This window comes from Vibrio sp. B1-2 (genome assembly GCF_963888445.1).
GTDB lineage: Bacteria > Pseudomonadota > Gammaproteobacteria > Enterobacterales > Vibrionaceae > Vibrio > Vibrio anguillarum.
The window spans coordinates 1-57,671 of sequence record NZ_CAWPJH010000022.1 but is presented as its reverse complement, the minus strand read 5'-3'; the positions used below and the strand labels follow the sequence as shown (position 1 = coordinate 57,671).

Genomic DNA, 57,671 nt, shown 5'->3' with positions numbered 1-57,671 from the left:
GAATTACGTGCGCCCTGAATTGTTTCCCAACTTGCTGACTTTCGATTTGTCTCAATCACTGACGGATATTTATCGCGACCATTTTGCCGTGGAGTATCAAACAGTCCGTTATCGAATTACCACTAGCTCTTTGCTTGGTCATATGGCGCAAGCGCTACGCGCTACATCAGGCACTCCGGCGATGGTCGTTGAGCGCATTAATTATAATCAACAGGGTGAACTGATCGATTGTGGCATCGAATACTGGCGACATGACGCGATTTGTATTGAGTCGTTAGCCAAGCTAACCGTGGCCCGCTGAGGCTTGGTCCATTAAAACTAGGTCCATTAAAACTAGGTCCGTTAAAGCTAGGTCTGTTAAAGCTATGTTCGTTGAAAATTGAGCGCATTCAATGAAAAAGGCGACCTCTATTAAGTCACCTTTTTACTGTGTTATTGCTGTTTATGACTGAGTTTGTGCATCCGTTTGTTTGAGCTGTTTATGCCCATCTTCACTGACGCCACGTTTCCAGTAGCTGCTGATATAAATATAGTCTTTGGCTATCTCTTTTTCATTGCGAAAATACTCTCTTAGCGCGCGCATGGTATCAAATTCACACGCACACCATACCGAGCCATTCTCACCCAGCCAATTTTTCTCGATAACCGAAGTCGCCAAATTGGTGCTGCTGTCTTTCACGACCCAAGAGATCTCTATGTTCTCCGGAGCCTGTAGTGCCTGTTTGTCATCCACATGCTCAATTTCAATTACTGCATAACCTTTTGCATCACGCGGTAAGCGTTTTAATTGAGCTGCAAGGGCAGGGATCGCGGTCATGTCAGCGGCTAAGAAAAACCATTTCCCATTGGGATTCAACCCTTGAGCTTTACCTGGGCCAGCGATTGAAATCGTATCGCCAATGGCCGTATGCATCGCCCATCTGACTGCAAATCCACACTGCTTATCTTCCGCCTCATGCCGTACAAAATCGATTTCAATGCGGTTGCTGGTCGCATCAAAGCTTCGAATGGTATAAGTGCGCATTATTGGGCGCTGATCAGGGGTTAACCGTGACAAATCAGTGCCACCATCTTCACTAAACAACAGTTTGATATAATCGCCTTCGTTTTCAAGTGTAAAATGCTCAATTGAGTCACCCTGTAACGTAACGCGTTGCAGGGAAGGCGAAATCTGCTGACTACCCACAACCGTGAGTGGATAGAAAGAGCGTTTAGGTTCTGTTTCTTTTTTCATTATTCTCTAGATTACCGTTTTGTCTTTTGTAGGTATAACCTTAAACTGAGTGCTCAATTGATTCAATGATAATAACTATCATTTACGTTATTTTACTTTGAAGAGATGGGAATATGTAACTTTGCAGATAAAAAGCCCCATACGCATAATGGTATGAGGCTTAATAATGCTCACATTTTGCTGATGTTTAAACTTCGTTAGGTGCAACTTCTGCAAGTTCATCCCGTTCGTTCATTTTTGATGCTTCAAGCATTTTTCGAACAACCAATGAAGCAACGATGGCCACTGCTACCATCACTACGGCTAAGATCGTGAGCATTTTAAAGTAGTCGCCATAAACGCTTTGGACGATATGCTGACTGATCACTTGACCTTTTTCTAATGCGATGGAGGTTGAGAACACCGCACCCACAATGCCGCTTAAGGCGATGGCGACTGAAAAGAGGCTAACCGAAAAGTTTTCGATGTGCTTGGGAGCCACTGACAAAATGAAGGCTACTACTAAACTACCAACAATGACTTCCGCAAAAGCTTGGAAGAAGTGGATCATCAAAAAGACTTCTGGTCTGATGACAACATCAGCACCAATATTCATGACTGCCATGGTTAAGATGCCAAATGCAATGGCGGTAAAGATGAATGCAAAGCCAATTTTAGTGGCTGTTGAAAAATTAATGCCTCGCTTTTCCAGTGAAGAGAAAGTCATAGCAATGACAGGCCCAGCAACAATGCACCACAGTGGGTTCATCGCCATTGATGCTTCAGGAGCGATTGGGATTAATCCAAATAAGTCACCACGCATCGTATTGATGGTTACCATGGTCATGGAGGTCATCATTTGCCCGTAATAGACAAAGAAACAGGTGGTGAGCACCGTCATGATAAGAATAGTGCCCATTTTCAAGGTATCGGATCGATTCGCTTTAAACATCAAAAAGATGAAGTAAAAAATGGCAGCCGCACCAATGGCATAAACGATGTTTTGACCGATGTCCATATTAGAAAACATGAAGAAAACTAGCCCAACCATCGCGCATGATACTGCACAAAAGGCGAGCCAGTTTTTCACGCTTACGGGAGCTTGATCAATCTCAGCTGCAGCATTCACTAATGATTTGTTAAACACAATTAAAGTGGCAAAGGCGAACGCTGCCAAAATGGCTGAGAGCATAAAGCTACCGTGAAAACCGATCACTAAAACAAACATCGGGAATAAATATTGACCAAGTAATGCCCCCACATTGTTTACCGAATAATTGACAGGGTAACAGTTTTCAAAATGTTCTTGGGAGCTAAAAGTGCGTTTATATAAACTGGGGTAAGAAGGAGACATTAATCCGCGTGCGTAGCTCGCTAAAGCGATGCCTGCTAATGCCATCGCGACGTTGGTTGTTGAGGCACCCAGCACCAGTAGTGTGTAACCAAGAGCAAAAGCGCCGTAGGCAATGGTTAATGAACGATAAGCGCCAAGGAACTTATCGGCAATAAAACCACCAGCGATCGCAAAAAGGGGGCCAATGGATGAAAATGCTCCTACCACCATCATGGTATCGGCTTCGTTATAATCCAAATCTTCTAGAAAAAAACGGGTTAGGATAACCATTACCCCGTAAAATGATAAGCCAAACATCATTTGGCAGAACATCATTGATTTATTGAGTTTATTCCACATATTAATCTCTCCATGCAGTGGATATTTAGAGTTTATTCCTGTGGATTTTATCATTGGTAGTTATAAATAAATTGAAACAATTATCGCAGAAACCTTACTTTATACACGAGCATTTCTAATGCGTGGCTATCGTTTGAGTAATGTTTAAAAAGTGATTGTTTATTTTATTTTTTGACTCAAGCACTATGCACATGTAGGAGTATTTACGTGTTACCAAACCATACGTTTTAATACTGCTGCTTTCTTGATGTCGATTGCTATGACACAAGTTTTATGGTGGCTGGAATGGAGAGAGAAAAATAACGATGGTAGCCGAGCATCTTTATATCGTATTAGGTAAACGACTTGTTGATCAGCAATTAACATTAGAAGGGCGTAGCCGTGTTGATGGCCTTGTTAAGGCGTTACAACGTCATGACATCGATCATAGTGTCATTGCTTTATGTGGTGGGCTCACGCTAGGGCAACAGATTTCTGAAGCGAAGGCTATGTATCATTACCTTCAATCGGAGCTTACTCGGCTCAATGTGTCACTTTCGAATAACCGCATTTTGCTGGAAGAACACTCGACCAGCACAGTGGAAAATATCGAGAACGTCGCGTTAGAGCTGCAAAAAAACGGTGGCATTGACACGCAAAAAATACTACCTGTCACTTTCATTTCTAACGACTATCACTTGCAGCGTATTTTTGAAATTCAGCAATTAATGGATGAGCAAGGGTTACTGCGAGTGCTTAAACAACGCTGTGAAATGATGGAGATCACGCTGGCTATTTCACCGGATCTGCACGATCACCTAGCGGTGAAATACCCTTATACGCATTTAGCCGCGGAACTGTTTCTATTGGTCGATCAACTAACGACTTACCGTGTCTATCTTGAAGGTGTTGTAGCGGGCTCATTTTTGCGCGATCTCACGCAAGTGAGAGCCATTCCCTACCAAATCGCATATGAGGCTATTTTAGCGATCAACCATAAAATCGCAGACAACCCAAAGTGGGTTTTTGTTCGCTGTCTTACGGATTTATTGATGCAGTGTATCAATGCCACAAAGGGGGCGTTAAGTGTCAGTGAGATTCAACCTTATCTCATTTTGTTCGACAGCAACTTAACGTTATTGAATCGATATCTTGATCCTGAAAACCCGTGCGTCGGACGCTGGTGGCGTCAGGGATAGTAACAAGCGAAATAGATGAATCAAAGAGACCCCGCAATGCGGGGTCTTTGCTTTTTAGTCAAGCGACTTATTTCCTGACCAAAAACCGTTTTGAACAAAACAACGTGTTAAGCCGTTTCTAACGTACGCTCTTTGACCACGCTTAGACGCTCGCCATAAATTGGACGTAGTGCTGCCAGTACATGGTTACGAGTTAGCATACCGACAAACTTGCCATCTTCAAGGACGGGGAGATTTTGTGGTTTGTTCACTTTCATGCTTTTTGCGCGCTCTTCTAAAGAGAGTGAGCTAAAACGAGTAGCAATGCCCATGCTAGTGGTAGGGTATAACTGTTCTTTATCAATACATAAAAACTCGGCGATATCAATCAGACGGTCAGATGCATCGATGGCGATAACATCGCGGCTCATAAGATCCACCACTTTTTGCCCTTCGGTAGGGAGGTAGTCTTGGCACCATAAATCCACCATGGCATCGTGAGCTGAGAAAAATCCGACTAAACGACCAGCCACATCAACCACAGGAGCACTATCGAGCTGGTTATCCAGCAACATATCAATCGCTACTGCGGTTGGCATTTCCACGCCTAGAGTTACAGGTTGGGTGTTCATAATGTCTTTAACTGTAATTGTTTTATTCATTTTCGTTTCCTTCACTGACGTAATTGTTGCTGTTTCCGTAATAGTGCTAATGTTTGCGGCTTTAAGTTGTGGACGGCGGAAAATAGACCAGTTGGCGAGACCAACCAACACAGCACCGCCGACAATATTGCCCAAAGTCACTGGGATAAGGTTTGCCACCACAAATTGATGAATGTTCAAATCTGCGTAATGAGTGGCACTGATACCGATCTGCTGCCAGAAGCTCTCTGGTGCAAAGTTTTGAATCACAATGCCTAAAGGGACCATAAACATGTTGGCTACGCAGTGCTCGAAACCGCTAGAGACGAACATCGCCACAGGCAAAATTGTCATTGCGGCTTTGGTCATTGCATTGGCAGAGCTAAACGTTAACCAAATCGCAAGACAAACCAGTAAGTTACATAGCACCCCAAGAGAAAATGCTTGAACAGGTGTATGGTGTAGTTTGTGCTGCGCGATGTTCAGCGCATTCAACCCCCATTGACCATCATCCAACTGATAGAGACCAGCCCCAGTAACTAAAAGCAGTAAGAACATGGCACCAATGAAGTTACCGATATAAACCTTGCCCCAAATGGATAACATTTTGCTAAAGCTGATTTGTTTATTGGCCCAAGAAATGCTCGACAATACGGAACTGGTAAACAGTTCACCGCCACAAATCACGATTAAAATCAGCCCCATGCTAAAGGCTAAACCACCCGCTAACCGACTGAGCCCCCAACCTGCGTTAGCACTGCCTGTGGTGACCGTGATGTAGAACAAAAATGCTAAGCCGATAAAAGCACCAGCCATAATGGCAAGGCTCAGTGTCATACCGCTACTTTTCTTGGCTTTGCTTAATGCAAATTTCTCGGCTTCTGCCATCATCTCAATCGGTGAGAACAGCTGTTTATTTTCAGAGTAGGCTGCAGACATACACGCTCCCAAAGCTCAATTTCATAATTACCTCCCAAGTTCAAACAAAGCGTCATGCCTTGCTTCCCATACAGACTAACGAACGGGTCATGAAGTAGTAAAATTGATAATTTTTAGATTACTCATCAAATGAATTGATATGAATAAATGAAAGAGTAGAATGAAACCGTTTGCGCATATTAACTCCCTTGAAATTAAAGGTGTGGCGCGCAGTAGATGAAAGCTAAATAGGAAAAGCAGTGCGGTATTCACTCAAACAATTAGCAGTTTTCGATGCTGTTGCCGATAGTGGCAGCGTCAGTCAAGCTGCGGATAAATTAGCGTTAACTCAATCCGCGACCAGTATGTCGCTAGCACAATTGGAAAAAATGTTAGGTCGCCCTTTGTTCGAAAGACAAGGAAAGCAGATGGCATTAACTCATTGGGGAATGTGGCTTAGGCCGAAAGCGAAGCGTTTATTACAAGATGCTCAGCAGATCGAAATGGGCTTTTATGATCAGCACTTGCTTAGCGGTGAAATCAGTATGGGGGCCAGCCAGACCCCTGCCGAGCACCTCGTTCCAGACCTTATCAGCATTCTTGATAACGATTTCCCAGAGATGCGTATTGAGCTTGGTGTGAAAAGCACCAAAGGGGTGATCGATGGCATCCTCGACTACAAATATGACCTTGGTATCATTGAAGGTCGATGCGATGATAACCGTATTTCCCAAGAAGTGTGGTGTCGAGATCACCTAACAGTGATAGCTTCGGCTCATCATCCTTTTGCCAAATGTAAAACGGTGAGTCTTGCACAGCTTGAACAAGCCAAATGGGTGTTAAGAGAACACGGTTCTGGCACTCGCAATATTTTTGATAGCTCGATTCACCATCTTATTTCCGATTTAGATGTGTGGCGAGAGTACGAACATGTTCCTGTGCTACGCAGTATGGTTGCGAATGGTCCGTACTTAACTTGTTTACCTTACCTCGATGTAGAACGCTTTATTGAGAATGGCCAACTGGTAGCGCTCAATGTGCCTGATCTGAATATGGAAAGAACGTTGTCGTTTATTTGGCGAGCAGATATGGCTGAAAACCCGTTGGTTGAGTGCATTAAGCGTGAAGGACTGCGCATGATGAAAGGACGACCAAGCGTACTTTAAGCTTGTTAATCTTGGTTATGATTTACTTTGTTACTTCTCAATATGGGGTGTGATAAGTGAAGCTGTTGAGTGTTCGCATTTAGCATCATATCACACACCCTCATCACCTAATCTAACGCTCATGCTCGATTAAAAAGCACTTCAAATATGTTGATTTATCGTTTGCGTCAACATTTCAATGAAATAAGTGTAGTCATTGCATTTATTTCATGACTTAGGTCACTAGTTATCTGTGGTTGAAGCTTTTAATATCGGCACTTGATTTATTGATGTCGCTATAGCAACGGCTTGTTAAATGACAGGCAGATAGCGGCTAAATGAGGGCGCTATGAGCACACTATTTGCAATTTCACTAACGACAGGCATTCTTTCTGGTGTTTGGGGCTGGATAGCCGTTTCGTTAGGCTTACTATCATGGGCTGGCTTTTTAGGATGTACGAGTTATTTTGCCTCTCCAACCGAAGGTATTAAAGGTCTTGCAGAAAGTTTGATAACTAATATCAGTGGCGTTTTTTGGGCAATGGTCATTATTCATTCATCCAGTTTGGTGAGCTTGGATATTTTGGGCTACGTTGTCACTGCGGTAGTGGCATTTTTAATGTGCATTCAAGCGTCGAAAGCGTGGCTTGGTTATATCCCTGGAACCTTTATTGGCGCTTGTGCTACTTTTGCTGCGGGTGGTGATTGGCAACTGGTTATTCCATCACTTCTATTCGGTGGCATTTTTGGCTTTGCGATGAAAACAAGTGGTATGTGGTTGCATCAACGATCTAACCAGCCAACGCTGAGCGACAGCGCAACTGTTGAAACGCGTTCTAAATCCTCAACTTGTTAATTTATGTTTAAGACTAATGCTGGTGAAATCTGCATTGGTAAAGGTTACCCCCAATTGATCCGTATCGATTCATCAAAATTGTTGATATACCCATTCAATATAAGATTAGTCACATATAGCGAAATGGAAATGATACGAGGCACACAATCATGTGTGCCTTTTTTTACGTGTGGCCATTGGCCATCGTAATCACGCGTTTTAGTGTCCAGCGCAACAGTACAGGAATAAAGTCCACACCTTGTTGTTCACAATGGGAAACTATGGCAAGCGCCAAATCAGGTTTCGCGTGTTTTTTCAGCACACGTGTGACCACTTTTTTCGCAGGGATTGGATGATCGTAAGGTATTTTAATCAAATCTTTGAAGAAGTGTTCAAAGCCATGAGAGTACAGAAAATGTTCGATATCTCGATCGGGAAGTTCGGTTAGGCGGTGTCGTTCTTGATCACCTGTCAGCATACCGCGTACCGTTGACGAATATTTTTTGCCAGCGGGATCGCCATCAGTCACGACATGCCAATCAATGCCAAACGCTTTCGCCACTTTAATTAAGGACTTCAGACCAGACTGAGCAAATTCGACAATTTGTACTCCTTCGGCGGCTAGATTATAGCCACACTGGCGAGCCAGCTCACTAAACAGCCACACCTCAGTTTCTCCTTCAACCAACAACCAGCAGCGAGCAAAAAGCACCCCTGAACGATGAAAACGAATATGAAAACCGATACGTCGTAGTTCGTCCTTACTCAATCCACGAGAGATCATCGAATTTGCAATGGTACGGTCAGAAGTACGCACCAAACGCCGAATCGAATGAAGGGGAACAGAGCCAAGCAGATCACCACTGTTCGTTGTGAGAATTTTCTGCATGGGTAATAGTTGAAGTAAACTCCAAGCGCGCGCCAGATGAGTAGGGTGCAATCGACCTTCGGGATCTTCGATAATCAGCAGCGGCCTAGCGCAACGTCGTAGGTCAGTTGGGCCTTTGGCTTGCAGATAAGCATTGAGTAAGCCCATCAACAGCAAACGAGTTTGCTTATTTTTAGTCTCTTCAACAAATTGGCTTATGTTTTTATCGGCGGTTGGGCTGGAATAGACTAAGCTGTCACGTTGCTGTCTTGGGTTTTTACGTGTCTGACTTTTGAATGAAAAATAGTGATCAACTAATACATTCATTGAGTTAAGGCTACTTCTCATCTCGCCCTTGTTGACATGTCCAGGAATGGCCAGTAAACGACGACAGGTATTATCAATGCGTTTTTCGGCGCGAGAATTTTTACCGTTACCATTGACGAAAGGTCGCTCGAAACGCCGTGAATCTTTCAAACGGATCACTGGGTGTAAGCTCATCAGCTCTTGCGCTAATTTTTCGGAATGATGCAGCGGTAGTGGATTGCCTTCGAGGTCTAAAAACAGGTAGCGAGTGGTAATATCATATCGCTCACGAGTGGCACTGATGCGATAGAATATCCGTTTCGTACCCGTTTCATCTTCAACCCAAATCGGCCTCAGCTTACGATAACGGCCGGATCGAGATTCATTTTTATCTGTAGAAACAAAGCTTAAGACAATTTGTAAATGCTGAGTTTGAGGATGAGCGATAGAGTAATCGACGTGGAAATCTTGCATTTCAAATTGATAAGGTACACCGTTGGCTGGTAGCACTACTGATAAGGCGTCCAACAATGAGGACTTACCCCAAGTATTTTCACCGATCAATGTGGTGAGTTCATCAAAAGCGAGCGATAAACGTTTGATTCCTCTGAATCCGGAAATTTCAATTCGCTCTAGATGCATAGGCAGACTCCTTTTATAACTCAACAAGTTAGCTTCTCGCTGAGTCTGTTTTTCTTTAAGCATAATGGAAATTATGCAGATAAGTAGGCTGCTGACTCACATATCAAGTGTTTATGTTGGGGCAGCCGAATGAAACAAAGGCTACAAAGCGTGATGAGGTTGACTTAGCGTAATTATATTTTCAAACTCGTTTCATAAAAGTCACGATTCTGTCATGATTCTTCAGCTAGGATAGAGTGGAAAAAGAAGAGAAAGATAAATGATGCATAAAAAGAATAGACCAGCATCAATTATGCTGGCACACATTAATGACACTCACTCATATTTTGAACCGACATCGCTGCAATTGACTCTCCACATCCAACAGCAGACTTTAACACCGTATGTAAGCGCTGGCGGCTTTGCTCGAATTGCAACACGAGTTCAGCAATTGAAAGAAGATGCGGCGCGTATGAAGCGAGCCTTTGTATTTTTACACGCTGGGGATTGTTTCCAAGGCACGCTCTATTTCTCGCTATTTAAAGGTAAAGCCAATGCGGACATGCTCAACGCATTGAATCTTGATGCGATGGCATTAGGCAATCACGAACTGGATATGGGTAATGAACCCGTTGCCCATTTTGTTAAACGTATTCAATTCCCATTGTTAGCTGGTAATTGGGACCTTTCCAACGAAAGATCGAATAAGCCTTTTCCAATAGCTGGTAGCTCGCAAGTGATAAGTTATCAACCTCAAGGTGACCACGCTCGCTGGATAGAAAAACAGGCTGGTGATGAAACAATTGCAATTTTCGGCTTGTCACTTGATAAAATGGCCGATATTGCCAACCCAGATCTCGATACTCCATTTATTAACGCTATCCAAACGGCGAAAAATACTGTTGCTGAAATACGCGCTAAAGGGATCAACAAAATTGTTCTACTTAGCCATTTAGGTTATGAAGCGGACATTGAGCTCGCACAGCAAGTGGAAGGCATTAGTGTTGTCGTCGGCGGGCATAGCCACCGATTACAAGGTGATTTTAGTGCACTAGGGCTGATGAAAGATGATGAGTATGGTTTAAGAATTAATGACACTTATGTCGTCCAATCCGGTTATCATTCTTTGAGCTTAGGTCATTGTTATATCGACTTTTCAGCCGATGGCAAAGTGGACAAATTTCAGGGTCGTAATGAACTGTTACTTGGCCGTCGACTGTTTCTTGATGCCAGCATGAGCGAAGCGGGCACCGATAACACCCATTTAGCGGCGTGCGAATTTTTAAGCCAGCACCCTAATGTGGTGGTGTGTAAGAAAGATCAGCAGGTCCAAGGAATATTGATCGATAAATACATGCCGCGAGTACGTCAGCTGCAACAAAATATTATCGCACATGCTGATCGTTTCTTAAGACACGTCAGAATTCCTGATGAAACTGGGCCGAGTGAGTTGGCTCCTTTGGTGGCTCAATCATTCGTCTATGCCATGCGGCAAAGAGGGCACCCCGTGCAGTTTGCAATACATAACGCTGGTGGAGTCAGAAACTCGCTCAACGCCGGACAAGTTTCGGTGGCAGACATTGCCGGAAATTTATTGCCTTTTGCCGTTCCTATTGGTGTCTACCGAGTGCAGGGAGAAACCTTAATTGAGATGCTTGAAGGGGCAATTAATAATGCGCTGGGCAATGGGGTCGACGGCACAGGTTCTGGCAGTTATCCTTACACCCACAATCTCTCGTTTACTTATGCCGCCGATCGGCCTGTAGGACAACGCATCACAAATGTGTTGTTATTTGATGAGCAAAAAGGTTGGCAACCTATTGATCTTAATAGTTATTATTGTGGAACCTCTTCGGCCTATACCATGAAAGGCAAAGAGGGATATGATGCGATAGTGAAAATGAAGGGAGAAGGTTTTGTTTCGAATGTGTCAATGGCCGATGCGTTTATTGAACTGCTGACGGAAAAACCTGAAATACTTAACCACGCAGGAACTCAACCCCAACATCATTATCAGTAACTCGGTTTGACATAAATTTACTGGCATAGACTTTGCTTTTTAACTTTCAGTCTTAACGCATCTTCAACCCGATGAAGGTGCATGAAGATGTGAAAGGGGAAAGTATAATGTGGATTAGAGATTGGTTAGATGCTGCTGTCGTCGTTGCTTGGGTCAGTGCATGGTCTGTATTGGTGTATTTATTACCACTGGCAGGCGTATAAAAATCTAAGCTAAAAAGGAGCATAAATGGCTCCTTTTTTTGATCACGGCTATGGACCTTTGCATCCAATAGGCATAAAATCCGCGCTGATTGGGGAGTAGTCGCCTTTGTTTACTTATCGTCAGCTCGTTAAGCGCATGCTTATCCGGTAAGTATAAATAGCCTTCTGTTAAAAACGGAATGCTTATTTCGACGAGACCAACGCATTCAGCTCTGTTCATTATGAACAGCGGTTTTTGTTTGCGGAAGGTTTCGATCGGTTAATCCCATCTTATCCTTCCGCCTTTGGAGGATATATGACCCCAACAACCTATCTCAGCTTTGCAATTCTGACTCTATTTCTTGTTGTTATCGATATTTGGCAAACCCGTGGTGGTAAAGTCACGATCACTAAAGCTGCCGTTTGGAGCGTGATTTGGTTTATGCTGGCGTTTGCATTCGCCGCGAGTATCTATTTCTTTTGGGATAGTTACGCACCAACCAGTTCATACAGTGCCGAAAAGGCGACGATCTCGTTTATTACTGGTTACTTGTTAGAAAAATCGTTAAGTGTTGATAACTTATTCGTCTTTGCGATTATTTTTCATCAATACGCCGTCCCAGAGCATTTACGCCCGCGGGCTCTATTGTGGGGAGTGATCGGCGCTTTGTGTTTACGAGCGGTGATGATTGTGATTGGTGCGCAGCTGCTTGAACAATATCATTGGTTACTTTATGTGTTTGCATTATTTCTTATGTGGACCGGTATTCAACTTGCGCGTGAGAAAGGCGATGAACAGCTAAACCCAATGCCGGAGAAACTGATTCGACGTTGGTTCAATGTGACGGATCATTACGAAGGGAATGCTTTGGTTGTGAGCCGCAATAAGCAATGGTTTGTGACTCCAATGATGATTGTGATTGGCGTGATTGCTTTTATGGATGTCATGTTCGCATTAGATTCAATACCGGCTATTTTTGCCGTGACCCGCGAACCCTTTTTAGTGTTAGCAGCGAACGTGTTTGCGTTACTTGGTTTGCGGTCTTTGTACTTTGTGTTGCAAGGGATGATGGATAAGTTTATTTACCTAAAACCAGCGCTTTCCTTCATCATGATATTCATTGGTATTAAGATGATGCTAGTCGGTTCTGCGTGGGAAATTCCGACACCAGTCTCACTGGGTGTACTGTTAATCACTATGATTATTGCGGTGTTGGCTTCTGTCTATAAGCAGAGAAGTCCATTACCTGCTACTCATAAGTCATAATATAAGTAAACTGAGGTAAGTGTTTGACAATACTTACCTCTCTCTTTTATTTATCCTTTATCTAACCGACGATAAAAATATTAATGTGAAAATTTTGTAAATAACCGGTGTTTTTGTTTTTCATTGCGATTTAAATTCGCCAAATCAAACTTAATGTGAATAAGTAGTCGATTATCGTGGATAATAAAAGCATGCGTTGTTATGGGTTTGTTTCATTAGAATAACTAATTTGAATGTGGAAAATTTGTCATTTTTTAACCAAAAAAATATCACCTAGAATTCATTTCAACAAAGTAAGTTACCGAATTAACAGAGAGGCTATCATGGCACAAGCAATGAATATGGGTACGATTACAGCACCTACCTCTATGGATAAAAAAACCTACGCGGTTAACTTCAAAGGATTGATTGCACATTTAGTTGATATTCTGTTTGTCGACCACAGCGAACCTCGCAGCTACTACGCGAATAATTTGTCTGGTCACATGCAGAAAGATATCGGTTTATACCGTTAATTTAATGTGTAGAGATGTAAAAGCCGACGGATTAAATAGTCGGCTTTTTTGTATTTAAAATTTACTAGTTTCACTGCTCATGAAAACAACGGTTTCCGAAAAACAAAGGCGCAAACTAAGTTGCGCCTTTGTTTTATTCGTCAATGGCTATTATTTTTTGCGACAGTATTCAGCAATGATATACATCGATTGGCCATTAGCCTTACCAGAGATCAACTTAGGATCGTCGCTTAAACTGATACCGCGAACCACAGTACCCTGTTTAATGACTTGGCTTGAGCCTTTGATAGGGAGATCTTTAATGATGGTTACGTCGTCGCCTTTTTTCAGTTCTACGCCATTCACATCACGAGGCTTTTCTGCATCATCATCCATACCAATTTCAGCCCATTTTGCAGCTTCTTCTTCAAGATACATCATATCAAGTAGGTCTTGAGCCCAACCCTCAGTGGCCGCAAGGCGCTTAAGTTGACGCCACGCCAGTACTTGAACGGGTTGCTCTTGGCTCCACATGCTGTCGTTCAAACAACGCCAATGGTTCACATCTACTGTTTCTGGGTTCTCAATTTGGCCTTTGCAGACATCACACAACATAACGGCATGGTCAACAGTAACCATAGTGTGTGGCGCTACCACAAATGGAGCTAATGGAGATTCTGATGAACAAAGCTCACATTTTGATTGGCTGCGTTCAAGTAAAGTTGCTTCAGTAGACATAGTACCCACCTTGTAAAAATATGTAAGCGCGTATTATCCACGTTACGACTGGAATTAAAAGGGGAGATGGCAAAAAGCTTGGTATTCGTGAGGGAATTGAACTAAGTCATCTTCAATAGTAAGAAAATGGGCATCGTGCTTTACGCTGTTATTGCTCAAAGGCATAATGAACGCCGTTTTTATGTTTGTATGTAGGTATCACTGTGGAACTCCTTTCCGCTCCATTTTTAGGAAAATCACTTCGTCTCGAAGGTTCAATGTCAGGTTGGCAGCAACTCTATTGGGATAATCAACTGGTTGCGCAATGCGATGCGACAGGGAATATCGAGGCGACAACGACCCATCGATTTCAGTTGTTAAGTGGTGAAACGCCGATCCAATGTGAACTAAATGTCGAGCTGAGTTGGCAACCTTTTAAACTTCGTTATCAAGCATTAGTTAATGGTGACATTGTCACGCAAGGTGAGCGTTCAGAAAAAGACATTGAAAAACAAACACCATATAGCCCGCCAAAGCCGGAGCGACGTTTTAGCCTTATTGGTCTAGTCTCACTTGGTATGAAAGCACTGAAAAGTGCCAAGCTGATTAAAGTTGTTCTGGCGTCAGCAAGTATCGCAGCCTATTCGTGGTTATTTTCCTTCCAGTTTGCTATGGCGCTTATTGCCTGTTTGGTGTTCCATGAATTTGGCCATATCAAAGCGATGAAGTATTTTGGTATGAAGACTAAAGGCATTTATCTCATTCCATTTCTTGGTGGCTTGGCATTAAGTGATGAAAAAATCAATACACGTTGGCAAGATGTAGTGATCTCAATTATGGGGCCATTTTTTGGTTTGCTGCTCTCGGTAGTGCTGGTTGTCGTGTACTGGATCACAGGAGAGATATTTTTTGCCGGCCTTGCTGTTTTTAATGCCTTTCTCAATCTCTTCAATCTATTGCCTATATTGCCGCTTGATGGTGGTCACGTGTTAAAAAGCATCAGCTTTTCTATGAACAGCACTTTGGGGATTTCGTTGTGTGCTCTTGCGGCGATCGCTGGTGTCATTTTGAGCTATTGGCTTGGATTAACCCTGTTCGGCTTTTTATTGATTATGGGCAGCATTGAAATTGTAATGGAATGGAAGCAGCGTCATCAAAGTCATTTGCTACCTCTGAATCGATATGGACAAATTGTAGCTTCACTTTGGTATGTCAGTTTAGTGGCTGCGCTTATCGCTATTATTTGGGGTTTTGCAACGACAGGGGATGAGCTGCTACAACTGCCATTACGCATTTTAGGTACTTGAGTCGGTACGTTGACACTTGTAAGCCATGTATCAGAGCACTTTTTGTGCTCATCTTTAAGCGTTTAAATGACATCTTTGTATGAAGAGGCTTTTTAGCACCGATAAACGGCTAATGACAACACTGCAGTTAATATTTATGAGCGATCGGATCTGTCTCGAAAATGTTTAGTTGGCAGGATCTCAATCGCTGGAACTGACTGATTACTCGCTGCAAGTTGCTACCTTTTAAGTATAGAATGAATCATCTTTTACGATGAATGAGACAAAAAAGCATGGATATTTGGAAGAAGCCTATCGATTTAATAACATTAAACGCCACCTCCAAAAACACCTTGATAGAGCATCTCAATATTATTTATACCGATTATACTGATCACTCTTTGTCTGCGACCATGCCTGTTTGTCACTTTACCCATCAGCCGCTTGGTATGCTGCATGGTGGAGCCTCGGTGGTACTTGCGGAAACCCTAGGTTCAGTTGCCGCGAATTTCAGTGTGGATCAAGAACACTATTGTGTAGGGTTAGACATTAATGCTAATCATGTTCGCGCCATGCGAGAGGGGATGGTTATAGGAACAGCGACACCTATCCATCTTGGTATTTCAACGCAAGTATGGCAAATCAATATCACTGATGAGCGTGAACGTTTGGTGTGCACCAGCCGTTTGACGGTCGCAGTACAAAAAATTCGTAACCGTTCTCAAGCTATCAAGGTTGATTTATAAAATGGTGATTGAATTTTCAGGTGGAAAAATCATCGTAACACCCCATGAATTAGTGGTACGAGTATTGGGTGATCTGGCCATCACGCTACAAGCCCAAGCCGATGCTGTTCAGCTCATTGGGAGAGGGGCGAATGTCATCTCTGTAAATTGCTCAGAAAGTAAATGGTCGATTAAGTTGGACAACGAAGAGCAAATTCAGCAACTTTCTCAACAACTCGGCTGTAATATTCTTTAAACAGTGATTAAGACTATTGCATAACCAATATAAAATGAGGAAACTATCTCTGTTTTTTTATAAACTGAGATTTCCTCTTTATGAGTAGCCCACGACTTCGCGTTCAATTTGAATCCTTATTTGAGCACTTTAACGGCCAAGATGTTGGTGTCCAGCTAGAAGAGATCACCGAGATCCTTTTCTGCACACGCCGTAATGCGCGTATTGTTCTAAATAAAATGGAGGATGAAGGCTGGATAGAATGGCGTCCTGCGGCGGGGCGTGGAAAATTATCCGATCTCATTTTTAAACGTAGTCGCAGTGATGTCAGTGAAAACCTTGCGCGTCGATACTTAGATGAAGGTAAAATTGGCCATGCATTTTCGGTACTGGATCAAGATGCGGCGAAACTGACGCAAGTGATCCAAAGCTATCTTGGTGTTCAGCATCAAGAAGGTCTGCAAGTCATACGGTTGCCTTATTATCGCCCGCTTTCAATGCTAAACCCGCTAAAATCCATGCGTCGATCTGAGCAACATATCGTAATGCAAATTTTTAGTGGGCTAACGCGGCTAGATGAATATGAACAGCTGCAGCCAGATCTCGCACATACATGGGAATCGGTGACAGCAACACATTGGCGTTTTTATCTTCGCCCAGGGGTTCGTTTCCACAATGGTGATTTGCTTACCACCGACGGTGTTATCCAAAGTTTGTGGGAATTGCGATTTCTGAACTTATTCTCCCATCTTGATAGGATCAGCTCGCCCTCCAACTGGGTTATCGATATCTTTTTACAAAAAGCTGATAGTCGCTTACCGCTTCTTTTATCTGAGTCATGTGCCAAGATTTTACTACCAGAGTCCAATCGTAGTGATAATTTTGATTTAATGCCGATTGGTACTGGCCCTTACAAAGTCATTTTAAATGATGAAAAACGCTTAGTTTTGCAAGCGTTTGATGGATATTTTGGATTTAGGCCTTTGCTAGACCGGGTCGAAGTGTGGGTGATTGACGAAGTACATTCTTCGATGGTTTTTCCTAGCTTATCGCATCCGATAAAAACAAAGCGAGGTTCATTTACAGAAGACGTGGATCTTGATCCCGGCTGTACTTACTTGTTACTCAATCGAAAAAATGGCGTTGCCGCGGATGTAAATTGGGCTCGCTACCTTACCAATAAGCTCAGTACTCTCAACCTATTTCGTCAATTACCAGAAGACAAAGTGGTCGAGTTGGGGGTGTTACCTGCTTATGGCCTGAAACCGGGCTGGTATCATCAGTCATCGGGAGATGTTGCCGCTACACCGCCGGGCGAGCGTTCGATCACCATTGCATATCATGCTCAACATCCTATGTTTCCAAGCTTAGTAAAAACAATACAACAGCTGTTAAAAGAAGATGGAATTTCGGTGGAGCTTGTTAAATATGATTTGACGGTTGAAGACACCGATGCTGTCGATGTTTGGGTCAAACCGATGGGAATTGCCAACCATAGAGAAGATGCGTTAGCAGGATGGTTACTTGATTACAGTGATATCGAGCATTTAAGCCGCGCTGAAGATTTTTCGTATTGGTGCCAGTTAGTGGATGAATGGCGCGCTGATCCAAATGCCATATTTCCGGCCAAAGAGATTGGCAAGTCTTTGATAGAAAAACAGCAAGTTATCCCGATGTTCCACTGTTGGTTAGGGATAAGCAAAGATCAATGTGGTGCATTACAAAACGCGAAATGCAACGCGTTAGGCTGGTTTGATTTTAGCAATGTTTGGGTTAAACCAGAGTTATAACAAATTACAGTGATACCCAAACGACTTGAAGTTAAGTCGGCGGCTTGTCACTGGCCGATAAAATAAGCTAAGACTAAACAGTAGAATCTAAATTATCCGTTGTTGCCGTCATTTCTGGCGGCAACAAGTATCAGGAGCTATGACGTTGGTTTGATTACGCCGCAGCTAACAATTTTTTCTGATGAGCCAAGTATTCATCGTACGTTCCTTGGAAGTAGACCAACTGTTTGTTTTTCACATCAATGATCGAAGTGGCCAGCGAAGAGACAAACTCGCGATCGTGGCTAACAAAAATCAGTGTCCCCGTGTAGGACTTTAGCGCGTTATTGAGCGCCTCAATCGCTTCCATATCCATGTGGTTGGTTGGCTCGTCCATGATCAGCACGTTGATATCTTGCATCATTAGTTTACCAAATAGCAGACGGTTCTTCTCACCACCCGAGCAGTTTCTTGCTTTCTTATTTACATCATCAGCTGTAAAGAGTAGTCGGCCAAGAATGGCTCGCACCATCAAATCATCATGTTTTACGGTGCGCCACTGCGAGATCCAATCAAAGATAGTCAGATCGTTATCAAAATCGACAGTACTGTCTTGAGGGCAATAGCCAATTGAGGCATTCTCAGACCACTTCACCACACCTTGGTTGGCCTGCAGCTCTTTGACTAAGCAGCGTAGAAAGGTCGTTTTACCGACGCCGTTTTCACCAATTACCGCCAAACGCGAGCCCGCCTCAAGCAGCAGATTGCCACCGTTGAAGAGCTGTTCATCGTCAAAAGCGTGGCCGAGATTTTGTAGTTCAAGTGCAAGACGATGCAGTTTCTTTCCTTCACCAAAATCAATCGAAGGACTGATGCGGCTTGAGGATTTCACTTCATCAAGCTTGATCTTGTCCATTTTTTTTGCGCGTGAGCTAGCCTGTTTTGCTTTTGAAGCATTGGCACCAAAGCGGTTAACGAAGTCTTGCAGTTCGTTGATCTCAGCCGCTTTTTTCGCGTTGCCAGAGAGTAACTGCTCTCGAATCAAGCTTGACGCTTCAAGAAAATACTCATAATTACCCGGATAAATACGCAGTTCACCGTAATCAATATCAGCCATATGGGTACACACTGAGTTCAAAAAGTGACGGTCATGGGAAATAATAATCATGGTGCATTTACGCTGATTAAGTTCTTCAGCCAACCAACCAATGGTGTGGATGTCTAAGTTGTTGGTTGGCTCATCGAGCAGCAAGATATCTGGGTTGGCAAACAAGGCTTGCGCCAACAAAACGCGCAGTTTCCAACCAGGAGCCACTTGTTGCATCAAGCCAAAATGAAACGATTCCTCAATTCCCGCTTTTAACAAAATATCACCCGCGCGACTTTCGGCGGTGTAACCATCCATTTCAGCGTATTCGCTCTCAAGCTCGGCGACTTTCATGCCGTCGGCTTCGCTCATCTCGGCTAATGAATAAATGCGGTCACGCTCTTGCTTGATCTCCCATAGTTTACGGTCACCCATAATCACGGCATCAATTACCGTGTATTGTTCGAACGCAAACTGATCTTGGCTCAGCACACCCAATTTTAGCCCTGGTGTAATGGAGACGTTGCCTGAGCTGGGAGTTAACGCGCCACTCAAGATCTTCATGAACGTCGATTTACCACAGCCGTTAGCGCCAATCAAACCGTAGCGATTGCCGTTACCGAATTTTGCAGAAATGTTTTCAAATAAAGGCTCAGCGCCAAATTGCATGGTGATATTTGCGGTAGAGATCAAGAGAGTTTTCCTAGGTATTCAGTTTAGCGAATCAGTGATGTGCAGACGCCAAATCAACAGAACATAAACAATGGTTAAATAGGCGGCGAATTATACAGAGTTATTACAAAAAGAACAGATGTGAGAGATAGCTCACAGACGGAAATTGCTCAACGTCGAATTGCCTATCGTTATTGGGGAGGAATGGGTGAATAAAAAACACGCTTCACCACATTTTACAGAATGCAGACTAGTATATGCACATTCACTTTTATCATTAAAGGGATTTTAACAAGGTGCCACCAGCTCACTGTAGCCCGTTTGATTATCAAATTCTCGCTCAAACACTAAGTCAGGATAGGAATGTAAAATCAGCTCTGCGGTAGTATTGACAAGACAACCATCCAAAAGATGACCACCGATCACTTTGCCTGTTTTATCTGCAACCGCAATGTGCAAGTGTTGATGAGATGCGGTTAGCGTGCCAATCAAAGAGACAATTTCAAATGCATCAACAAGGTGTAGCTCTGAAGAGCCATCAGCGAGGCGGATGCGCATTTCAGATAGGCACCCGACACAAGAAGCGATGTTACCCGCTTGTATGTTCTCTTGCTTTATCAACGCGGCAATAGATTGCTTTAAGTCGTGGCCTTTTATTAAGCGAGACACTGTCACTTTTATCATGGAGCATTTCCCTTAAGCAATATCAATAACGATTCTAAGGCAGCATTAATGTCGTCATAACGCTTAGCTTTTCCCATTACACGAATTCCTTGCATCTGGACCAGTACCAGTTTTGCCAATTGATTGGCATCCAGCAATGTACCAATTTGTTTTTGCGCCTGGGCGTTTCGTAGTGCGTGGCTAATAACGGCTAGTAACTGGTCAAAAAGTTGTTGGCCTTTTGCCAACACATACTCATCTTGCCCTGCGTGTTCAATCAGGGCGTTTTGCATGAAGCATCCCGATGAACTTATTTTTTGCAATTTTGCAAATTCTTTAAGAAAAGCAGTCAATTCTTCAAACGCTGAGTTCGTTTGGTTAAGTTCAGCAAGGCGAGGGAGTGGCACTGATACCAGATATTTATCCAATGCTTCGTAATAGAGCGTTTTTTTATCACCATACGCATTATAAAGGCTAAAACGGTTAATTTTCAGCGTATCAATTAGATCGGAAATGGCAGTATTGGAGTACCCTTTTTTCCAAAACAGATCCATTGCCACAATCAGTTTTTCCTCTCTATCGAAATTACTTTTACGAGCCATAATTAAGTTTCTCTACAAAAATTGTTGACTGATCGTTTATAAAACACTTCAGGTTTAACCTGAACGATCGTTCTGAAAAAGCATTGAAAGGAAATAAGATGAAATTGTATGAATTGGCTGCAACGCCTAGCTGTCGTCGGGTTAACATATTTTTGAAAGAAATAGGCATTGATATCCCTCGCCAAGTTATCAATGTAAGGGATGGTGAGAATCTTTCTGATGAATTTCAGTCGAAAAGTATTACTGGGAAGATTCCCGTATTGGAATTAGATGATGGCACCACTCTTTGTGAGAGTATTGCTATTTGCCGCTATTTCGATCATTTAGTTAACCATAAGCATTTTCTCTTCGGCCAAACAGCTCTAGAACAAGCTAAAGTTGAGATGTGGCACCGAGTGGTTGAATTTCAAGGGCTTTATGCAGGATTCCAAGCATTTCGAAATATTTCAGGTATCTATAAAGACCGAGAAAATTGCATTGTTGAATGGGGGTACGAAAGTCGAAACCGTGTTGGTGCATTTCTGCCAATCCTAGATAAACGCCTATCCGAATCAGAATATCTTGCAACCGATGCGTTCACTATTGTAGACATCACGGCCTATATTTTTATTGAGTTTGCAGAAAATGCATTAGAGCTTACAGTATTAAAGGATTACTCAAATATTGCTCGCTGGTTTAAATCCGTTGAGCAACGTCCATCATTTCACCGAGGAGCCTAAGAATGATTGAACTGTATACCGCCGCAACGCCGAATGGTCAGAAAATCTCCATTGCATTAGAAGAAATGGGGTTGCCATACAAGGTCAACGCTTTTGATCTTTCAACCAATCAGCAAAAAGAGCCTGAGTTTACGGCCATCAATCCGAATGGACGCATTCCCGCAATTGTAGATAAAGATAACGATGATTTTCCAGTATTTGAATCTGGGGCAATTTTGCTTTACTTGGCAGAAAAAACGGGAAAATTTCTGCCCGTAGATCCGAAAGCCCGCTCTCAAGTGATCCAATGGTTAATGTTTCAAATGGGAGGCGTAGGGCCGATGATGGGACAAGCGAACGTCTTCTTTCGTTACTTTCCAGAAAAAATACAACCTGCCATTGATCGTTACCAAAAAGAAGGGCGACGTCTATTTGAAGTCATGGATAGCCAATTAGAGCATCACCGTTATCTTGCGGGTGATGAATACACCATCGCCGATATCGCAACATGGCCATGGGTGAGAATTTACGAATGGAGTGGCATTAATATTGACGGGCTCGAGCACCTACAACGTTGGTTGGCGGAAATCGCGCAACGCCCTGCAGTGATTAAGGGGCTTACCGTGCCACCACCAAGTCAAGAAAGCGATGAACAGCGAGCGGAACGCATTCAGAAAATGGTGACAAGGTAACCTGAGTGATGTGTGTATGACAAAACGGTGGGCTTATAAGTTCAGTTGAAGTATTTAACTGTGGTTCCTAATTTGTGCATTTAGCATTACACTGCGTGAAAATTCGTGATAAGAAAAACGTAATGATTAACGATAAAGACACATTAGAAAACGAAGAAATTGAAATAGAGGCGATTGGTATTGAAGTTTCGTCGCAACCTATTGAGCTTTATAAGGTGTTAAAGATTGCTAACCTAGTGGATGGTGGCGGGCAAGCAAAATTCCTGATTAGCGATGGTTACGTGGCAGTCAATGGAGAACTTGAAACTCGAAAACGACGTAAAATGTACAATGGGGATTTTCTTGAATTTAACCAGGAGTACTACGTTGTATTGTGTGATCAACCCGTGACTGAAGTACCTGAAACTGATGTGACGTCGGTAGTGGCAGCAACAAATGTGCCTAAGCCGAAGCAAAAGGCGTCAAAAACCAAACCGGCTAGAAATAAACCGACGACCACAAAGAAAGAGAACTCCGATGCACCTAAAAGCAAAGATGCTGAAAGTGGCCGTAACTCAATAGACTTTTTCTAATTTTCTGTTTTTTAATGATCTGATAAATAGACGGGAGCGATATGGCTCCCGTCTTTTATTCAGCGCCATTCGTCATTTGTTGTCGAACCGCTATTTAACCCATTAGGATCATCATCAAAAGGGTGTTGTGCCTTATACAGTAACACTTCCAACTGATGTTCTAACTGATTGACCGTCTCATAGTCACCTTCCGAACAGGCTACATAAATTTGTTGTTCTAGTGCTTCAATGCTGTCGCGTATGGTCATTTGGCACCTCTCATCTCACCCATTAAAGGTGACTTTTATCTGTTTTCAAATCTATTGTAGTCAAGTAAACCAGATTCGACAGGTTGATTTTTTCGATACCATGCATGAACTTTATCGCTGAATGGCCAAAACTTCGAAGAACTGCGGCGAATGGCGAACCTATCGAGCAACTTAACGTAGTCCTGCTCATTTTGCATTTTACTCAATAGCATCACCAATTCTGCGATCTCGTGTTCATGCAGTGACAAATAAGCAGAAGGGTAACTGCCAATGACACCTCTCACTAGAGTCAAATCATCATTCGCTGGGTCACGGTTGCTTTGTTCATCAAATAGACTTGAAATATTGAGATGGGCGTTATTGTGTAACAAAGTAAACAGTTGATCCTCTCCATTTTCAGCCGTGATCATCAACATCATAATTTGTGGCACAGCCAACAACCCTTCACCTTTGATCTTATTAATGCTATTTAACATCTGTTCACTACGCTTTGAAAAACCAGTGTCAATTATCGAATAACGATTTGATAACACAGGTTGAAGCTCAGACTTCAAAAGATCAAACAACTCAGATTTTGGATCTTGCGTGTGGTAAACAATACTGGTCGGTTGATCAAAAGGGGCAACGTTACGTTGCAAAAAGTCACTGAGTTGAGTGCTTTGATTTTGATACCAACTTGACTGCTCTTGGTGCCTTATCTCTCTAGGCAGCAGAGAGACAAAATTACTTTCACCTTCAAGACGCAGAAAATCCATAAACATGCGAGTAATGAGCTGGTGGCCGAAATTGCCGTAAACATCAAAACCCGCCACCAGTAAATAATGGATTCTTTCTAGTAGCGCATAGTCTAAAACCCATGCTGTTTTGGGTTTTTCTCCCACCAAACCTTGCACTACCGATGCACTATCGAAATGCCTAAAAATAGTCAGTGCCGCATTCGGGTTATAGCCATCACCTATCCACAGTACATCCGTGGTTAAGTTCTCGCCATTTTTGAACCACTGATTAGTAAATTCAGACTTTGCTTTCAAATAACGTGCTTGTTGATGCGCATAACGGACCCAATGAGTAATAGGCAACGTGTTACTTTCCAACTCGCTTGGCAGTTTTAGATTCGCGGCTTGCGAGCGATAAAATTGATTCACTTCGGGTAAATCAGCTTTCTCTGGGTCTAAAAAGAACACCCAAAAATGGTCGTTAATAACATTCAGGGCTAGCTGACCACGACACACTGGCCCTTTGATAAAAGCCATGATGGTGTTTTGAGCATTGTCTAACATAAATCGAAAGCGTGCTTTAACCGGAAGGGCATCAAATGCCGTCATCGGATTGGCGGCAACTTCAATATCATAGCTAGGCAAAACCGAGACTTGATAATTAGGCCGAATGAACCATGCCTGCCAATCATCTAGACGTTTTTTATTCAACGCATAGGGTAAATGAGTTTTATCCACGATACTGCCTTGCTCAGGGATCAAACGGTAGTAGACGCGTTCTACACCAGGATTATCGTAAGGACGCCTTGTCGCAATTCGGTTAACAGGCTCGCCCGGGGGCGTTGTCGAACGTATCAAAGTGAAAAATCTAGGCTGACCAGCAAGTTCAGAAAAATAAAGGTGAGAAAGAAAAAGATGCTCGTAGATATAACGAGCCATTAACTGATTCTTTGCTGTACCTTTATTTAAAAAGTTTTCGTATTGCGCAACCGATTTCTCCTGATCAGAAGTGAGCGGAATATGGCCATTCATGATTGCGCCATCTCTTAGCCACGTGAGTAGCGTATTGTATTCAAGAGGGCTAAGATTTGGCATGCCATAAGGCATTCCCCACGTTGGGTGATCTTGTTTGTACTGTCCGTACTCTTCAATTGTTGGACAAACTTGTTCGCGATCTATCGAAAAATCAAAACCTTTTAGCTGATCTTGTTCTGGTAACGGATGTTCCTCTTTTTGCATTAATAATTTCGCGACTAATCCTGCTTCTAGATTCGCGGTAGGCGTTTGAGATCTCTCGTTCAGCACAGGATGAAAACCAAAATCTCGCCACTGCTCTGTGTATTGTGCATCTTCAAACAAACGGGTAGGAGCCGACGCCGTCAGGCGCGTACCATGATAAACCAACGCTTTACTGGCTCCACGATCAATCCCTTCAACTGAAGACATTTTTAGCTGGCAGGGCGCATCATAACAGGCGTGACAGACCACGCAGCGCTGATCGATGATGGGTTTAACATCATTTAAAAAGAAAGAGGCTTCTTTTGAATCTACTGGCGATTGTCTTGACTGAACGCTTGCTTCACCAAACAGTTGGTCATAGTTCAAGCCCGCATACATTGCACATCCTGAAAAAAACACGATGCTAAGAATAATAAGTCGATGAAAAGACATAACATGAGAAATTTAGGAATATTTGTCCCAATTAAAGCAAAGATTAACAAAATGCACCACAAAACGATGAAAATAGCGCGTTAGGGATGATAAATCGCCCGAGTGGAATAAACTCCACAACTGAACGCACAATGCTCAATTTAGGGTTATAAGACGAGTATACGGTAGACTCGCATTGGCTATACGCATTTAATAAACCCATTGAACCCGCTATAGTTAAACGAAGAAAATTTTGAGGAGTCAAAGGATGAAACTCTCGATATCAGGGAAGTTGCAATTAAGTTTTTTATTGCTGGTGGTGCTTCTTATCATTTCGACCTTTTTTACCTATCGCAGTATTACGCAAGTCGAAACTCACACCAATTCATTGCTGCAAACGGATCTGCCAACCGTGAATACTAGCCGAAATATTCAGCAGTCGATGCAAGAGGTTATTTCAACGTTACGCGCCTATTTATTGGTGGGTTCTCAAAGTGCAGTGGGTGCAACGCAACTGACAAAACTTGAAACTATTATTGGACAGATGGACAAAACGGTACCGGTGTTAGAAACGCTGATTCTCAGTGAGCAATACACCGCGATCATAAGCGAATGGGCAGCAATCAAAGCGCATATCCAAGGCATCGTATTACTGAGCCAAAGTGAGGATAATTTACCTGCCCACACATTATTCATTAACGAGGCCGCCCCCATAGCAGAAGTTGCCCTTGACCAGTTACAAGGGCTGATTAACGACGAGTCGACTAACAAAGAAGGAGGGGAGCGGAAACGTCTCTTTAAATTGTATGCTGACAGCTATAATTCGTTAGCTAATGCACTGGCATCGTTGCGAGATTTCTTACTGTATGCGAAGCCTGAACATCTCGAAAAATATCAAGACCTGATTAACTCTCATAACCAATCTGTTGCTGAAATTGTGGAAAAGTCCTCTTTGCTATCGGATGATGAACAGAGTCTTTGGTCATTATTTAATGAGATGCAGCAGCTTTATTTCCCACTCGCACAGCAGGTGATTGCAATACGCCAATCTGAGCAATGGAACGGCGTCAATCAAAAAATGGCCACACAACTTATGCCTGCCGTAGATAAAATGACTAACCGTCTTGAAGATGTTATCGCCACTCAACAATCAAAAGCAGAGCAAAGTGGCGAAAGGATGAGTCGTAGCATTAGTAATGTGATTAACGTGTTATTTATCATGATTGCCGTGACTGTTTCAGTTGCTGTTTTGCTTTCCAATTACTTAGGTAAGAATATCGGCCGCAGAGTGAGTCGAATTGGAAAGAGAGCCGAAATTATTGCGGCAGGAGATGTCTCTCAACCAGCACTTTTGTGTGAAGGTAGCGACGAGCTATCTCAGCTTACCGCCGCGATAAACAATATGAACAACTCACTGCGAACGATCGTTCAGGGAGTCAGTACCAAAGCGCAACAGGTCAGTCAAAACATGGATGAGCTTCTGAACTATAACTCAAACACTCGGCAGCAAGTACAGCAGCAGCGAGCAAGTATTGAGCAGGTTACAGTACGTTTGAGCGATGTGGCGCAGTATTCTATGGCGACCGCAGAAAAAGCTGAACAATCTACGCAATCTCTTTTGTTATCACAAAATGAGCTCAAAGAGGGAGCCTCGGCGCTAGAACAAAATAGAAAAAGTATTGATAAGCTTGATCAAACCATACAAAAGGCAACGCAATTGGTGCTCGATCTTAGTCGAGAAAGCGAATCGATTGGGCGTGTGACCGAAGTAATAGAGGGATTAGCGGAACAAACTAACCTTCTGGCCTTAAATGCGGCGATTGAGGCCGCAAGAGCCGGAGAATATGGACGAGGCTTTGCTGTGGTAGCGGATGAAGTTAGGCTGCTGGCGACTCGAACCACTCAATCAACCACAGAAATTAACACTATTATATACGCCATACAGTCAGCGACTGCGGCTGTGGTCAATGAAATTAACATGAGTCAGAACCTTGCCAATGAGGGTGCGGCGCAGACCACCCACGCCTTCAACAAAATGATGGACGTACAAGGAAAAATAACGGCGTTAGATAAGGAAATGCACCAGTTATCCTCGGCGGCCGATCTGCAACAACAATCAACACACCAAATGACTCAATTCATGCAAGAGGTTGTCAATTCGGTGGAAAGTGTGGCAAGTATTAGCCAAATCTCAAACCAAACGTCAGCGCAAGTAAAAGATAATGTCACTGTACTCAATCAAGAAATGGAAAAGTTCAAAATTTAAACGCAAGAGTAGATATTCAATTGAGTTAAAAATAACCAAAAGCACACAAATCTCAACCAATTGAATTTACTTTGTTTATTTACTGTTCGCTTGAACGGGTTTTGATAAAAAATGGGTTTTCTTTTTTGCTAACTGTGGCATAGTGACAGCGTCAATTCGGTGCGCGGGCATCGTATAATGGCTATTACCTCAGCCTTCCAAGCTGATGATGCGGGTTCGATTCCCGCTGCCCGCTCCAATATTCTCGTATTTATCCAGTCTACTAGAAACAAAAAATCCACCCTAGAAAGAGTGGATTAGAGTCGTTCTTTTTAAAAATTTAAACGGGACTGACGCTCTCTGCTTGTGGCCCTTTTTGACCATCAGTGATTACAAAACTCACCTTTTGGCCATCGACTAAGTTGCGGCGCCCTTCACCTGTAATAGCGGAAAAATGTACAAATACATCTTTGCTGCCATTATCTGGGGTAATAAAGCCAAAACCTTTATCTTGGTTGAACCACTTTACAATTCCGTTTACTTTTTCACTCATAATCTTACTCTTGCTATGTTGTTTTGACGTTGCGAAACAGTTGCAACATGAATAACTTAACCAAAGTATTTTGCACAATCTAATGAAGTTTCTGTGAATGTGATGTACGCCTTGTTGAATATCAAATTTTGCGATTTCTATACCAAAATGTGATGCATTAAATCAAGGTAACTGTTCATACTTCAACTCTATTTCTGCCATTTTGTTTAGCTTTATAGAGCGCTTGATCCGCAATTTTTAACACTGCTTCAGGTTTTTCTGAGGCGTAGCTATCAGCAACGCCAATACTAACCGTAATAGAGACAAGATTTGATGGTGTTTTCTGCTCACGCTTCTTGGAACCGAGCTTATCGTCTTTTGGTCTGTCTTCTGCGTTCCTAATGACCATTTGGTACTGTTCAATATCTTTGCGAAGCAAATCTAAGTAGATTGCAGCTTGCTGTGCATTTTTTCCTTTAAATAGGATGGTAAACTCTTCACCACCGTAGCGATAAACACGTGCGTTTCCTTGAGTCAGCAATAAACGGCTAGCAATCAACTTAAGCACATCATCACCAGTGTCATGACCATAGCGATCATTGAACTGCTTAAAATGGTCTATATCTAGCATCGCTATCGCATATTTTTTGCCTAAGTATTTGATGTCAAGATCTAAGGCATGGCGACCTGGGATACCCGTTAAGCGATCAATAAACGCCATTTTATGACCCGCCGAAATTAGATATAAGATCAATAAAACCCCGGCTAGAGAGAAAAGTGTGCTTGAGATATAACTCACGTGGAAAAAAATAAAGGTGACGGAGGAAAGTAAAATACTGGCGTAAATGCTGGTGTCTAAGATCTGGTTTCGCGTGAGCACAAATATTGCGGAGACCCCAATTAATGCCAAGAGGTACATCACCAACAAAAATGGCAATTTCGATATTTTCGGTATAGTTACTAACAAAACCTGGCTAAAATTCTCAAATCCGCCATCACTGACGTACATCAAAGTAACAACGGCCCAAAACATTAACAGCAGCAAAATAGCGATGTATAAGCCATAAGTTTTACTCAATACAGTAGCATTACTTCCTAACGCATAAGGTACTAAACACAAAACGGGTAATAACAAACTTAATAACGAAAGCTCTAGCAAGGTTGTTCCCGTAGAAAGGGGCATCTGTAAGCGCCACTGGATGATTGCGTAGGCCACCATCATCGCTGTCGAGATCATAGCCAAACGCCCTTGCTTAAAAATGTGTCCTAATGCGATTGCTACCGTGAAAAGAATATAAGGCAGGTTACTAGCGAAGCCAATATTGGCGCTAGTGATCAGAATGACGTTTTCCATCCCCAACATAATGGCTATTAGCAACCCTATTGGGAATAAGAATCGAAACCAATGAGATGATACAAAACTTGTCGGCATTAATAATACAAATATGACCTTTGTGGCATTTAAAATTAAAATTGATAATAAGGCCCATAGCATACTTTTATTTAATAGATTGCCAAGCTTTTTGCTAGACTTACTAAATGAAAGCGAGCACTTGAACAAAGTTTAGACGACAACGCATCTAAAAGTTGTATAAAATCACCAAGGTACGCTAAGTTGTTACTGCTAAGTTCTATCTAAATATTTTGATTAGTACGAAGAGGAAGGAGTGTAAGGATGCAAATCAGTGTTGATGTACATAATTACATGGAAACACTTGTCGGACGCGTATTGGCTGAAGATAAGTATGTAAATCACTATGATAATGAGCAGCTTGCCGATCTTGCTTGCTTATCCCTTGCTCAATTGAGACCGATCTATATTCGATACGACATAGATTTTCTCTCTGCGCTACCTGAAGAAAAATTGGTCATACTTAAAGAGAATGCACAAGTTGCCGTTGAATCGGCGGAAAGCATGATCGTTAATGATCGACGTAGACACAGAGAAGATGATATTCCTATCATTCTAGGCCAATTGCGCTTTGACGATAACTTAGAACTAGAGTGGTTCGAGAAGCCGATTATTGAAACAAACAAGTCTTAAAGGAGTTCTTGTGGGATTTTTTTCTCGTTTATTTAATCAAGGGTCAGGCAATGACTCAAAAATGAAGCTTTTAGATCCCATTGAATATAAAGGTTTTTTAATTTACCAAGATGCAATGTCTGAATCAGGGCAATATCGTGTCGCTGGTAAAATTAGTAAAGATGTTAATGGTGAAATATGTACTCACCGTTTTATCCGCTCCGATGTCGTAGCTAGTAAAAGCGACGCTGATGAGCTTATGCTTAAAAAAGCAAAAATGCTCATCGATCAGATGGGCGAGAAAATCTTTTCCTAACATCGTCCAACTTGATAAAAATCATAATGAATATCCTCATTAGTCGATACCCTTATTCATTGAGTAAAATACATGGCTAATATCCTGTTTTTATAGAGCTTTGTGATAAGTGGTTCGACCTCTGCTTTGTTTGGATGTCGTTGTGTTTTTGTCTTTCACCTATGACAATCACTCATTACTTAACCTTATATGTAATAGCATTTTGTATTTTTATTACAAACTGCTTGCAGTTATGCTGGTGGTTAGATAAAAACAGAATAATCATTGTGCCAATAGTCAAGGAATAACTATGCAAATTGGTGTACCAAAAGAGACCCTTACGGGTGAAACACGGGTTGCAGCTTCACCGAGTTCGGTAGCGCAATTAATCAAACTAGGCTTCGACGTCTCCATTGAAACTCAAGCTGGGGTTTTAGCCAGTTTTGATGATGCGGCTTTTGAGGCGGCTGGTGCCACGATTGTTTCGACACAAGATGTTTGGAATTCAGACATTATCTTGAAGGTCAATGCGCCGATTGTTGATGAAAAACAATCGATTGATGAGGTTGCTTTGATCAAAGAAGGGGCAAGCCTAATCAGTTTTATCTGGCCTGCACAAAACCCAGAATTGATGGAACAGTTATCAAGTAAAAAAATCAACGTGCTGGCGATGGACTCAGTGCCGAGAATATCCAGAGCACAAGCTTTAGACGCTTTGTCATCAATGGCTAACATTGCTGGCTACCGCGCTGTTGTTGAAGCTGCACATGAATTTGGCCGCTTCTTTACAGGGCAAATTACCGCAGCGGGCAAAGTCCCGCCGGCAAAAGTACTGGTTGCTGGAGCTGGCGTTGCTGGCCTCGCTGCTATCGGTGCCGCAGGAAGTTTGGGGGCAATTGTACGAGCTTTTGATGTTCGCCCAGAAGTAAAAGAACAAGTTCAATCAATGGGTGCAGAGTTTTTGGAAGTCGATTTCCAAGAAACGGCTGGTTCAGGCGATGGTTACGCCAAAGAGATGTCTGACGACTTTAATAAAAAGGCCGCTGAACTGTATGCAGCGCAAGCTAAAGATGTCGACATCATTATCACGACGGCTTTGATCCCTGGACGTCCAGCCCCTAAGCTGATCACCAAAGAGATGGTCGACAGTATGAGCGCTGGTAGCGTGATCGTCGATCTTGCAGCTGCAAACGGGGGGAACTGTGAATACACGGTTGCCGATCAGGTGATTACAACCGCCAATGGTGTGAAAGTGGTCGGTTATACTGATATGGTTGGCCGCTTACCAACACAATCCTCTCAATTATATTCAACAAACATCGTTAACTTGCTGAAATTGTTATGCAAGGAAAAAGATGGGTCCATCAATATTGACTTTGAAGACGTTGTTTTACGTGGTGTGACGGTCGTGAAAGAAGGCGAAATAACGTGGCCAGCACCACCGATCCAAGTCTCTGCGCAGCCGCAAGTCAAGACCGCACCAACTAGACCTGAACCCAAAAAACAAGAACCCGCTTCTGCGACGAAAAAAATTACTGGCTTAGTTGCTGCCGTTGGCGCTTTTGCTTGGATCGCATCGGTCGCACCTGCGGCTTTTTTAAGCCATTTCACCGTTTTTGTTTTAGCGTGTGTTGTGGGTTACTACGTCGTTTGGAATGTTACTCATGCTTTACATACTCCTTTGATGTCCGTTACCAATGCAATTTCCGGCATTATTGTGGTCGGAGCTTTATTGCAGATAGGTCAAGGGAGTGGTGTGGTCACTTTCCTCGCGTTTATCGCTGTTTTAATTGCAAGCATTAACATCTTTGGTGGTTTTACAGTCACCAAACGTATGCTTGAAATGTTCCGTAAAGACTAAGGGAGTAATATATGTCTGCAGGATTAGTACAAGCCGCATATATTATTGCTGCTATCTTCTTCATCATGAGCCTTGCTGGATTATCAAAGCAGGAATCAGCAAGAGCTGGTAACTACTATGGTATAGCGGGTATGGCTATCGCACTCATCGCCACTATTTTTCGTCCAGATGCGCAGGGCTTAGCTTGGGTATTGCTGGCGATGGTAATTGGGGGTGGTATCGGTATTCATTATGCTAAAAAAGTAGAAATGACCGAAATGCCCGAACTTGTGGCTATTCTCCACAGTTTTGTGGGCATGGCTGCGGTATTAGTGGGTTATAACAGCTATATCGATGCGCCAATTGTACTCGATCACGCTGAACACGTGATTCATTTGGTTGAAGTGTTCATTGGGGTATTTATTGGTGCCGTCACCTTTACAGGATCTATCGTCGCCTTTGGTAAACTGCGTGGAATCATTTCGTCGTCGTCGCTCAATCTCCCTCATAAGCATAAGCTCAACCTCGCGGCCATTGTTGTCTCCACATTATTAATGATTTACTTTGTTAATAATGGTGGCAGCATGTTTGCATTGATTATTATGACTCTGATAGCGTTCGCGTTTGGCTACCATTTGGTGGCTTCGATTGGTGGTGCAGACATGCCCGTTGTGGTATCGATGCTTAACTCCTATTCAGGTTGGGCAGCGGCAGCGGCTGGCTTTATGTTAGCGAATGATTTGCTGATCGTAACCGGAGCACTGGTTGGTTCTTCAGGTGCCATTCTTTCTTACATTATGTGTAAAGCGATGAACCGCTCTTTTGTTAGTGTGATTGCCGGGGGCTTTGGTCAAGATGTGGCTATCAGCGCAGACGTTGAGTACGGTGAACACCGTGAAATAAACGCTGAAGAAGTAGCCGAAATGCTGAAAAACTCTAAGTCAGTGATCATCACTCCAGGGTATGGCATGGCAGTAGCTCAAGCACAGTATCCTGTTCACGAAATCACGGAGAAGTTACGTGCACAAGGCATTAAAGTTCGCTTTGGTATTCACCCAGTAGCGGGACGTTTGCCTGGCCATATGAACGTACTGCTTGCTGAAGCAAAAGTGCCTTATGACATTGTGTTAGAAATGGACGAAATAAACGATGATTTTACTGAAACGGATACGGTTTTGGTGATCGGTGCAAATGACACAGTAAACCCAGCAGCATTAGAAGATCCGAACAGTCCGATCGCCGGAATGCCAGTGTTGGAAGTATGGAAAGCGCAAAATGTCATTGTATTCAAGCGTTCAATGAATACTGGCTACGCAGGTGTACAAAACCCTCTTTTCTTTAAAGATAATACCTATATGCTTTTTGGTGATGCAAAAGAGAGTGTAGACGCCATCTCAAAAGCGTTATAGCATCTACGATTAGGATAATGAAGAAGCCAGCAAAATGCTGGCTTCTTCTGTTTTTGAGCAATCATTATTGACATGGATATAACACGTGCAATGTATTATTAGTTAATAATGTTATATAGTTTTTAATCTAAACCATTAATGAAAATAAAACTTGTTTAAAGCGATTAAGACCTACTTTTGGGCTATTTTAGTTCTAATACCTATTCAAACCTATGCCGATTCGTTGCCAGAACGCATCGACCTTTTTGCGTCGCTTTTTGATTATAGTACCGCTGATGTAAGTTATGATATCCGTACTTTGCAGGTTGATTATCCAACTCGCTTATTGACTCCCGAATCAATGTTACCGCAAACGGCTGAATACCCTTTAAAAGATCTACAGTTGTTATACAAATTATCTCAAAGCTGTACAGGTAAGTTGCCGCTGAGCCCACTCATAACAGAGCCATTAGTCTTCACGAGAGCTATCTGTAAAGGATCTCAATTACCATCGAAATGGTTTGCGAGAAGCGCTTTGATTCACCCAGGAGGTGGAACATATGCGGCTCGTTATGTGAAAAAATACCCTGAGAAATTTGTAGAATTGCAACAATATATGCACATACGAGAGCGCACCAAGGCAAGTGTGGATTCTTTGCTTGGCCGCATCCAAAACATGAATGAAGATACGATCTTAGCACTTATATCAGGTGCAACCATGTTTGTAGAGAACAGCGATCTTTGGCTGAGAAAAGGGGATATGTATTACGTTTTTAACGAAGACGTATGGTTAGACAACGCGAGTAAAGCAGGACTCAGCTATAGCATGGCCTCGGAAAATTCGACCTGTTTTATTCAAAGAGGCAACATTTGTTGGAATGTTGAAGATCATTCCAACGTGTTACGGATAAGTATGGTAATTCTTGTCCTAGCTAACATAATACTTGTATTAGGCTGGTCCCTTTATCGTTGGAATTCAAAACGACAGGAAATGAAAAGTCGTATGTTGGTGCTGCAGATTCTTACTCACGAGCTCAGAACACCCATTGCAAGTCTATCGCTAACCGTTGAAGGATTTCGGCGCGAATTTGAAAGGTTACCATCAACTGTTTACGATGAGTTTAGACGGCTATGCGAAGATTCCAGACGTTTACGGCAACTGGCCGAAGCCAGTAAGGATTATTTACAGTCAGAGAGCAGGCCGCTTGCAACAGACTGGGTACCTTCCGTTGAAGAATGGTTACAATACAAAGTGGAAGAAGAGTTTCGTGAAAGCATAGATCTTGTTATAAACAAAGATATTGCAGCTAAACTGAATGTTTATTGGCTTGGGACATGCATCGATAACTTAATTAGAAACGCAGTAAAATACGGTGTTGCTCCAGTTACGTTAGAGGTAACAACTAAACAAAATTCAATCACGATCAAAGTTACAGATCAAGGTCTGTTAAATCATCGAGATTGGAGAAATTTACGTAAACCTTTTGTCAGCAAAAGTGGCTTAGGTTTAGGTTTGACTATTGTAGAATCAATGGTAGGTCGGATGGGTGGTAAGATGACACTCGCAGGACCGCCAACCACATTTATATTGGAGATCCCCTGTGAAACAGACATTGCTTCTCGTTGAAGATGATAAAAACCTTGCCGATGGCTTATTAGTAAGCCTTGAACAAGCAGGGTATGACTGTTTACATGCAGAAACTATTGCAGATGTTAAACAGCATTGGGACAGTGCAGACTTAGTCATCCTCGATCGCCAATTACCCGATGGCGATTCTGTTCAGCATTTGCCAGAATGGCGTAAAATAAAAGAGTTGCCAGTAATTCTTTTAACCGCACTTGTTACGGTCAAAGACAAAGTGGCCGGATTGGACGCGGGGGCAAATGATTACTTAACCAAGCCTTTTGCCGAGGCTGAATTATTTGCACGAATTCGAGCCCAGCTTCGTTCACCAGAATCAGAAGGGCAGGATGACACGAAAGTGGTTACACCCAATCTTGTTATTGATAAAGCCACAAGAGAAGTTTTTTTTAAAGAAGATTCAATTACCTTAACGCGTACTGAATTTGACTTACTCTTATTTTTAGCAAGCAATCTCGGGAGAGTGTTTACGCGTGACGAATTGCTTGATCATGTATGGGGTTATAACCACTTTCCAACGACAAGAACCGTAGATACCCACGTGTTGCAATTGCGCCAAAAACTTCCAGGCTTAGAGATTGAAACTTTGCGCGGTGTTGGATACAAGATGAAAGCGTGATGCAGAAATCTCGTTTACTATTGGTAGGCATAGCATTTGTGACTATTCCTACCAAAGCACAAAATGTTGAGTGGTTTGATCAAATCACACCGCTTACCCAAGCGCATCAGAATCTTTTAAATAATAATTTAGAAGCAATGTTTAACTCACTTGTAGAAGTGTGGCAGCTTGAACATAACAAAAACATTCAGAGCCATCTCAATGAATTATTATTACAATCATTAACCGTTGATTGCGGTAAAAGTTTAGACAAAAAACCACTCCCTGAATGGCTTAAATCAATCACCATTAATAGGCAAGAGATCCAGAGCCCAGGAAGAGATGCATTTCATGTTGATATAGAAGTGGACGCTGAAAAACCACTTGCTGATATTAGGCTGGCGCAGTGGGTCGATAAAAGTTTATCAACCGATAGTTTATTAACGACCACTTCGAGTGACAGCGTCACTGGAAAGACACATTACTTAAAGCGTTATAATCTCAATAGTAAAATTACAATGGGTTTATACCGTCTTGATATAACAGCCAAAGATCAGCAATCTTGGAGCGCATGGATTGTGCTTGGTGAACCCAAAGCAAAGCAAATTGTACGTTGGGCTTCGAAAGATCAATGGAAAATTGAAAAAAAAGCGCTACTCAATCCATATTGTCCTTTACCTGAACTCAATGTATCGCTGTATGATTACATCGATGGAAAATACTCTGAAATATGGAGTCAACGCTACGAGTCTGAGTATCCTAATGAACTTGAAATCACTAATTTAGCTGCAGACCGTTATGTACTAGCGGTATCAATGACTCAACAACGTTGGCAAGGGCCGATTATCATTGAGCAATCTCAAGTAATCAGTAAAACCTACGATGTTTCAGTAGATGAATAATTAAAGATAATAGACAATATGCCGTTATAGACATAAAGGAAACGACACGTTTATAACATTATGAAAAATTTCATTAAAATACTCCCACTTGCAGTCGTACTTACACCCTCTTTCAGCTTCGCAGCCAATTATGCAATAGAGGCGCGAGGGGATGCGATGGGTGGTGTAGGGGTTGTATCTGCGAACTTTCTCACTGCTCCATTTTATAACCCTGCACTTGTGGCTATTTATCGTCGTAACGATGACGTAGGTATGATCGTTCCCAGTTTCGGGATTTCTTATAATGATGAAGACCACATGGTCGATGATTTAGACAGCATTTCAAGCTTCATAGAAAAAAAAGATTACACAAATACTGAACAGCTGCAGAAAAGTTTAGATAATTTACAAAATGATAAACTAAAAGCCGAAATTGGCGGTGTTGTCGCCTTTGCCATTCCTAACCAATTTATAGCGGCTAATTTATTCGCCAAAGCCTATACCGAAACGTTTGTCACTCCTGATATTTATAGCGGCGAAAATACTGCGTCATTAACTCCTGAGCTACAAACTGTCGAAAACGCAGAGCTCAGCGCAGTGAACGCTGTTTCCGTTGGGGTAACAGAAGTGGGTTTCTCGCTAGCCAAGTACCAAACATTTTTAGGCCAACATATTGCCTTTGGTGTAACACCTAAACTTCAACGCATCTACACCTATGTATATTCAGCAAGCGTAACCGATTACGATATCAAAGATGCACGAGATAATGGCCAAGGTGAAACCATGTTCAACCTTGATGCCGGCGCATTGTGGTTTTATGGGCCTTTAAGAGTTGGATTTTCCGCAACCAATTTAGTCAAGAGAGACATTCAAACTCAATCTTACACTAAGAGTCTTAAGAGCCAATTCGGTAAAACACGAGACATCAATATTGGCTACGCATACCAAATGAGGCCACTTTATACAGTAGGCGTAGGCATTGTTGCAGACTATGCCACATTAAGCGTGGATTATGATCTTAATGAAGAAGAGCGCTACACTAATTTTAATGACAATACACAGATGATTCGAGTAGGTGGTGAAATCGATATCATGCGTCAGTTAAAATTAAGAGCAGGATATAAGAAGAACTTAGCATACGATAATGTTGATGGAACAATCACAGCAGGGGTAGGGATCTCACCTCTCAATCTCTTCCAACTGGACATTGGAGCTAGCTATACAAACGATAATGCGATGGGAGCTTACATAAATTTCCTTGCTAGTTATTAACTCGATCTCTATAGTCAGGCTCCTAATCAACCGGAGCCTTTTTAAATGTTTGATGATATTCCAACTTTATCTCACCAAGAACAGCAAGAAGCTGTTGAGAAAATTCAACAACTAATGGCTCAAGGTATCAGTACCGCAGAAGCCATAAAAATCGTTGCATCCCAAATTAGAGCAGAAAAATCTGCAGATAAAACGAATTAATTCTCAACCTAACTATTTCCATTGCATAAGAGCGTTCACTCATTAGTGGACGCTTTTTTGTATCGAGAAAACCCCCAGCTAGGCTGGGGGTTCCGTAAAGCTTACGGCTATAAGTCAGTTATAACCCCTTTCAATTTGATAAAAACGTCTTGTGGTCTGGCAACTGTAAGAGTTAATTAAGAATTAAAAGGGGGTCCCAATTGGGACGAAGAGAGCTTAGCGCACACGCGATGGAATTGTAAATATCATGTGGTTTTTGCACCTAAGTACCGAAGGCCGGTGTTCTACCAGACCTCGCCGGGATATCATCCAAATGCTCACCAACGAGCAAGTGGGTAGCGTATATTCTCGAGTGTTGGTGCTTTCAGCGATGTTCTGTTTAACCGGTTTTGTAGCAAAACTTGGCCATTGGTCTAAGTATTTGAGTGAACTTAGCTGATCAGATAATTTAGTTCCATGATTTAGGAAATAAAGCCATTTTATGTAGGATTTTTCTGGGATTATGAGTTGTCTATTGTCTGCTTTTACTGATGGTTATATCGTTAAGTGAATGAAATCTAGTCTAGGAATCTCGGAATGATAACCAATAACATAAGTAATGCTCAACTCAGCGGCATTGAGCAGAACGCTCCTCAAGTCGGTCCCCAAAAAGTCGAGGCTTACCTTGCAACGATTGAGAAAGCCCAGAAAGACCTTGAAAAAATCGATCCTGCCATTGCATCAGTCGATGAGCAATCAGCAGATTCTGAAGTACTGGCTATGGTAGCGGCTCATCAAAAACAAGTTGTCCAGTCTATGGTGGGTAGTAATCCTGAGGATGCTATTGCATTGACACTAGCGGCTGGTATCGAAGCATGTAGTGCTCGACTTGAAGCGATACAGCAGCAAGCTATGGGCTTAGGTGTATTTGTAGATTCCATGGAAGCGATGTGGGAAGACATATCAAAAACATCACCATTAACAGGGTATGCGTTAGAAGACGCTTTTCAACTAGTGCTTATGGATGTATTGATCCACATTGACGATTACAATTTAACTGCGGATGAAAAAGATGCCCTTCAACGTTTTATGGAATGTGGTGGTTCAGGGATGCATGGTTCTCATGAAAACTATGATCAATATGAATTTGTTGCTGACCTTCCTGGACTTTTTAACAAAATTCATGACCACGCACCCAAGGACAGTTTTGCTTATACAATTACTGATTCTATGAAAAATAATTCTGGTTGCCCTGGGGCTTTAGTAACGCAATTTCAGGATAATTGGGGTACTGCTAGTGAATGGTATTCTAACTGGACTAATGGCATAGGCGATGTCTCTCCAATTATGCGTATGGCATTACTCTCTAGTGTGCTGGCTGATTCATCTGTGGAAATCTCCAGCGACGAATATAATATGTTTCTTACTGGTAGCCTGTCTGATATTGATACCTTTATGAACGAAAAGTACGGTAAAAATACCATTGAATACATTAACGAGGATCTTGCTATGTGGAACTATTACTTCGATCCTAGTGAGAATCCAGTTACCGGTTTTGGTATGAATTTCCATTCTTCTAGTGGAATGCAGGTAGACTACTTCACTGCATTATCAGAGAATTTACCTTCTCGACCTCTCACCGACGAGGAGCTGAAAGAAGTCAACCGTATCGGTGATCAGGTAAGAATGCTGCAAGAGACTCTCAAATATTGGTTGCAAATTTGCCGAGACGAGCTAGTGGCCATTGCACGTAACATCTAGTTCAGAGCGGTCAATTAGGTCGGTCGAAATAAAAATGGGTTGTGGCATCTGAAACACATTCAAGCATTCAAGCATTCAAGCATTCAAGAGGGACTGCCAACGCGTGGCGGCTTTAGTGCAAGTGTTTACAGTGGGTTTTTTAGTTCGGCGGTGCGTTGTTAAACACCGCTGTAGCTTCAAGTAGGAAGAGAATATAACAATCTAGAGTTACGGATGTGATGAAAATTACCATTTTTCTGTATTCACGCTCTTTTTGAACTGAGTCGCTAAAAACGTTAGCAATACGTTAAAAGCTGTCTATATTTTTCCAGTCTGCTAGAATCGCGTTGTTTATATTTTAGCCTTTAATTTTACACACTTATCGAGGTTTTATATGGAGCTTGGATTAATCATCGTTTTTATCGTGGCTGCAGCGGTCATGGTTAAGAAAGAGATGTCAGAAAATAAGAAATAGACTCACTCATTGATAACTTTTCTACCCCTTTTTAAATGAATGTGTCTCAAAGCCAGTATTAAACTGGCTTTGTTATTTCTACGATTTTTGGTTCCAAACCAGTTCTCCTCGTCTATTTTCCATCCCGTCAGAGATACCACAACGATGATAAATAAGGCATACTCGTTATTGCATACTCACTGCAATTTCACCAAAGGATGTCCATTTTGCAAAGTCCAATTACCTTAGAAGCGCTTCATATTTTAGATGCGATTGATAGACGAGGCAGCTTTGCTGCGGCGGCAAATGAGCTAAGCCGTGCACCATCATCGCTGAGTTATCAGATCCAAAAATTGGAACAAGATTTAGATATCACTATTTTTGACCGTTCAGGGCATAAAGCGACGTTTACTGAAGCCGGCTTGCTCATTCTTGAGCGGGGTAGAGCCATTTTATCGGCGACAGAAAAATTGGTGAATGACGCAACCTTGTTAGCGAATGGTTGGGAACTGGATTTGACGGTCGCATTTGACGGTATTATCCCTATTCATAATTTTTTCCCAATGGTTGAAGCGTTAGGTAATGTCAGTAAAACACGAATCCGTCTTCAAGAAGAAATTTTAGCGGGGTGTTGGGAGTCACTTTCAACCGATCGAGCCGATTTGCTGATTTGCCCACGTATCGATACGTTACCACAAGATGTAAAAGCAGAAACCATAGGAACTATGTCAATGGTTTGGGTAGCGGCCAGCTCGCATTACGTGCACAAACGAAGCGGTGCATTTGATGAAGAAGCAAGGCAAAAGTATCGAGTGATTGCGATTGCCGATACCGCGCGTGACCAGCCTGCAATGAGCGTGAATATTTTGCAAAAACAACCGCGTTTGACGGTAACTAATTTCAGCGCAAAATGTGCCGCTTTAGTGGAAGGGTTAGGCATTGGCACATTACCGAAACAGATAGCAGAACCATTGATCGCCGCAGGTAAACTGAAAGCAATCAGCGGATCTGAAGAAAAATCGATGCAGATCATTATGGCATGGCGGCGTAATAAAATGGGCGAAGCAAAGTCGTGGTGTGTGCAATACCTCAAGAAAAACTGGACGCTAAGTTAAAATTTTGGGCGGATCGCAGTGATCAAACCTGATCGCTACGGCTTTATTCTGGTTTATTTAAGATCAAAACCATATCTGCCGTCCCATCTTCGAAATGCACTTCAATCTCAAAACCTAATTTTTGCGCTAGCGTCAACATGCCTCGGTTGGTTGGCATGGTCATGCCGGAAATTTGTAAGGTTCCTTTCAAGCGACAATAGTCGATGATTTTTTGCAGCAAGATTTTACCTAAACCTTTTCCTTTTAAATCCGAACGGATCAAGATGGCGAACTCAGCATCGCTATTCTCAGGGTTAATGAGTGCTCGTGAAACGCCAATAATACTCTCTTGATCATTGGTATGATCCACTGCGACAAAAGCCATTTCTCGGTCATAGTCAATTTGAGTAAAATTGGCTAAGGCTTCATGGTTAAACTCGCCGACATCCGAAAAAAAGCGTTTGTACAAATCTTCTTTTGATACGTTACGGATAAACTCTGCATGATACGGCTCATCTTCGGGCAAGATTGGGCGTAAGGTAATGGCCGAGTTGTCCTTTAGGATCACATTTTCTTCAAACTCACTTGGATAGGGGCGGATAGCTAATCTACTTTGTCCGTCGCCTTGGTAATCTTTTAGGACTAAGTTGGCATCCAATATAGTGAATTGATTGCCACTGACTAAAACCGGGTGAATATCTAATTCATCTATTTGTGGACATTCAATAATCATCTGCGAGATACGAACTAAAAACTCAGATAACCCATCAATATTCATTGGCTCTGGTAGTTTTTGCAGCCGAATTTTCCCGCTGCGTATTGCTCTGACAATCAGATAACGAGCGAGCGTCATATTCAGTGGGGGTAGTGCGGCGGCGGCATCGATTGATTCATCCCATTCGGAACCACCTTGTCCCAGTAAAATGACCGGGCCAAAGGTTGTATCAGTAATCACTTTGATCCTGAGCTCTTCGCCGCCAGCGAGCTTTGCCATTGCCTGAACCAATAACCCATGAATATTAGCGGAAGGATACGAGATCTGCGTACGATCCAATATCGCTTGCGCTGCGCTTGCCACTTCGTGGCGGTTGCGTAGATTGAGCATCACGCCTTGCACATCTGATTTATGCGTAATATCGGGCGAACGCAATTTCACCACGACTGGGTAACCAATTTGCTCGGCAATATGTACCGCTTCACTGGCATCAGAAGCTATCCAAGTTGGTAATACGTTAAAATTAAAACATTTAAATAGCTTGCCTATTTGGTGTGTATCAAGGTGGCGGGTAGGGTGTATATCCAGTTGCTCCGCTATCCATTGCTGCGCGCTGTGTATTTCTGACACGTGAACGGGTTCTGCGGTCGTCGGCGTTTCCATTAGTTGCTTTTGATTTCGACGGTACTCGACTAAGTGCATGAATGCCACTACTGCACTTTCTGGCGTTCGATAGGTTGGAATGCCCGCTTGGGTAAATATTTGTCTAGCCGGGCGCGCGGTAAGTTCACCTGACCAATTGGTTAGGATGTTAAAACGTTTATGGCGAGGGTGCGCTTTAATCGCGTCGACCACCGCTTGAGCGGTTTGCTCAGACTGCGCAATCGCAGATGGGCTGTGCATAATGAGAATGGCATCGGTTTTATCACTATCTAGCAGCACATTTAGTGTATTAACGTAGCGAGTATGATCCGCATCACCCACCATATCGACCGGATTACTGTGAGACCAACTTTTAGGCAGGCACTGATTTAGTTTTTGATAAGTAGACTCTTCAAGATCGGCAAGCTTTCCGCCTCGATCTAACAAGGTATCGACGGCCATAATAGCTGGCCCGCCACCATTGGTAATAATAGCAAGACGTTCACCTCGTAATGGAACGGAGTGAGTGAGTGTTTCAACAGCGGCAAAGAGTTCATGGGTATTATTCACCCGTAACATACCCGTGCGTTGAATTGCGGAGTCATAAATAATGTCGAGTGTATTGTCTCCACCAGTATGTGCTTGCGCCGCTTTACGTCCAGCAAGCGTTCTTCCTCCTTTTAATACTAAGATTCGCCGGTTACGTGACGCGGCACGCGCTGCCGACATAAAACGGCGAGCATCCTTAATCGTATCAACATAAAGCAAAATGGCTTGGGTGTGTCTATCCGTGCTCAGGCAATCAAGCAAGTCAGAGAAATCGATGTCGCTGGCATTACCAAGAGAAATAAATGCTGAAAATCCGATTTCTTTGTCATTTGCCCAATCTAAAATCGTGGTACAAACCGCTGCAGATTGTGAAATAAAGGCAATGTTACCTTTTAAGGCTGTGACAGGAGAAAACGAAGCGTTGAAATTTAACCAAGGTAGGATCAGCCCTAAGCTATTGGGGCCCAAAATGCGCATTCCTGCCGATTTTGCAATTCTAGAACATTGGGCTTGGATTTCGACTCCTTGAGCATCTTCAGTATACATATCAGATGAAAGTACGATGACGGAGCTGATGCCTTTATCTGCCAATTGCTTAAATAAGGTGACGTTGCGTGTTGCGTGCGTGCATAAAATCGCAATATCAGGGACGATAGGCAGAGATGCGATACTTTTGTAGGCCAATACGCCACAGACGGATGGATAATAAGGCGTGACAGGCATAATCGCACCATCGAAGCCTCCTTGAAGTAGGTTCTTCATCACGATATTGCCAGCACGAAGCGAGCGTACTGATGCACCAACAACCGCGATCGATTTTGGTTTCAGGAATGGATTTAAATTGTTCATGTTGATGAACCTTTCACTCACAAATTACCGTTAGCTTAGCGAACAAATGCTATCCTTGTTCACTATATTGGTTTGATTGTGATCATTACGTCGTGAAACAACTGCGACTTTGTGCCATAAATCACAGTACAAGGTTATATAATCACAAAGCGAGCTTGATTCTGAGCGTCGCTATCGGCATGATTTATAGTAATTTCTACTTAAGGCGTTGAACAATTCATGAAAAAAATCACAATTGTCGGTTTATCAGTGCTTCTGGCTGCCTGTGCATCTGATACATACATTACCGATGTCACCTCTGAAAGCCATCGTGAAGAGTACAAAGTTGCTCCGGTTCAGCAACCAGTAGTCGCTCAAGAAGGCATGGCTACTGGAATTTCTGAGAGCAATGTCGAAACGAATGTGGTGAAGATGTCTCCTAACGATACAGAGAAAAAAGTCGTTAAGATGAGCCCTCAAAGCAAAGCCGCAGTAGCGCTCATTCCACCGACAGCTAAACAGACGGCAATGAATCCGCGTTTTGGCTACACCATTCAGGTCGTTGCTGTTGGATCACAGAATAAAGTTGATCAGTTTGCCAGTAAACTGCCCAATTCTGACGGCCAACCTATTTGGGAAAATTATAAAGTAGTGAATGGAACCAAGTGGTACACCGTACTTTATGGTGACTACGCAACTCGAGCCGATGCTGTTGAAGCAATTAAAACACTGCCAACCGAGTTTCAAGCAATGAAACCTTTTGCCAAAAGTATTGATACCATCAAAAATTCGGAATTTCCGACACTCAATAAGTTGAACTGATTCTGGATTTTATCGCGAATAAATGATCAAAGGGGCTTATGCCCCTTTATTGCTTATAACTTAGCCTGTTACAACAGTAAAAAGGTTTTCCTTGGCTAAAACCGTGTAACTTCACACTGAATTGATTATCATGCTTTATAGTTTATTCGTCAGCAGCATGGACAGATTTTAATGACTCAAACAACAATTCTATTATTATGTGGTGGCGGTTCGTCAGAACATGAAGTTTCACTTGTGTCAGCCAACTATTTACAAGCACAACTTGAAAAAACAGAAGGTTTTCAAGTTATTCGCGTCGAAATGCGACCCGATGGTTGGTACAGTGAAAAGGGCGATCTGAGTTTCTTAGATACGAATGCTGCAACATTGAATACCAATGGTGTCGCCGTCAATATCGATTTTGTGGTTCCTTGCATTCATGGTTATCCAGGGGAAACGGGCGACATTCAATCGATGCTCGAGCTGGCTGGCATCCCATATTTAGGTTGTGGTCCAGAAGCCAGTGCTAACAGTTTTAATAAAATTACATCTAAGCTTTGGTACGATGCGCTGGGTATTCCTAATACACCTTATCTTTTTCTTTCAGAAAATAATGCACAAGCGCATCAGCAGTGTAATCAGGCTCTGGAAAAATGGGGAAGTGTGTTTATTAAAGCGGCGAGACAAGGCTCATCTGTTGGTTGTTACAAAGTCACCGAGGTTTCCCAGCTCAACAGCGCAATCGATGCGGCTTTTAGCTACTCGGAACAAGTTCTGGTTGAAAAAGCAGTGAAACCTAGGGAATTAGAAGTTGCCGCTTATCAGCTTGATGGTGTTTTATATCTTTCTAAGCCGGGTGAGATCATCGCACCAGAAGACGCATTTTATACTTATGAAGAAAAATACAGTGCGACTAGCCATTCGATGACTGAAGTACAAGCTCAGAATTTAACAAGAGATCAATTAGAAATGATAAGTGATTGTGCTGCTAGGGTTTTTACCCACATGAAGCTTAGGCACCTTGCACGTATTGATTTCTTTTTAACCCCAGAGGGAAACATTTATCTTAATGAAGTTAACACCTTCCCAGGCATGACTCCCATTTCAATGTTTCCTAAAATGTTAGAGCATAATGGGCATAGGTTTCATGAATTTCTAGCCAACTGTGTGACAACGTCACTCAATCAAAAGGTTTAATGACCTTAAATTTCATCCGTTCACTTTCTGCAATGTCGAGCTTACCAATGTATTGAGCTGGCATTGCAGGGCTTAACCATCGTCCAAATTGCTGAATATCTTGAGTTTTATAACCTTGTTTAGCCAGTTCTTGAGCCGCACCAACACGGGTTGATTGGCCTGAAAACCTCAATTCAAATATGCCTAAACGTTGCCCTGCATGACGTAAGATACGGAAAATAGACGCATCATTTAAAGATCTATTTGAAATATTGCCATGGCGATCGATTGAACAAAATACAATGTTCGACTCTTTATTGAGTAATTGTAGCCACTTTTTAAGTGCAAGAGAGGCCGATTCAGAAAGATAATAATCGACATTTCCCACGATGATCTTCATTTGCCCATCCACAGTTAAGATTTGGCCTGTACTTAGTTTTTTAAGCTCACTTCGTTTCAAAGCACACTCAAACATCACATAATAGATGGCAAGATCGCGGATATCCTTTTTGTGAGGTGAATGGATAAGTTGTATATCTAGTGCTAATAAATGTTTTTTCGTTAACGGTGTCGCTTGCTTAGCATCATCACCTTTCTCTCCTTTAAGACGAAACAAAGAAAGTTGAGTGAGTCGGTTTTGCGTGGGGTCTTTCATCGAAAGTAGGTGATGGATGATACCAATGGTGACCATGTAACGTCTGATAGTCGCGTATTTTCTCACTCGAGCTTCCGTTTCGATAAATTGCCTAACAGCTGTTGTTGAGCTTGGAAGAGGACTAACACATCTTATTTTGCAAAATGTAACAAAATGATTCCAATCTTTAGTCATGGCCAAAGCGGAGTTCTTCGAATATTGCCAATGTGTCAAATGTTGAAATTGTTCAAAGCAAACTGTGTCGGAAAATTCGGTAACCTTTTGTTTTAAAATCATAGGATCTGTGATGAGAGGGATGTTTTTTTTCATCTTGATGCACTATAACAATATGGTTTATCGATAAATATACTTGATAACGGTGAAGATACAATTATTATTTAACTAACCTATAATTAAAAAGACCAATAACATATGGCTATAGCGACGTATCGAGGATTTACCCTTACATCTGCGCCTAACTCTACAGATATATGGCAAGTTAAGATCAAAAACCATGTTTTGACTGGTAACCTTGCGGCAGTAAAAAAAAGCATAGACTGGTGGTGTGATACTGCCTCTATCATTGATCCTAGAGAGTTCAGTGCGGTAGGTAAGAAGAGAGAAGCTCCAAATGGTAAACAAGAGCAATTTGGCGGCTTTACACTGAAGAATGATACAGGTGAGCTCAATGGGTGGTATTGCTTTTTCAATGGTCGCTTAATCAAAGGTTCAAAAGTGGCTATTCAAAAACATATCGAAGCTTATTTGCTTGCAAAACAGAAAGCAGAACAATTAAAGAAGTAAATGATTTATGACACTTGTATATTCTACGGATTTAGGCCGTATCAAAGCTGATCCTGAAGTTATAGAACGCCCTAAAGGAGATGGAGTGGTTAGAATCCATCGCCAAACAAAAGGGCGAAAAGGGAAAGGCGTGAGTATCGTGACCGGCTTGGATTTAGATGATACTGCACTAAAGCTATTCGCGGCAGAACTCAAGAAAAGTTGTGGGTGTGGTGGCTCAGTAAAAGATGGTGAAATAGAAATCCAGGGTGATGCTCGAGACAAAATTAAAGCTTATTTAGAAAAGAAAGGTTTCATAGTTAAACTAGCCGGAAATTAACGTATTAATAACTAGAATGAAATCTTCGATTATCAGACTAGTTATTAGGTATTTTATGGTAAATACTGATTATGTTTAATGGCTACATCCCTAGAAAGCGCATAAAGGCATGGCGCTTTCATTTTGTCATTATTTATTGAACATAAGATATATAATGCGCACTTTAGTATTATTAAATTGAAGTAGAAGCAAAAATGCCAAGCGTTGAGAATCCCTCTTAAATTGCTTGTTATGTTACTTGAACCCAAATGGATAACGCTACTTACCTGCCAAGTCATGCGTTACTATTATGGGAACAATTATATCTACCATTTCTTCCATTTGTTCGTCTGAAAATGGAGGTCCATTACGTAGGACCTTATCAATCTGAACCAAGTAATCGGATGAAAACTCAGTATCATCCGTTTCATCTTGCCCATATATGTCTTCAATTAGTCCATCTAATTCAGCTTCGATAAAGTCTTTAAGTGAAGAAACATTATTACGTCCTAAACAAGATTTAATTTCATTCCTAATTCTTACTTCTTCTTGATTTGTCAATTCAAACTCCTAGTTGACTTGGTAACATAACGCCCGGCTAAGGGGTTGACAACGCACCGCCGAACTCAAAAAACACACCGTAAACACTGAACTTTAATTTTGTACTAAAGCCGCCACGCGTTGGCTGTCCCTCTTGAAGCGTTTGTTAGCAATCTTGGATTCAAGTACGAAGTGCGACACCTCTGAACATAAAAACAGTAAGGTGCGATAATCATGAAGTTTGCTCCCGCCAAGAAGTAAAAAACATGAAATACACACACCTCACTGAGATTGAAAGGTATATAATTTCTGCGCTCAGAAAGCAAGGGATCAGTACCGCAAAAATAGCTAAACAACTGGGGCGTCACAAAGCCACTATCTATCGAGAAATTGAACGTAATTGTCGTTACAACAAGTTCTTCGATAGGTACTCTTATCAACCAGAGCGAGCACTGCAAATGGCGCGCAACCGGCTTAGTCGTTCACGGCGAAATAAACGCTATACCAAACTTGACTTCAGACTACCTGAAGCCTTGCTACGACTGGATTGAAGTCCTGACCCAATCGTCTGAGAGGCTATCCAACAATGAGCCACGAGCTCATTTATCAGCACGTTTGGAACGACAAAACTCTCGGTGGAACGCTATGGAAACACCTACGCCAATCCACCAAGAAAAGGCGTAAAAGGTACAACTCAAAAGACAGTCGAGGACGGCTGGCAAATAAGCGTCATATTACCGAAAGGCCTGCAGACGCTGAGCATCGAAAAGAGCCTGGCCACTGGGAAATTGATACCGTCGTGGGTCGCGGAACCAAGCACTGTATCGTCACTTTAGTCGACAGAATGACTGCCTACACTTTTATTGGGCAAATGGACGATAGAACAAGCGAATCACTCAACGTAAGAATGAGCAAAATCATGACCCGCTCTGACTTACCTTTTAAGACGATAACTTCGGATAACGGCACTGAATTTCATGGTTATGCACAACTAGGAAAACATCATAACTGCCTGTTTTACTTTGCAAATCCATACCATTCATGGGAGCGAGGCACTAATGAAAACACCAATGGTTTGATACGACAATACTTACCAAAACGAACCTCCATGTCACACGTGACACAGAAGCTCTGCAATGAAATTGCACACAAATTAAATACGCGCCCACGCAAAAGACTTGGGTATAGAACACCAACGGAGTATATTCATGCGCATCTGTAAAAAGTGTCGCACTTCAAACTTGATACTAAGAAAGGCCTCTTCATCCTTGCTAGCTTTTTAGTTGAGTCATTAAGCTCAGCAAGCATCTCTGAACTCATAGAATTAATTAGCTCGGATTGAAATTCTAGTTCATCTAACTGAATCGTTATGACGTTCTCGCACACTTCATCAATTAGAACAGCTCGGATAGGACAAGCTTTAGTCAGTTCAACAAACCTATTATCAAAAGAAGCAAAAAACGGGATACAGAAATCTCCTTCATAACTCTTTGATGCCATAGTCTCTTGATATCGAAGCGCAAAAATGTCCCACGACATACCCCTCAATTTTCCCTTGGTTTTCTTACCAATTTGGCTCACAGGGTCGAAAAATCGCAAACTCTTCCCATATTTCATCAACTTCCAAGCATAGTACAATTCCGTTTTTGGGAACTTCTCTAAGCCCAATATACAAAACTCTATCAATTCACCTAGATTAGATTCAATGCTGGCAGTTTTATTCTGCTTGAGGAGCACTGCCTTCAATAAAACAACATAAAGCAACATTCTCCGTTGCTGAAAGCCTTTAATTTCTGGGCTAGAGTGAAAGGCATAAAGAGTATCAATAGTCCTCTGTCCAGCCTGCGCTCTAGTCTCATTAAAAATTGGATTCTTTATACAAAACGACTCTTTTTCATAAACCAAATTATCAAAGCGTTTCAATGCCCTAATTGTATTAAATGGTCTGTGATTTTCAGGCTTCATGGAGTCATAATAATTTTCTATTATGAAAAATGAGTAGTCGAAGTTAAAGCCACTATCAGCGCCTTCCTTGATGAGTCGAACCAACTTTTAAAAGTCCTGCTCTGATTTATCAAGATCTTTACCATCCTCCCATATACGAAAACGTTCAGCTGCGTTTGAATCTAAACTAAGAGAGTAATCAATGGGTAATTTAATCTGCCCTTCATTCCACGTTCTGTCATACAACTCATCAGAAAAAATAGTAATCCGGAGCCATAAAAGTACTTTTTAAGTGTCGGACACTCATCTTCTATAGATTTTAGAGACATATTAGCAAAATCACCTTCAAGGTGATTTGTTGAATATATTAGTTTAAAACCATGAAATGTATCTCTATTAGGCTCGATTAAATCTGAAAAACTTAGCTCAGTATCGTGATGCACTACTAAGTTAAAAGCTAGTTGTAATCGGTCAAATCGCTCTTTTCTTGTTTCCACTTAACACTCCATTTTTGAATGTATTGCTAACGCCCAATTAAGTAGCCCAAAACGCAACGACCAACTTTCCGCACAACGCCGTAAACACTAAACTCAACGCAAAACGAAAATGCCACGCGTTGAGGGTTTGCTTGAATTGTTTGTTATATTCGTAGCCTATTGATTAAAAAGCTGTTCTACCATTTTCATTGGTAAGAACATACGAATACGCCCATTATGTTCACACAATACTTCAAAACCAAACTTCGTATAGAACGCTTGAGCGGAATCTGTCAGACAGTCCACAACAATTGCGTATACCCTCATGTGGTGATTCACTTCCCACAAGTACTTCAGTGCGCGAATTAGACTAATTTTTCCGAGCCCAGAGCCATGATACTCTTTGTGCACAGCTAATTGAGCCAAAAGAAAAACAGGGATTGGATACCTAGGAAGTTTCTTTGCTAGTTGTACTGGCAATGTTTCTCGACTGATTGAACTCGGTGCAACACTATAAAATGCACAAATAGCGAATTTTTGATTTAACAGTGGTTGAGCACTAGGTAAAACCATTGTTCGGCTAATACCTGCTTGCATGTGCTTTGCAGCTTGAGTTTTGATAAATGTGTTTAGCTCTTGCTCTCCACAGTCAAATGAATCGCGGTCATGCTTTGACTTACTAAGTTCTACAAACTCTTTACCCCAACTCACTTGATACCACTCTTATCTGTAAATTTAACCGCTTCAAGCAAAGCTTGATTCGGTGCTTTTACTTTATTACATGCAGCCATAAATTCGTCAAAAACACTGTCTTTAACCATAATACTTTCATGCTCCTCAATAACATGAGTCGCATCTTCGTCCATAAGTCTCACTACATATTCAGTGAGACTTTTTAAACCAAGTAAAGCCGATGCTTTTTCGGCTTTTGCCTTGATCTCTTCATCAAGGCGGATATCTAAACGTGCCGTTGCCATAACCCCTCCAACGTACGGATACATTCCGTAACCTGATTGATTATAATGCAAACTTAAAGCATATTCAATTAGTACGGAAAGTTTACGGAACGAGAGAGAATATAACGCCAGGCTAAGGGGTTGACAACGCACCGCCGGACTCAAAAAACACACTATAAACACTGAACTTCAATTTTGCACTAAAGCCGCCACGCGTTGCCAATCCCTCTTGAGCCGTTTGTTATGCAAATTCAATGAGATAAACTGAATTTACACGGCCAAAAGCCACAATTGCAATGGTTGAGTGATTCAAGAATCAACCCAAGCAAGAACTGTGATAAATGAGCCGCCAAAACAAAGTCCACCTTTCAGCAACAAACCAAGCTTTTGTGTCAGGAAAGCTTAACGAGCGAAAACTTCAGCAAGTACAAAATGCTCGATAAACTTGTCCTTTCCACACTTTGCGCCAGCTGAATTGGCAGCAAACCAACGCTAAAAATGATTGAGGCAAACCAAGAATCTTGTCTGTTTTACGGTTTGAGTTAACCACGAATCTGAGGGTGAAAAAGTTCATTTACCGACAACACAAAACGAATAGCCGGAGAAATCCCAAAAGATTGAGCCCCTAAATTTACCTGAGTTGCATAACGCCGCGTTAAGGGGCGCAGGCACGCAATACAAAAGTTGCCGCATAACACCTTAACCACTAAACAAACTGCAATCCGAAAATGCCACGCGTGCCAAGTCCCTCTTGAACGCTTTGTTATGCTTAAGCTTCAATAACTTACGTTTTGCCTGAACCAAGATTAACTCGACTTTGATTCATAAACAAAAACCAAAACGTAGAAAACCGAAACAACTCATAGTTTTGAAAAACATACTTCGAATTTCGGCTATCCAAGACCATAAAACTAAGATCAAATTTCTGATTGAACCAACCGCCCTAACCTCGCGCTTACGCGAAAACTGATTGAGGCAATTCTCTGAATTTTCAGCGCCAAAGAATAGATGTCCAGAAAGTAGCGCCAGACGAAGCCAACTTGCCGACAAGCACAAAACCAACAAGCCGAGGGAGCAAAGAAAAGATACAACCAACTGATTTGACGTGATTAAACATAACGCCCGCCTAAGGGGCTGGCAACGCATTACAACTAAACTTAAACACAACAACTGCAACCACCGCGGCTCAATGGGACTGGAAACGCCGCGCGTTGACAGTCCCTCTTGAGGCGTTTGTTAGTTTCGTAGCCCATTGTTTAACAATGATTTTTAAACACATTTTCTTGAAAGTCATTTTACGCAAAAGCATCAAGCAAACACACGTCCAACGCCAAAAGCTGTGAAGTTGGCTGCCAAAACTCAAAGCATTCAAGGTTAAGTAGGCCACGGTTAAGAGTCCGCGACAAAGAAAGCACACTTTCAGCGATGATGAAGCCATTTGTGAAACCAAACTCTGAGTGTTGAACATCCAACAACATTGAAGCCTCGAGGCTTGTTGGTTTTCAGCGACTTTGAAACTACTGAACTTTCAACGCTTTCTACCAAATTAGAATCAAGCAAAACTCAAAAGCCAAATTGTGTAACTTGAACGCTAAAAGCTGATTTGTCAGAACGTTGAACCTGATTTTTTGATGATTTTTCTAGATAGAAACTAACGCCCGCTTAAGGGGCAGCCAACGCTACTACCAACTTACCGCATAACACCTTAATCACAAAAACCAACGCATAGTAAAAATGCCACGCGTTGGCAATCCCTCTTGAAGCGTTTGTTAGCTTGCGTGCCAAAGTGACACAATGATTGCTTTTTGTATATTTAAACACCATAATAACAATGTGACATTTTGACACAAAGGAGAACACATTATGGCTACCACTTTACCTCGTATCACTGCGAGAGTTGATGTCGATACACAAAACTTATTAACCAAAGCGGCTGCTCTCGCTGGCATGTCTAGTATTAACTCATTTGTACTCAATGCTGCAATCGAAAAAGCAAAACAAGTGATTGAACGCGAGCAAACACTAAAATTAAGCCAAGCAGACGCCATTTTACTTATGGAAGCTCTCGATAAACCAACAACATTAAATCAAAAGCTTAAAACTGCCGCCGAACGCTATGAGACCAAAACCCAATGATGAAAACGGCATTACTCGATAAAGATAAACACGACAGAAACCGATTCAACTGCGGAATTGATGCGCTTAATAACTATTTGAAAGTCATGGCAAGTCAGCAAGCTAAAAAAGATAATACCCGAACATTTGTTTTAGAGGATGAAAATAACACCTCACTTATCATCGGTTTTTACACTTTAACAATGACACCCATTGACCTAAAAACATTGCCTGATAAGTTACAGAAAAAGCATCAGTCATCAACTTCTGGCGGACTCATTGCTCGCTTAGCTATCGATGATAGCTATAAAGGTAAAGGATTTGGCGAGTGGTTACTTATCGATGCTCTACGAAAACTACTAGCAGCTAGTGATAGCGTGGCATTTCCCGTCGTTATTGTTGACGCAAAAGATGGCGCCAAACATTTCTATGAGCGCTATGGTTTTAAAGCGTTTCAAGATGCAGAAAATAAGCTATTTATCACCATTTCAGATATTAGGGCAAGCTTGGGCTAGTATTGCTAGCCTTTAGCAAGCTAACGCCCGCTTAAGGGGCTGACAACGCTACTACCAAGTTTCCGCATAACACCGTAAACACAAAAACCAACGCATAATAAAAATGCCACGCGTTGGAAGTCCCTCTTGAAGCGTTTGTTAGGCATTTCCCAACGCATTGATATTATTGCTTAATTCCCAGCATTCTAATGATTCGCCATCACTATCCACAGCAATATTTTTATAAATAAATCCATTTTTGCGAACAACATTGAGTGACGCCGAATTTTCAGAAGAGATTAATGCAAAGACAACTTTGACTAAACCAGATTCAAACGCAATTTGGCAAAGTTTGTTAACTGCAAATGTTGCAATACCTTTGCCTTGAACCCCAAAAGCTACGTTGTAACCGATTTCAACTCGACAGTTGAACGGTGGGTTCTTGAATCCACAACTACCAATTAGCTGGTCATTTGACTTTATAAAGTATGGTAAAGACCAAACTTCACAAATTGAATCACGATAATGATTAAGAGAGCGTTCTAAAACATGATTTGGTGGAATTCCGTCAATTATATACTTGAGCTCAGATTGACCATCACGCAACATTTTTAGCTCACTCTCATTTAGCTGAATGAGTTCCATAATTTCCTTATGCCTAACGCCCTGTTAAGGTGTGAGCAACGCAATACTGAAGCTTCCGCAAACCACCTTAAACACAAAACGCAACGCACAGCAAAAATGCCAAGCGTTGCGAATCACTCTTAAACAGATTGTTAGGCTTTGATTTTACTTATTATTTGAAAACCAATTGTTTGTACCCGCTTTAGCCCCAACGTAATGGTATTGCCCAGGGGTAACTACAGAAGCCCACAAACGGTCATCGTTTTTAAAGTGCTCAACGACTTCCTTAGCTGTATTGTCGAGATTAATAGCCCACAATGACTCCTGAACACAGTGCGCTCCAAGACGCTCCAATTCATCCCAAAGTTCTTGATAGTCAGCCGGGCTCCCTTGCTCGTTAACCAAATCGTATCCAAATACAAAGATTGCCATAGAAAGAAATACCTCATTCTTGTTCACAATAAACTGCTAGCCATTGTGCATGCAGTTGCAATATAAGTATGTATGAGATAACTATGAAAAATAATGACTTACGTCATGTTCCCCTTAAGAAGCCTAACGCCCGCTTAAGGGGCAGAGAACGCCACTACAAACTTACCGCATAACACTGTAATCACAAAAACCAACGGATAGTAAAAATGCCACGCGTTGGCTGTCCCTCTTGAAGCGTTTGTTATGTTTAAGCTTCAATGACTTACGTTTTAACAAAACCGAGATTAACTCAGCATTGACTTACAAACAAAAGGCAAAACCTAAAAAACTGAATTGACTCATAACTTTTGAAAAGCAGACTTGGGCTTTTAACATTTCGAGCTTTGACAACTAGCAACTTAAAACTGATTTCTGATTGAGCCAACCGCCCTGACCTCGCGCTTGCCTGAAAATAGATTGAGGCAATTCTCTGAATTTCCAGCGCCAAAGAATAATTGTCCGGAAAACAGCGCCCGCTGAAGCGAACTTGGCGACAAACACAAAACCAATCAGCCGAGGGAACAAAGAAAAACCATAATCCACTGATTTTTGGTGATTAAACATAACGCCCGGTTAAGGGGCAGCCAACGCCATTACCAAGCTTCCGCATAACACCGTAACCACAAAAACCAACGCATAATAAAAATGCCACGCGTTGGCAATCCCTCTTGAGCCGTTTGTTATAACAAATTTTTATCGCCGATATAGGCTCTTAAACAACCACGAGTTAAGCCTACATGAGTATAAAATACGCCTCTTTGAGCCCTTTCCACCTCATCAACCTCATCAAAATTGCCATCGATGATATCTTTAGTTCTTATCTTATCTTATCTTCTTGTAAAAGTTTATCGATTTGACTCTCGATAACCTCTTTCAATTTGCTTACACTATTAATGCCATTTCTGACTAATTGCTCGAATATTTCTGAGTAATTTTCATGACCATCATACTTATTCTCAGGTGGTAACAATTTATCTAATATATTTTCGAGTATGTCTACGTTAAACCCAGAATCATCATCTACTTTCTGTAGGTCATCCAATTTGTAGCTTTCTCGCTCAGCTAGAACGCGCTCAAATTCAAGGTCAACTGTCTCCAAAAGGGCAGATACTCTATTAATTGAGCGCCTTAACGGAATGGGGACATTGTTTTCCTGTTTGTATTGAAGCTTATGAGAAGCCACAGCCCAGATATGTTGGGATAAAGTTCGAATCTGGATTTCGGCTGTCAAATGTGCAAGGTCCGAGAGTGTAGGTAATGCTAGCCATTCATCAGGTAACTTCACTGTATAATGAGTTGATTGATAACCAAACTGGTCTGCTTCTAATCGCTCAGCTACGTCCTCAGATTCAATTACTTTCAAATTATCTTTGATTAAGTGACACACTTTTTCAATGTCAGACTTAAATAGTACGATGACACGAATTCCAACGAAATCGCTCAATTGGCTAACGGAGATAATCTCCTTACTTTTCCTTTGAAGTTTTTCTTCTATAGAAGCGAAGCTTTTAACCCGGCTCTCTATTGGTGTACCTAAAGTGATCGTATTTGTCTCAAATAGCTGCTTAATCTGAACTTCAATTTTGCACTAAAGTCGCCAAGCGTTGGCAATCCCTCTTGAGCCGTTTGTTATGCAAATTCAATAAGATAAACTTAACTTACACGACCAAAAGCCACAATTGCAATAGTTGAGTGATTCAAGAATCAACCCAAGCAAGAGCCGTGATA

General features: G+C 42.0%; 56 protein-coding genes, 1 tRNA gene and 2 pseudogenes (1 of these 59 running past the window's edge). 35 read left to right on the top strand and 24 right to left on the bottom strand.

Annotated elements, in window-relative coordinates; all coding sequences use genetic code 11:
• Positions 1-301, top strand: the 3' end of a protein-coding gene (phnR, locus tag AACQ75_RS08570) for a phosphonate utilization transcriptional regulator PhnR (RefSeq protein ID WP_026027711.1). Its footprint begins 410 nt before the window's first position; only the last 301 of its 711 coding nucleotides appear in the window; its start codon lies off the left edge, out of view; the stop codon is at positions 299-301.
• A gap of 141 nt (positions 302-442) precedes the next feature.
• Here phnR and AACQ75_RS08565 read toward each other — a convergent pair whose 3' ends face one another.
• The gene (locus AACQ75_RS08565; protein WP_170888479.1) at positions 443-1,234 is read right to left on the bottom strand and encodes a siderophore-interacting protein; all 792 of its coding nucleotides are present in this window, start codon (positions 1,232-1,234) and stop codon (positions 443-445) included.
• A gap of 187 nt (positions 1,235-1,421) precedes the next feature.
• Positions 1,422-2,906, bottom strand: coding sequence for a peptide MFS transporter (locus AACQ75_RS08560; RefSeq protein WP_026027790.1), 1,485 nt, complete (start codon positions 2,904-2,906; stop codon positions 1,422-1,424).
• A gap of 305 nt (positions 2,907-3,211) precedes the next feature.
• On the opposite strand from AACQ75_RS08560, the gene AACQ75_RS08555 reads away from it, so the two are divergent.
• Positions 3,212-4,084 carry a YdcF family protein gene (locus tag AACQ75_RS08555; protein WP_170888478.1) on the top strand — a complete coding sequence of 291 codons (873 nt, stop codon included), beginning with the start codon at positions 3,212-3,214 and terminating at the stop codon, positions 4,082-4,084.
• 107 nt (positions 4,085-4,191) lie between these two features.
• On the opposite strand, the gene focA is transcribed toward AACQ75_RS08555, so the two are convergent.
• On the bottom strand, positions 4,192-5,643 hold the full coding sequence (gene focA, locus AACQ75_RS08550) for a formate transporter FocA (protein WP_170888477.1): 1,452 nt from the start codon (positions 5,641-5,643) through the stop codon (positions 4,192-4,194).
• Positions 5,644-5,882: 239 nt separating this feature from the next.
• Between focA and AACQ75_RS08545 the strand changes: the two genes are divergently transcribed.
• On the top strand, positions 5,883-6,788 hold the full coding sequence (locus AACQ75_RS08545) for a LysR substrate-binding domain-containing protein (protein ID WP_013867825.1): 906 nt from the start codon (positions 5,883-5,885) through the stop codon (positions 6,786-6,788).
• 328 nt (positions 6,789-7,116) lie between these two features.
• A complete protein-coding gene (locus tag AACQ75_RS08540; protein ID WP_019281895.1) occupies positions 7,117-7,623 on the top strand; it encodes a DUF1097 domain-containing protein in 507 nt (168 codons plus the stop codon).
• 163 nt (positions 7,624-7,786) lie between these two features.
• On the opposite strand, the gene AACQ75_RS08535 is transcribed toward AACQ75_RS08540, so the two are convergent.
• Positions 7,787-9,418, bottom strand: coding sequence for an ATP-dependent endonuclease (locus AACQ75_RS08535; protein ID WP_026028965.1), 1,632 nt, complete (start codon positions 9,416-9,418; stop codon positions 7,787-7,789).
• Between the two features lie 259 nt (positions 9,419-9,677).
• Between AACQ75_RS08535 and AACQ75_RS08530 the strand changes: the two genes are divergently transcribed.
• The 3 genes from AACQ75_RS08530 to AACQ75_RS08520 all read left to right on the top strand — a co-directional run bounded on the left by AACQ75_RS08530 (position 9,678) and on the right by AACQ75_RS08520 (position 13,381).
• Positions 9,678-11,417: a bifunctional metallophosphatase/5'-nucleotidase gene (locus tag AACQ75_RS08530; protein WP_170888476.1), complete on the top strand. Its 1,740-nt coding sequence runs from the start codon at positions 9,678-9,680 to the stop codon at positions 11,415-11,417.
• A 498-nt stretch (positions 11,418-11,915) separates the two neighbouring features.
• Entirely contained in the window at positions 11,916-12,866 is a 951-nt protein-coding gene (locus AACQ75_RS08525) for a TerC/Alx family metal homeostasis membrane protein (RefSeq protein ID WP_170888475.1), read from the top strand.
• A gap of 323 nt (positions 12,867-13,189) precedes the next feature.
• Positions 13,190-13,381, top strand: a complete 192-nt coding sequence (locus AACQ75_RS08520; RefSeq protein WP_017042819.1) for a hypothetical protein — start codon at positions 13,190-13,192, stop codon at positions 13,379-13,381.
• Positions 13,382-13,531: 150 nt separating this feature from the next.
• On the opposite strand, the gene AACQ75_RS08515 is transcribed toward AACQ75_RS08520, so the two are convergent.
• Positions 13,532-14,098: a PhnA domain-containing protein gene (locus tag AACQ75_RS08515; RefSeq protein WP_026027787.1), complete on the bottom strand. Its 567-nt coding sequence runs from the start codon at positions 14,096-14,098 to the stop codon at positions 13,532-13,534.
• 203 nt (positions 14,099-14,301) lie between these two features.
• Here AACQ75_RS08515 and AACQ75_RS08510 point away from each other — a divergent pair, with 203 nt between their 5' ends.
• From AACQ75_RS08510 to AACQ75_RS08495, 4 genes are all read left to right on the top strand, one after another.
• Positions 14,302-15,384 (top strand): site-2 protease family protein, encoded by a 1,083-nt coding sequence (locus tag AACQ75_RS08510; RefSeq protein ID WP_026027786.1) that lies wholly within the window; start codon positions 14,302-14,304, stop codon positions 15,382-15,384.
• 272 nt (positions 15,385-15,656) lie between these two features.
• Positions 15,657-16,109 carry a hotdog fold thioesterase gene (locus AACQ75_RS08505; RefSeq protein ID WP_010320753.1) on the top strand — a complete coding sequence of 151 codons (453 nt, stop codon included), beginning with the start codon at positions 15,657-15,659 and terminating at the stop codon, positions 16,107-16,109.
• A 1-nt stretch (position 16,110) separates the two neighbouring features.
• Positions 16,111-16,344 (top strand): DUF3389 domain-containing protein, encoded by a 234-nt coding sequence (locus AACQ75_RS08500; RefSeq protein ID WP_010320752.1) that lies wholly within the window; start codon positions 16,111-16,113, stop codon positions 16,342-16,344.
• Positions 16,345-16,424: 80 nt separating this feature from the next.
• Positions 16,425-18,113 carry an SgrR family transcriptional regulator gene (locus AACQ75_RS08495; RefSeq protein ID WP_017046920.1) on the top strand — a complete coding sequence of 563 codons (1,689 nt, stop codon included), beginning with the start codon at positions 16,425-16,427 and terminating at the stop codon, positions 18,111-18,113.
• 154 nt (positions 18,114-18,267) lie between these two features.
• Here AACQ75_RS08495 and AACQ75_RS08490 read toward each other — a convergent pair whose 3' ends face one another.
• The 3 genes from AACQ75_RS08490 to AACQ75_RS08480 form a co-directional block, all read right to left on the bottom strand.
• Positions 18,268-19,872 carry an ABC-F family ATPase gene (locus tag AACQ75_RS08490; protein ID WP_170888474.1) on the bottom strand — a complete coding sequence of 535 codons (1,605 nt, stop codon included), beginning with the start codon at positions 19,870-19,872 and terminating at the stop codon, positions 18,268-18,270.
• Positions 19,873-20,139: 267 nt separating this feature from the next.
• Positions 20,140-20,535 (bottom strand): PPC domain-containing DNA-binding protein, encoded by a 396-nt coding sequence (locus AACQ75_RS08485; RefSeq protein ID WP_094147029.1) that lies wholly within the window; start codon positions 20,533-20,535, stop codon positions 20,140-20,142.
• Positions 20,532-21,116 (bottom strand): TetR/AcrR family transcriptional regulator, encoded by a 585-nt coding sequence (locus AACQ75_RS08480; protein ID WP_170888473.1) that lies wholly within the window; start codon positions 21,114-21,116, stop codon positions 20,532-20,534. The genes AACQ75_RS08485 and AACQ75_RS08480 overlap by 4 nt, the downstream gene beginning before the upstream one ends.
• A gap of 98 nt (positions 21,117-21,214) precedes the next feature.
• Here AACQ75_RS08480 and AACQ75_RS08475 point away from each other — a divergent pair, with 98 nt between their 5' ends.
• The 3 genes from AACQ75_RS08475 (at position 21,215) to AACQ75_RS08465 (ending at position 23,078) form a co-directional block, all read left to right on the top strand.
• A complete protein-coding gene (locus AACQ75_RS08475; RefSeq protein ID WP_170888472.1) occupies positions 21,215-21,835 on the top strand; it encodes a glutathione S-transferase in 621 nt (206 codons plus the stop codon).
• Positions 21,836-21,837: 2 nt separating this feature from the next.
• Positions 21,838-22,506, top strand: a complete 669-nt coding sequence (locus tag AACQ75_RS08470; RefSeq protein WP_013867809.1) for a glutathione S-transferase family protein — start codon at positions 21,838-21,840, stop codon at positions 22,504-22,506.
• 122 nt (positions 22,507-22,628) lie between these two features.
• On the top strand, positions 22,629-23,078 hold the full coding sequence (locus AACQ75_RS08465; protein WP_206211628.1) for an RNA-binding S4 domain-containing protein: 450 nt from the start codon (positions 22,629-22,631) through the stop codon (positions 23,076-23,078).
• A 59-nt stretch (positions 23,079-23,137) separates the two neighbouring features.
• On the opposite strand, the gene AACQ75_RS08460 is transcribed toward AACQ75_RS08465, so the two are convergent.
• Both AACQ75_RS08460 and AACQ75_RS08455 read right to left on the bottom strand, forming a co-directional pair.
• A complete protein-coding gene (locus AACQ75_RS08460) occupies positions 23,138-23,326 on the bottom strand; it encodes a hypothetical protein (protein WP_013867807.1) in 189 nt (62 codons plus the stop codon).
• 35 nt (positions 23,327-23,361) lie between these two features.
• Positions 23,362-25,713, bottom strand: a complete 2,352-nt coding sequence (locus AACQ75_RS08455) for a fatty acid cis/trans isomerase (RefSeq protein WP_170888471.1) — start codon at positions 25,711-25,713, stop codon at positions 23,362-23,364.
• 247 nt (positions 25,714-25,960) lie between these two features.
• Between AACQ75_RS08455 and AACQ75_RS08450 the strand changes: the two genes are divergently transcribed.
• Complete coding sequence (locus AACQ75_RS08450) at positions 25,961-27,958, top strand: methyl-accepting chemotaxis protein (protein WP_228209118.1); 1,998 nt, start codon at positions 25,961-25,963, stop codon at positions 27,956-27,958.
• 163 nt (positions 27,959-28,121) lie between these two features.
• Positions 28,122-28,196 (top strand) — tRNA-Gly (locus AACQ75_RS08445).
• 81 nt (positions 28,197-28,277) lie between these two features.
• Here the strand turns inward: AACQ75_RS08445 and AACQ75_RS08440 are convergent.
• Entirely contained in the window at positions 28,278-28,490 is a 213-nt protein-coding gene (locus tag AACQ75_RS08440) for a cold-shock protein (RefSeq protein ID WP_013867804.1), read from the bottom strand.
• 175 nt (positions 28,491-28,665) lie between these two features.
• Positions 28,666-30,030, bottom strand: a complete 1,365-nt coding sequence (locus AACQ75_RS08435; protein ID WP_013867803.1) for a GGDEF domain-containing protein — start codon at positions 30,028-30,030, stop codon at positions 28,666-28,668.
• Between the two features lie 114 nt (positions 30,031-30,144).
• Between AACQ75_RS08435 and AACQ75_RS08430 the strand changes: the two genes are divergently transcribed.
• The 12 genes and pseudogenes from AACQ75_RS08430 to AACQ75_RS08375 all read left to right on the top strand — a co-directional run bounded on the left by AACQ75_RS08430 (position 30,145) and on the right by AACQ75_RS08375 (position 41,897).
• Complete coding sequence (locus AACQ75_RS08430) at positions 30,145-30,513, top strand: late competence development ComFB family protein (protein ID WP_013867802.1); 369 nt, start codon at positions 30,145-30,147, stop codon at positions 30,511-30,513.
• A gap of 10 nt (positions 30,514-30,523) precedes the next feature.
• Entirely contained in the window at positions 30,524-30,808 is a 285-nt protein-coding gene (locus tag AACQ75_RS08425) for an HlyU family transcriptional regulator (RefSeq protein WP_026027783.1), read from the top strand.
• Between the two features lie 289 nt (positions 30,809-31,097).
• Positions 31,098-32,648, top strand: a complete 1,551-nt coding sequence (locus tag AACQ75_RS08420) for a Re/Si-specific NAD(P)(+) transhydrogenase subunit alpha (RefSeq protein WP_170888469.1) — start codon at positions 31,098-31,100, stop codon at positions 32,646-32,648.
• An 11-nt stretch (positions 32,649-32,659) separates the two neighbouring features.
• Positions 32,660-34,036, top strand: a complete 1,377-nt coding sequence (gene pntB, locus AACQ75_RS08415; protein ID WP_017046914.1) for a Re/Si-specific NAD(P)(+) transhydrogenase subunit beta — start codon at positions 32,660-32,662, stop codon at positions 34,034-34,036.
• A gap of 151 nt (positions 34,037-34,187) precedes the next feature.
• A complete protein-coding gene (gene vxrA / locus AACQ75_RS08410; RefSeq protein ID WP_013867798.1) occupies positions 34,188-35,642 on the top strand; it encodes a sensor histidine kinase VxrA in 1,455 nt (484 codons plus the stop codon).
• Complete coding sequence (gene vxrB, locus AACQ75_RS08405; protein WP_013867797.1) at positions 35,617-36,276, top strand: response regulator transcription factor VxrB; 660 nt, start codon at positions 35,617-35,619, stop codon at positions 36,274-36,276. The genes vxrA and vxrB overlap by 26 nt, the downstream gene beginning before the upstream one ends.
• Complete coding sequence (locus AACQ75_RS08400; RefSeq protein WP_019283274.1) at positions 36,273-37,157, top strand: DUF2861 family protein; 885 nt, start codon at positions 36,273-36,275, stop codon at positions 37,155-37,157. The genes vxrB and AACQ75_RS08400 overlap by 4 nt, the downstream gene beginning before the upstream one ends.
• A 60-nt stretch (positions 37,158-37,217) precedes the next feature.
• Positions 37,218-38,408 (top strand): conjugal transfer protein TraF, encoded by a 1,191-nt coding sequence (locus tag AACQ75_RS08395; protein ID WP_013867795.1) that lies wholly within the window; start codon positions 37,218-37,220, stop codon positions 38,406-38,408.
• Between the two features lie 45 nt (positions 38,409-38,453).
• Positions 38,454-38,609: a YoaH family protein gene (locus AACQ75_RS08390; RefSeq protein ID WP_013867794.1), complete on the top strand. Its 156-nt coding sequence runs from the start codon at positions 38,454-38,456 to the stop codon at positions 38,607-38,609.
• Positions 38,610-38,813: 204 nt separating this feature from the next.
• Positions 38,814-38,897 (top strand): annotated as a pseudogene (locus AACQ75_RS08385) (transposase); the annotation flags it as partial.
• 288 nt (positions 38,898-39,185) lie between these two features.
• On the top strand, positions 39,186-40,349 hold the full coding sequence (locus AACQ75_RS08380) for a hypothetical protein (RefSeq protein WP_170888468.1): 1,164 nt from the start codon (positions 39,186-39,188) through the stop codon (positions 40,347-40,349).
• Between the two features lie 651 nt (positions 40,350-41,000).
• On the top strand, positions 41,001-41,897 hold the full coding sequence (locus AACQ75_RS08375) for a LysR family transcriptional regulator (protein WP_017047920.1): 897 nt from the start codon (positions 41,001-41,003) through the stop codon (positions 41,895-41,897).
• Between the two features lie 43 nt (positions 41,898-41,940).
• Here AACQ75_RS08375 and AACQ75_RS08370 read toward each other — a convergent pair whose 3' ends face one another.
• Positions 41,941-44,631, bottom strand: a complete 2,691-nt coding sequence (locus tag AACQ75_RS08370; protein ID WP_170888467.1) for a bifunctional acetate--CoA ligase family protein/GNAT family N-acetyltransferase — start codon at positions 44,629-44,631, stop codon at positions 41,941-41,943.
• A gap of 219 nt (positions 44,632-44,850) precedes the next feature.
• On the opposite strand from AACQ75_RS08370, the gene AACQ75_RS08365 reads away from it, so the two are divergent.
• Both AACQ75_RS08365 and AACQ75_RS08360 read left to right on the top strand, forming a co-directional pair.
• On the top strand, positions 44,851-45,432 hold the full coding sequence (locus AACQ75_RS08365; protein WP_013867790.1) for an SPOR domain-containing protein: 582 nt from the start codon (positions 44,851-44,853) through the stop codon (positions 45,430-45,432).
• Between the two features lie 171 nt (positions 45,433-45,603).
• The gene (locus AACQ75_RS08360; RefSeq protein WP_170888466.1) at positions 45,604-46,608 is read left to right on the top strand and encodes a D-alanine--D-alanine ligase; all 1,005 of its coding nucleotides are present in this window, start codon (positions 45,604-45,606) and stop codon (positions 46,606-46,608) included.
• Here the strand turns inward: AACQ75_RS08360 and AACQ75_RS08355 are convergent.
• Positions 46,592-47,551: a tyrosine-type recombinase/integrase gene (locus AACQ75_RS08355; RefSeq protein ID WP_170888465.1), complete on the bottom strand. Its 960-nt coding sequence runs from the start codon at positions 47,549-47,551 to the stop codon at positions 46,592-46,594. The genes AACQ75_RS08360 and AACQ75_RS08355 overlap by 17 nt on opposite strands.
• A gap of 102 nt (positions 47,552-47,653) precedes the next feature.
• On the opposite strand from AACQ75_RS08355, the gene AACQ75_RS08350 reads away from it, so the two are divergent.
• Positions 47,654-48,025, top strand: coding sequence for a DUF3319 domain-containing protein (locus AACQ75_RS08350; protein WP_013867787.1), 372 nt, complete (start codon positions 47,654-47,656; stop codon positions 48,023-48,025).
• Positions 48,026-48,032: 7 nt separating this feature from the next.
• Entirely contained in the window at positions 48,033-48,344 is a 312-nt protein-coding gene (yciH, locus tag AACQ75_RS08345; protein ID WP_170888464.1) for a stress response translation initiation inhibitor YciH, read from the top strand.
• Positions 48,345-48,602: 258 nt separating this feature from the next.
• Here the strand turns inward: yciH and AACQ75_RS08340 are convergent, their stop codons facing one another.
• Positions 48,603-48,884, bottom strand: coding sequence for a hypothetical protein (locus AACQ75_RS08340; protein WP_170888463.1), 282 nt, complete (start codon positions 48,882-48,884; stop codon positions 48,603-48,605).
• A 245-nt stretch (positions 48,885-49,129) separates the two neighbouring features.
• Between AACQ75_RS08340 and AACQ75_RS08335 the strand changes: the two are divergent.
• Positions 49,130-50,085 (top strand): annotated as a pseudogene (locus tag AACQ75_RS08335) (IS30 family transposase).
• On the opposite strand, the gene AACQ75_RS08330 reads toward AACQ75_RS08335, so the two are convergent.
• The 5 genes from AACQ75_RS08330 to AACQ75_RS08310 all read right to left on the bottom strand — a co-directional run bounded on the left by AACQ75_RS08330 (position 50,070) and on the right by AACQ75_RS08310 (position 53,717).
• Positions 50,070-50,912 carry a hypothetical protein gene (locus AACQ75_RS08330; protein WP_088733361.1) on the bottom strand — a complete coding sequence of 281 codons (843 nt, stop codon included), beginning with the start codon at positions 50,910-50,912 and terminating at the stop codon, positions 50,070-50,072. The pseudogene AACQ75_RS08335 and the gene AACQ75_RS08330 overlap by 16 nt on opposite strands.
• A gap of 77 nt (positions 50,913-50,989) precedes the next feature.
• Positions 50,990-51,304 carry a hypothetical protein gene (locus AACQ75_RS08325; protein WP_017045663.1) on the bottom strand — a complete coding sequence of 105 codons (315 nt, stop codon included), beginning with the start codon at positions 51,302-51,304 and terminating at the stop codon, positions 50,990-50,992.
• A gap of 156 nt (positions 51,305-51,460) precedes the next feature.
• Entirely contained in the window at positions 51,461-51,994 is a 534-nt protein-coding gene (locus AACQ75_RS08320) for a GNAT family N-acetyltransferase (RefSeq protein WP_017045662.1), read from the bottom strand.
• The gene (locus tag AACQ75_RS08315) at positions 51,991-52,260 is read right to left on the bottom strand and encodes a type II toxin-antitoxin system TacA family antitoxin (protein ID WP_004397250.1); all 270 of its coding nucleotides are present in this window, start codon (positions 52,258-52,260) and stop codon (positions 51,991-51,993) included. The genes AACQ75_RS08320 and AACQ75_RS08315 overlap by 4 nt, the downstream gene beginning before the upstream one ends.
• A 1,274-nt stretch (positions 52,261-53,534) precedes the next feature.
• Positions 53,535-53,717 (bottom strand): DUF645 family protein, encoded by a 183-nt coding sequence (locus AACQ75_RS08310; protein ID WP_088733358.1) that lies wholly within the window; start codon positions 53,715-53,717, stop codon positions 53,535-53,537.
• A gap of 385 nt (positions 53,718-54,102) precedes the next feature.
• Between AACQ75_RS08310 and AACQ75_RS08305 the strand changes: the two genes are divergently transcribed.
• Together AACQ75_RS08305 and AACQ75_RS08300 are read left to right on the top strand one after the other, a co-directional pair.
• Positions 54,103-54,375: a type II toxin-antitoxin system TacA family antitoxin gene (locus tag AACQ75_RS08305; RefSeq protein WP_010319336.1), complete on the top strand. Its 273-nt coding sequence runs from the start codon at positions 54,103-54,105 to the stop codon at positions 54,373-54,375.
• Complete coding sequence (locus tag AACQ75_RS08300; RefSeq protein ID WP_088733355.1) at positions 54,372-54,869, top strand: GNAT family N-acetyltransferase; 498 nt, start codon at positions 54,372-54,374, stop codon at positions 54,867-54,869. Before AACQ75_RS08305 ends, AACQ75_RS08300 begins: the two co-directional genes overlap by 4 nt.
• A gap of 138 nt (positions 54,870-55,007) precedes the next feature.
• Here the strand turns inward: AACQ75_RS08300 and AACQ75_RS08295 are convergent, their stop codons facing one another.
• The 4 genes from AACQ75_RS08295 to AACQ75_RS08280 form a co-directional block, all read right to left on the bottom strand.
• Positions 55,008-55,493: a GNAT family N-acetyltransferase gene (locus AACQ75_RS08295; RefSeq protein ID WP_170888461.1), complete on the bottom strand. Its 486-nt coding sequence runs from the start codon at positions 55,491-55,493 to the stop codon at positions 55,008-55,010.
• 144 nt (positions 55,494-55,637) lie between these two features.
• Entirely contained in the window at positions 55,638-55,904 is a 267-nt protein-coding gene (locus tag AACQ75_RS08290; RefSeq protein ID WP_170888460.1) for a hypothetical protein, read from the bottom strand.
• Between the two features lie 390 nt (positions 55,905-56,294).
• Positions 56,295-56,507, bottom strand: coding sequence for a hypothetical protein (locus AACQ75_RS08285; RefSeq protein ID WP_069573293.1), 213 nt, complete (start codon positions 56,505-56,507; stop codon positions 56,295-56,297).
• 253 nt (positions 56,508-56,760) lie between these two features.
• Complete coding sequence (locus AACQ75_RS08280) at positions 56,761-57,402, bottom strand: GTP pyrophosphokinase (protein WP_339605554.1); 642 nt, start codon at positions 57,400-57,402, stop codon at positions 56,761-56,763.
• Positions 57,403-57,671 lie beyond the last annotated feature (269 nt).

Coding starts and splice junctions, on each gene's coding strand:
- AACQ75_RS08565 (WP_170888479.1), bottom strand. CDS start 1,234: ATGAAAAAAGAAACAGAACCTAAACGCTCTTTCTATCCACTCACGGTT.
- AACQ75_RS08560 (WP_026027790.1), bottom strand. CDS start 2,906: ATGTGGAATAAACTCAATAAATCAATGATGTTCTGCCAAATGATGTTT.
- AACQ75_RS08555 (WP_170888478.1), top strand. CDS start 3,212: ATGGTAGCCGAGCATCTTTATATCGTATTAGGTAAACGACTTGTTGAT.
- focA (WP_170888477.1), bottom strand. CDS start 5,643: ATGTCTGCAGCCTACTCTGAAAATAAACAGCTGTTCTCACCGATTGAG.
- AACQ75_RS08540 (WP_019281895.1), top strand. CDS start 7,117: ATGAGCACACTATTTGCAATTTCACTAACGACAGGCATTCTTTCTGGT.
- AACQ75_RS08535 (WP_026028965.1), bottom strand. CDS start 9,418: ATGCATCTAGAGCGAATTGAAATTTCCGGATTCAGAGGAATCAAACGT.
- AACQ75_RS08530 (WP_170888476.1), top strand. CDS start 9,678: ATGATGCATAAAAAGAATAGACCAGCATCAATTATGCTGGCACACATT.
- AACQ75_RS08525 (WP_170888475.1), top strand. CDS start 11,916: ATGACCCCAACAACCTATCTCAGCTTTGCAATTCTGACTCTATTTCTT.
- AACQ75_RS08520 (WP_017042819.1), top strand. CDS start 13,190: ATGGCACAAGCAATGAATATGGGTACGATTACAGCACCTACCTCTATG.
- AACQ75_RS08515 (WP_026027787.1), bottom strand. CDS start 14,098: ATGTCTACTGAAGCAACTTTACTTGAACGCAGCCAATCAAAATGTGAG.
- AACQ75_RS08505 (WP_010320753.1), top strand. CDS start 15,657: ATGGATATTTGGAAGAAGCCTATCGATTTAATAACATTAAACGCCACC.
- AACQ75_RS08500 (WP_010320752.1), top strand. CDS start 16,111: ATGGTGATTGAATTTTCAGGTGGAAAAATCATCGTAACACCCCATGAA.
- AACQ75_RS08495 (WP_017046920.1), top strand. CDS start 16,425: ATGAGTAGCCCACGACTTCGCGTTCAATTTGAATCCTTATTTGAGCAC.
- AACQ75_RS08485 (WP_094147029.1), bottom strand. CDS start 20,535: ATGATAAAAGTGACAGTGTCTCGCTTAATAAAAGGCCACGACTTAAAG.
- AACQ75_RS08480 (WP_170888473.1), bottom strand. CDS start 21,116: ATGGCTCGTAAAAGTAATTTCGATAGAGAGGAAAAACTGATTGTGGCA.
- AACQ75_RS08475 (WP_170888472.1), top strand. CDS start 21,215: ATGAAATTGTATGAATTGGCTGCAACGCCTAGCTGTCGTCGGGTTAAC.
- AACQ75_RS08470 (WP_013867809.1), top strand. CDS start 21,838: ATGATTGAACTGTATACCGCCGCAACGCCGAATGGTCAGAAAATCTCC.
- AACQ75_RS08465 (WP_206211628.1), top strand. CDS start 22,629: ATGATTAACGATAAAGACACATTAGAAAACGAAGAAATTGAAATAGAG.
- AACQ75_RS08460 (WP_013867807.1), bottom strand. CDS start 23,326: ATGACCATACGCGACAGCATTGAAGCACTAGAACAACAAATTTATGTA.
- AACQ75_RS08455 (WP_170888471.1), bottom strand. CDS start 25,713: ATGTCTTTTCATCGACTTATTATTCTTAGCATCGTGTTTTTTTCAGGA.
- AACQ75_RS08450 (WP_228209118.1), top strand. CDS start 25,961: ATGAAACTCTCGATATCAGGGAAGTTGCAATTAAGTTTTTTATTGCTG.
- AACQ75_RS08440 (WP_013867804.1), bottom strand. CDS start 28,490: ATGAGTGAAAAAGTAAACGGAATTGTAAAGTGGTTCAACCAAGATAAA.
- AACQ75_RS08430 (WP_013867802.1), top strand. CDS start 30,145: ATGCAAATCAGTGTTGATGTACATAATTACATGGAAACACTTGTCGGA.
- AACQ75_RS08420 (WP_170888469.1), top strand. CDS start 31,098: ATGCAAATTGGTGTACCAAAAGAGACCCTTACGGGTGAAACACGGGTT.
- pntB (WP_017046914.1), top strand. CDS start 32,660: ATGTCTGCAGGATTAGTACAAGCCGCATATATTATTGCTGCTATCTTC.
- AACQ75_RS08395 (WP_013867795.1), top strand. CDS start 37,218: ATGAAAAATTTCATTAAAATACTCCCACTTGCAGTCGTACTTACACCC.
- AACQ75_RS08390 (WP_013867794.1), top strand. CDS start 38,454: ATGTTTGATGATATTCCAACTTTATCTCACCAAGAACAGCAAGAAGCT.
- AACQ75_RS08380 (WP_170888468.1), top strand. CDS start 39,186: ATGATAACCAATAACATAAGTAATGCTCAACTCAGCGGCATTGAGCAG.
- AACQ75_RS08375 (WP_017047920.1), top strand. CDS start 41,001: ATGTCCATTTTGCAAAGTCCAATTACCTTAGAAGCGCTTCATATTTTA.
- AACQ75_RS08370 (WP_170888467.1), bottom strand. CDS start 44,631: ATGAACAATTTAAATCCATTCCTGAAACCAAAATCGATCGCGGTTGTT.
- AACQ75_RS08365 (WP_013867790.1), top strand. CDS start 44,851: ATGAAAAAAATCACAATTGTCGGTTTATCAGTGCTTCTGGCTGCCTGT.
- AACQ75_RS08360 (WP_170888466.1), top strand. CDS start 45,604: ATGACTCAAACAACAATTCTATTATTATGTGGTGGCGGTTCGTCAGAA.
- AACQ75_RS08355 (WP_170888465.1), bottom strand. CDS start 47,551: ATGAAAAAAAACATCCCTCTCATCACAGATCCTATGATTTTAAAACAA.
- AACQ75_RS08350 (WP_013867787.1), top strand. CDS start 47,654: ATGGCTATAGCGACGTATCGAGGATTTACCCTTACATCTGCGCCTAAC.
- yciH (WP_170888464.1), top strand. CDS start 48,033: ATGACACTTGTATATTCTACGGATTTAGGCCGTATCAAAGCTGATCCT.
- AACQ75_RS08315 (WP_004397250.1), bottom strand. CDS start 52,260: ATGGCAACGGCACGTTTAGATATCCGCCTTGATGAAGAGATCAAGGCA.
- AACQ75_RS08310 (WP_088733358.1), bottom strand. CDS start 53,717: ATGTTGTTGGATGTTCAACACTCAGAGTTTGGTTTCACAAATGGCTTC.
- AACQ75_RS08305 (WP_010319336.1), top strand. CDS start 54,103: ATGGCTACCACTTTACCTCGTATCACTGCGAGAGTTGATGTCGATACA.
- AACQ75_RS08300 (WP_088733355.1), top strand. CDS start 54,372: ATGATGAAAACGGCATTACTCGATAAAGATAAACACGACAGAAACCGA.
- AACQ75_RS08295 (WP_170888461.1), bottom strand. CDS start 55,493: ATGGAACTCATTCAGCTAAATGAGAGTGAGCTAAAAATGTTGCGTGAT.
- AACQ75_RS08290 (WP_170888460.1), bottom strand. CDS start 55,904: ATGGCAATCTTTGTATTTGGATACGATTTGGTTAACGAGCAAGGGAGC.
- AACQ75_RS08285 (WP_069573293.1), bottom strand. CDS start 56,507: ATGTTTAATCACCAAAAATCAGTGGATTATGGTTTTTCTTTGTTCCCT.